This is a genomic window from Autumnicola edwardsiae (genome assembly GCF_031846505.1).
GTDB lineage: Bacteria > Bacteroidota > Bacteroidia > Flavobacteriales > Flavobacteriaceae > Autumnicola > Autumnicola edwardsiae.
On record NZ_JAVRHP010000016.1, the window covers coordinates 1 to 51,143 of the forward strand.

Here is a 51,143-nt window from a genome sequence, read left to right on the forward strand (position 1 = left end):
TAACTGAATCCTTGACAACTGGCTTTTCCTTTCCGATACTTTGCGCTTCACTATCTTCAACTTAGGGCAAATATAATAATCTTACTAAATAGTTTATATATGTTTTTTAGTGGATAAGAAATAAGAGAAGAAGATATTATTCAGCCTGCCTAATTAAAATCTTACCTTTTTAATTTTAGAAAAATGTGCTTAGAAGTAGGAGAATTTACCGTTGCATGGTGGGGGAGTGGGAAATAATGATCTTGGGTATATTCAATAACGACTATAGGTTACATCGCGAAACTGTTTGGTGGTACAAGTTTTCTCCTGGTAAACCCATAGTTATATTGAAAAAGATTGCCTTCTAAATTAGATTTTCCAGAATAAACCTAAAATTCAGTTTCAATTGCTATCAGTTGGTGATATTTCAAATGACTCCTAATGAATTATTGAAAATAGACCAAATTCTGTACTTATTCTGTACTAGGTACAAAAATAAAAAGCCTCACATCTCTGTGAAGCCTTGTTATTACTGTAGCGAGACCGAGATTTGAACTCGGGACCTCCGGGTTATGAATCCGACGCTCTAACCAACTGAGCTACCTCGCCTTACTTATCGAAAATTGCCAAATTAGAGTATTGGCCTGATTTCCGAAGCATTTAAACCTCTGTGTAAATGCGGGTGCAAATATAAAAACAATTTGAATTGGCGCAAACAATAAATTCTAAAATATTTAATTTCTTTTCTTTCAATCTTTACAATTAATATCTATATTGGCGCAAAACCAATTAAACAATGGAAGAAAAGATCAAGTACGAAATGGAGTTTCCTATTCATGCTTCTCCGTCTTTACTATATCAATATATCTCTACACCCTCAGGTTTGAGCGAGTGGTATGCCGATAATGTTAATTCCCGTGGAGAAATTTTCACTTTTATATGGGAAGGCAGTGAGGAAAAAGCAAAAATGGTTAGCAAAAAGAGTGATGAACGGGTAAAATTCAGGTGGCTGGAAGAAGAGGATACACCTTATTTTTTTGAAATCAGGATTCAGGTGGACGATATTACTAAAGATGTCTCCATTATGATCACAGATTTTGCTGAAGAAGGAGAAGTAGACGAAGGAAAGATGCTTTGGGAAAATATGATTTCAGATTTAAAACAGGTACTTGGTTCCGTTTAATATTCCCCATTTAAATAGTACATTTGCCCCGTAAAAACGGGGCTTTTTTTATGATAAATCTCAACGGCAATTTAGTAAAAGAGGAGAACGCAAACCTCTCTGTATATAATCGTGGTTTTGCTTATGGCGATTCTGTATTTGAAACCATTAGGGTAATTAATGGAAAAATAATGTTCTGGGAAGATCATTATTTTCGGCTAATGTCCTCAATGAGGATTATGCGCATGGAAATTCCTGCTTCTTTCTCCCCGGAATTTCTTGAAGAAGAGATCCTGGATTTAATCGAAAGTAATAATTTAAGGAGCTCTCCCGCGAGGGTTAAATTTGCCGTTTATAGGGAAGAGGGAGGCTATTATACACCTGCTACCAGAGAAATTGGTTATACAATTATTACGGAAGAACTGGAAAATTCATTTTATTTATTAAATGAAGCTTCTTACGAAGTTGAACTTTTTAAGGATCACTATATTAATAGCGGTATCCTTTCCAGCATTAAGTCCAATAACAGGGCGGTAAATGTGCTGGGTAGTATTTTTGCTAATGAAAATGGCTACAAGAACTGTCTTATTTTAAATGAAAATAAAAACGTTGTTGAAGCTTTAAATGGTAATCTTTTCCTGGTAACAGAAAGAAGCATAAAGACTCCGCCAGTTAGCGATGGTGCTTTAAATGGGATTACAAGAAAACAACTTTTGAAGATAATAAAGGAAATGCCCGAATATCAACTGGAAGAAACTTCCATATCTCCTTTTGAGCTTCAAAAAGCTGATGAACTGTTTATTACAAATGTTGTAGTAGGAATTCAGCCAATAACGAAGTACAGGAAAAAAGAGTACTCCACTAAAGTGGGGGGAGAATTACTTTCCAAACTTAATGTAAAAGCACGTCTCGGTTAATTGTAGCTGGGATTTTCGGGGGCGTTGCACCATAAAAGATATTCCCCTCCCAGCTGTAGCATTTTATCTTTCCAGAAAGAATCATAAGGACGTTCTATAAGCCCGGTTTGATCCTCATTAGTAGTAACAATCCAGGAGTGGGAGTCCAACTCTGCATTAAGTTGATCTGCATCCCAACCAGAATATCCAAGAAAAAATTTTATTTGATTTTCATCTATCATTTCCCGGTTTACCAGTTCCTTTACAGCTTCAAAATTCCCCCCCCAGTAAATACCATTGGCAATTTCGATACTGTCTGGAATGAGGTGGGGCACTTTATGAATAAAATACAAGTTGTCCTGTTCTACGGGACCACCATTATAGATTTTGAAAGAAAATTTGAGTTCAGGAATAAGGTCTTTAAGAGTAAAATCAAGGACTTTGTTTAAAATAAATCCTACAGATCCGGTATCGGAATGATTAGCTAACAGCACTACCGAACGGTTAAATGCCACGTCCCCGATTATTGTAGGTTCTGCTACAAGCAGATGCCCTTTGGCTGGTTTTAAAGCTATCATAATGGGTTCTTTTTAACTAATCTACTTATTTATTTAAAAAAAACAAATGATTATGCCAATTTTTTAATAAAAAAAGCCTCCCGGGGGAGGCTCTGATTTTTTTACTAATACAAAATATTAGTTCACAGCTTTTTGAAGATCTGCTCCGGCTTTAAATTTTACTACATTTTTAGCAGCAATCTTAATTGTTTTTCCGGTTTGTGGGTTTCTACCTTCACGAGCAGCTCTTTTTGATACAGACCAAGATCCAAATCCTACAAGAGAAACTCTATCTCCTTTTTTAAGCGATTTCTCTACATTTTCCAGAAAAGACTCTAAAGCTTTTTTAGCAGCAGCTTTAGAAATTCCAGCGTTTTCAGCCATTGCGTCGATTAAATCTGTTTTGTTCATAATTTAAAATTAATTAAGTTGTTGGTTAAACATTCTGTTACATTGCTCTACAAATTTATATGGTTTTCCCGGCCACGCAAGTAATATCAAGGGAAATGCAGTTTATTGTTGATAACTTAGGCTTTTTGTTAACAAAGAAGTCTTGCAAAAATTGATTTTTTATGATTTCAGCAAGCATAAGGCCTCAGAGCATTTTTGCTTCCGAATCGAAACTGAAACCGTTGAGCAGGTCCCGAATTGCCATTTTTCTCTTTCCCGGAAGTTGCATTTCATAGATTTGAATAAAACCATCAGGTGCTGCGATTTTTAAGTTTTTTTCATCTATTACTATGGATCCTGCCGAAAGCTCATGTGAACCTAATATTTTCTCAGATTCAAAGATTTTTACCTTATATTCTTCGGAAGCATTTTGCAGGATCGTCCACGCAGCAGGATAGGGATTCAGGCCTCTTATCAGGTTATAAATTTCAGCTACCGGCTTCTCCCAATCAATCCGCGTATTTTCTTTTGTAAGTTTTGGTGCGGGTTTTAAACTCCCAGTTTCTTCCTGTTCTCTCGTTTCTACAATCTCATTTTTAATTAGTTCCAGTGTTTCTACTATAAGCTTTGCCCCGCTCTCCATAAGGCGGTCATGCAATTGCCCCACATTTTCATTCTCTTCAATTGTTAGCTCACGTTGCAGGATCATCGCGCCGGTATCTATTTTTTTATCAATAAAGAAAGTGGAAACCCCGGTACTTTTATCTCCATTTATTATGCTCCAGTTTATGGGTGCCGCGCCACGGTACTGGGGCAGGAGGGAGGCGTGCAAATTAAATGTGCCATATTCCGGTAAAGCCCAAATAGACTGTGGTAACATCCTAAAGGCCACTACCACATGTACGTTTGGTCGTAGTTGCTTTAATTCCTGCTGAAAATTTTCCGATTTTAAATTCGTAGGTTGCAGGACATTTAAATTCTGTTCCAGTGCATATTTCTTTACATCGCTTTGCTGAAGTTTTCTTCCTCTCCCGGCGGGTCGATCCGGAGCAGTAATTACCCCAACCACATTATATCCTGCTTCAATAATTTTTCTAAGGCTGGATACCGCAAATTCGGGTGTGCCCATAAATACTATTCTAAGGTCTCTCATTTCTGAATTATTTTGTAATGGTTGCTACCAGTGCGTACAATTATACCTTTTTCTACTAACAGCTGTATCACTTTTAAGATATGTTTCTCTGGGAAAGCAATTTTTTGAATTAATTCCCTGGATGAAAAATCTCTTTGTTTCAGATAAAAAGCAAGTTCTAGGTATATGTTATTCATTTGATCCCGGGTTAGCGGAATATTTTTTTGAATACATACAGAACAAATGTTACAGGGTTTTTCTGCCTTTTCCCCAAAATAGGAAAGCAGCTGGATGCTTCTGCAAGTTTCGCTGTTTTTAATATATTCAAGAACGGCTTCTATTTTGTCTTTTTTGTTTTTGAGGTGTAGTCTTATAAATTCAGCTACAGGATTTACGGTAGTATCGTCTTCCCGTGGTACCAAAAAGCTCACTGCAGCGTCATGTTGTGAGTAGGTAAAGTCTATAACTTCATCCCTTTCCAACTCCTTAAGCGTTTTTATTGCTTCATCCTCTGGTATGGAAGCTTTTTTACAAACTGAACCTAAGTTCACATTTATCTTGTTTTCAAAAATCCCGCCGTAGGTGCGCAAAATGGCTTTTACAATCCTGTCGGCAGCTTCATTTTCCTGCAAATAATGGGTAAGATGATTGGCTGAAACTGTAAACTGAATTTCAGTTTTCTTCTGAAATTGCTGTGAAAGCCTTATAATACTGCAGCGATCCAGCATTTGCAGCGCATTGTAGGTTTTGTGGAAATTAAGGTTATACTGAGAGCAAAACTCTGAAAAATTAAAATCGAAATTTTCATTTTCGCCCTCTCCATAAGCTATTCTAAAATAGGAATTGAGCTTTTTGTAAACCAGTTTAACATCTTCAACATCGGGTAAGTTTACCAGGAACTGATTCTTAAGTACCGGAATATCGCCGGTATTTGTTATAATTGTTGAAACAGCCGGTTTTTCATCCCTTCCTGCGCGCCCGGCTTCCTGAAAGTAACTTTCCAAACTTTCTGGTAAGTTAAGATGAATTACCTGCCGAACATCTGGTTTGTCAATACCCATTCCAAAGGCAGTGGTGGCTACCATAACGTAAAAGTCATTGCCGAGCCATCGTCCTAGTTTATCTGCTTTATCTTCATTTTTGAGTCCGCCGTGAAAAGCTTCAGCACTAAAACCATTTTTCTTAAGATGTTCGGTAACTTCTATGGTCGCATTCCTGCTTCGAACATAAATAATTGCAGTTTCCTGTTTATTAGATAACAGCTGGGATAGCCGGTAAAATTTGTCTTCCGCATTTAGAACATTGTAGGCAATATTTTCCCTTTCAAAAGAACGTTTTATCACCTCCGCTTGCGGCATCAGCAATTCCGTCTTTATATCTTCTACCACATTTGCAGTTGCAGTGGCTGTTAAAGCCGCAAAAGGTACATCTGGTTGTAACTCCCTAAGCAACGCGATATTTCTGTACGCCGGTCTAAAATCGTGTCCCCATTGGGAAATGCAGTGCGCTTCATCAATGGCAATCAGGTTAACCTTCATTTGCCTGATGCGTTGCTGGACAAGATCCTGCTGCAAACGCTCAGGGGAGAGGTACAGGAATTTATAATTTCCGTAGATGCAGTTATCCAGGTTCTTGTCCAGATCCTCATAATGCATTCCGCCGGTAAGGGCCATAGCCTTAATATTTTTGGCTTGTAGTGCGCTTACCTGGTCGTTCATAAGTGCAATTAAAGGTGATACTACAATGCAAATCCCGTCCTGCATAATGGCGGGAATTTGAAAACAGACGGATTTACCGCCGCCGGTAGGAAGCAGGGCAACCACATCTTTTTTATCAAGAAGTGCTGAAATTATTGGCCATTGCTGTGGCCTGAATTCGGAATGTCCCCAGAATTTCTTTAATATATGTTGTGCTTCCTGCAAATTATAAACCTGAGTTAGTCAGAATAAAGTTAGCTCTTTCCTCTATACCAGCCTCGGGCACCAGAATTGGTTCATAACCATAGCGTTCATAGGTTTTAATGAGATATTTTGAAATATTACTGGCTTGATCGAAGGTTTCATAACGCTCATTATCGCTCTTATAAATTGCTCTCCAGGGAGGGAGAATAAATATTTTGTCGTATTTGTGTTTCTGGCAGGGCTTGATAAATTCTTCAGGATATTCTGTACTTAAGTAATCCATGTAAGCAGCCACATCGGGAATTCCGCGATCTATAAAAACTAATTCCGAAGGATCTTTTTCTGCTTCCTGGAACTGATCGATACGCCCTTCCAGAAGTTTCCTGCTGAAGAGAAGCGGATCTTCCAGAAATAACTGCTCAATTCCGTTTAACTGTGCTTCGTGTATAACCTCCCTTGAGATTTCGTGGAGACATTTATGTCCCATTGCTTCAAGTTGATGAATAACTGAAGATTTTCCTGTGCCAGGACCACCGGTAATCACTATTTTTTTCTTTTTCACACGGCAAATTTCGGTATTTCGATTTGATTATAAAAATGAAAGCATTCCTTGTATCTTTGCAACCTAAAAATGAAGGGAAAAGTTATGAGTGAAGAGAAAAAAAAGGAATTTTACGCAAAATTAAAGTCGCAATTACAGGATACTTCTTTATGGCCATCAGAATATCTCTATAAGTTTATTGTTCCAACCAATGCAAAGGAAATAAAACAAATAGAGTTGATATTTGACAATTTAGGGGCGGTAATCACCACAAAAAAATCCAAGAACGGTAAATATACCAGTGTTTCCATTAATGTACAGATGAAGGATCCAGACGCTGTTATAGAAAAATATAAAGAAGTGGGAAGGGAAGTAAAAGGTGTGATTTCCCTGTAAAATATCGTTCAAATAAAAGCAGGGAAATTCCTGTCTTTACTGAATAAAAATTAGTATTTTGCAATCGTTTAAAACTTCTACATTTTTATCACCTTATAAACTTCAGATTTGACAAACGCATTAGAATATAACTCCGAAAGGAGCCAATTAATTATTCCTGAATACGGTCGCCATTTACAAAAAATGGTTGAACATACCGTAGAAATTGAAGATGACAAAGAGCGCAATAAAGTGGCGCGATCTATTATTGCTGTTATGGGAAATATGAATCCGCACCTTAGGGATGTTCCAGATTTTCAGCATAAACTTTGGGATCAATTATTCATCATAAGTGATTTTAAGCTTGATGTAGAATCACCTTTCCCAAAGCCTTCCAAGGAAATCCTGGAAGAGCGTCCGGAGCCATTGGCCTATCCACAAAATTTCCCAAAATATCGTTTTTACGGAAACAATATCAAGCGGATGATAGATGAAGCAAAAGAATATGAGGATGGTCCATTAAAAGATGCATTGGTCTTCACGATCGCCAACCACATGAAGAAATCCTTTCTCAACTGGAACAGGGATACTGTGGACGATACTGTTATTTTTGAACATCTAAGGGAACTTAGCAACGGAGAATTAAACCTCAAAAATTCTGACGAAGACCTTAGTGATTCTTCCAATCTTTTACGCGGAAGAAAGAAAAGCAACAAGGGCAGTTCCAAGAAATCTGTTAAAAAAGGCCGTAAACGCTATTAAAATCTATACATACTAATGGGATCTTTCCAGATAGAGGGAGGGCACCGGTTAAGTGGCAGTATTCAGCCACAGGGTGCAAAGAATGAAGCGCTCCAAATACTTTGTGCTGTCTTGCTTACCTCAGAAAAAATTACCATAAACAATATTCCAGATATCCTGGATGTAAATAAACTCATCCGTCTCCTTACAAATCTGGGAGTAAAAGTAGAAAAAACGGGCAAGGGAAGTTATACTTTTAAGAGTGACGATCTTGACCTGGATTATTTACACAGCGAACAGTTTAAAATTGACGGAAGCGGCCTTCGTGGTTCTATAATGATTGTGGGACCTTTACTGGCAAGATTTGGCAAAGGATATATTCCAAGGCCGGGCGGCGATAAAATAGGGAGAAGACGTCTCGATACTCACTTTGAGGGTTTTATAAAACTCGGAGCAAAATTCCGGTACAATAAAGAAGATCGCTTTTACGGTGTGGAAGCACCCAAAGATGGTCTTAAAGGTAGTTATATGCTGCTGGAGGAAGCTTCTGTAACCGGAACCGCCAATATTATTATGGCCGCTGTTCTTGCTAAAGGCACCACCACCATCTACAATGCTGCCTGCGAACCTTATTTACAGCAACTCTGCCAGATGCTCAACTCCATGGGCGCTAAAATTGGCGGAGTAGGATCTAACCTGCTTACGATAGAGGGAGTAGAAGAACTTAAAGGTTGTGAGCACAGGATCTTACCGGATATGGTTGAAATTGGTTCATGGATTGGTCTTGCTGCAATGACCCGCAGTGAAGTTACCATCAAAAATGTAAATTGGAATATGCTTGGTGTTATCCCTAATACTTTTAGGAAACTAGGTATAACTATAGAACAGCAGGGAGATGATATTCACATCCCCGCACATACAAATGGTTATGAGGTACAAAGTTTTATAGATGGTTCTATAATGAACATTAGTGATGCACCCTGGCCTGGATTTACGCCAGATTTATTGAGTATAATGCTGGTTGTTGCCACACAGGCAAGAGGAAGTGTTCTTATTCATCAAAAAATGTTTGAGAGCCGACTCTTTTTCGTAGATAAACTTATAGACATGGGCGCTAAGATTATTCTTTGCGATCCCCACAGGGCTACAGTTATAGGTCATGACTTTAAGTCTACCCTTAAGGCTACCACTATGAGTTCTCCTGATATTAGAGCCGGAATTTCGCTGTTAATAGCAGCTCTTTCTGCAAAAGGAACTTCGGTAATTCATAATATTGAGCAAATTGATCGGGGATACGAAAATATTGATGAACGTTTAAAAGCAATAGGAGCTAAAATTGAACGTATAGCCTAAATTGACAAATATCGGATATACCGAATAAAGCGAGGGGCTGAAAATTGCAATTTTCAGCCCCTCGCTTTATTATACATCTAAAAGCAGAAATTATTTTATTTCCTCTGCTTTTTCGGTGTTTGCTTTTCTCTTATGTTCCTTGTAATGAAAAAGGTTTAAATCTTTAATCATCGCCGTGGTTTTTTCCGGCAGCATTTCTTCCCAACCGTCTTTTCCTTCACTTATCATTTGTAGTACTTCACGGGAGTAGATATCCAGTATTTCAGGATTATAGTTCTCAATATCTTCAACCCTTCCGTTATATTTAAAGAACTTATAAAGTTCCTTCATTCTAGGATGTACCTTAAGATTTTCACTGGTAGTAATTTCTCCGGTTTCAGGATCTTTAAGTGGGTATAGGTAAACTTTAAGGTCTTTAAAGAAGAGTTTTCCAAAGGCTTCCAAAATTCCGCCGCTAAGGTGTCTGTAATATTTCTCGTCAAATACATCCACCAGGTTGTTTACGCCCATAGCAAGACCCATTCTTTGTTTTGAATATCTTGAGAAGTATTCCACAACCCTATAGTACTCCTGGAAATTAGAAATCATCACGGTTTGTCCCAGGGAACAAAGCAATTCTGCGCGGTCCATAAAATCCCTCTCATCTATTTCCCCTTCTGCCCGAAGGTTGGAGAGCGTGATTTCAAAAATAACTTCGGTATTCTCTTCAGAAACCTTGTTCTCTTTCAGAAAAAGTTCCATCGAACGCTCATACATGTCCATGTTTACCTTAGTTACCGGGCGAAAGCTACCTCTAAGCGCAAGAATATTTTTTTTATAGAGAATTTTAGCTGGCAAAACATTGTTTCCGTCGGGAGCGAACATCACTGCATCTGTCATCCCGTTTTTAACAAGTTGCAGGCTCATAAGACGGTTATCCACATTTTCAAAACGTGGCCCTGAAAAGTTGATCGTATCAATTTCTATCTGATCCTTATCTATGTGATCGTAAAGATATCTCAACAATTTCTTTGGGTTATCATATTTGTAATAAGCCCCATAGATTAGGTTTACCCCCAGGATTCCCAGAGTATTCTGTTGATGGCGGGCATCGTTCTCATGGAACCTTACATGCAGGCTTATTTCGTTGTAATCTTCTTCTGGCCGTACCTGATATTTAATCCCAATCCATCCATGCCCTTTGTACTTTTTAGCAAAATCTATAGTAGCTACAGTATTTGCATAGGTAAAGAAAAGCTTGTCGGGATGTTTTTCGCGGGAAATCCTTTTTTCTATCAGGTCTATTTCATGGCTAAGCATCCTTTTAAGGCGTGCTTCTGTAACGTATCGGCGATCATCTTCAACTCCATAAATTGCGTCACTAAAGTCCTTATCGTAAGCACTCATAGCTTTTGCTATAGTTCCGGAAGCACCACCGGCTCTAAAGAAGTTTCGTACTGTTTCCTGGCCGGCGCCAATCTCAGAGAAAGTTCCGTAGATATTATCATTTAAATTGATGCGAAGTGCTTTGCTTTTTATAGAAGGAATATTTTCAAATTCCTTGTCGCCCATTATAGTAATTGGCATATTTTTTCTTTTAAATGAATTTCATTTTCGTGTCTATCAAAGGTACTAAAAGAGGAAAGTAAACAAAAAAATATAATTACTTTTGTGATAAAATAAACACTTATTGAAGGTAACATTTTTAGGCACCGGAACGTCCCAGGGTATCCCTATTATAGGCAGTGATCACCCCGTTTGTTTAAGCGAAAACCCCAGGGATAAGCGCCTTAGGGTATCGGTTTTAGTGGAATGGGCAGGTTATAATCTTCTTGTTGATTGTGGCCCGGATTTTAGAACTCAAATGCTGGCAAACAATGTAAAAAGGCTGGATGCAATTATTTACACTCACGAGCATAATGACCATACCGCAGGCCTGGATGATATCCGTCCGTTCTTTTTCAGACAGGGCGATATTCCGGTTTTTGCTCATAAGCGCGTCCTTAAAGCGCTCCGTAGTCGCTTCGATTATATTTTTACTTCAGAAAATAAATATCCGGGAGCGCCCGGGGTTACAGAATTTGAAATAGAGAATAAACCTTTTGTTTTTGAAGGTTTAACAATTACTCCCATTGACTTTAGGCATAACCGACTCCAGGTTTTTGGATTTAGATTTGAAGATTTCGCTTATCTCACAGATTTAAAGTCTATTGAAGACGAAGAAGTTGAAAAGCTTCGGGATGTTAAGGTTCTGGTCGTAAATGCCTTGCGAAGGGAACCTCACCATTCTCATTTTAATCTTGAGGAAGCACTGGAATTTATCGAAAGAGTTAACCCACAAACGGCATATCTTACACATATAAGTCATCTACTAGGCTTTCATGATGAAGTGGAGAAAGAGCTTCCCGAAAATGTGCACCTGGCTTACGATAATCTTAAAATAGAAATTTAGCATGCGCAGTAAAATATTAATGTATCTGTTCATTTTCACTTTATTATTTACCATCTTCATTTATGTGAATGATAAAAAAATTCTGGATGCAAGGGATGCAAGTATTGCGGGTCTTGAAACGCAGGTTAGCCTTTTAGAAGCAGAACTTGATTCTTTGAAAATGACAAATATTGAACCTGACTATTTTTCTATAGACCGTAACGAAGAAGCGCTTTATTTTTTTGAAGAACGAGGGATTTCTCCGGAAGGGGTAAAAACTAAAATTCAGGATAAATTAATTAGCGGGAATAGTGCAACAGAAGATAATCCCTTTGTTCCTTTTGCCGGGATGGAAGGCACTATGCGTATCAACAAGATAAAAATCATCAATCACAAATGGGTGCTTGCCGATTTTACCGATGGCACTTACTGGGGAGAAGTTTTCTTTACTTATACCGTAGAAGAAAACGGTGAAATTTCCCTCCTTCCCGAAGAATCATTTTTATACCCAGTCAACTAAATCCTCTTTTTTAACCACTCCTGGAGTTCAAAGAAATTCTGTGGAGCCACACCGTGACCTACGGGAAATTCAGAATACGAATTCTCGATCTTTAGATTATCGAGAAAAGGTCTTGTTCTCCTGGCCCACTGTACAGGTAATACTTGGTCCTGCGTACCATGGGAGCAGTAGAAAGATAAATGGGAGAAATCATTTTTCTCGTAACCTTCTTTTATAAGATCTTCATTAACATATCCGCTTAGGGCAACTACATTTTTCACTTTTTCAGGATAAGATAAACTTACCGCATAGCTCAAAATAGTTCCCTGGCTAAAGCCTATTAAAGTCACATTGCCTGGATCTACGGGATAAGCAGCCACAGCTTCATCTATAAAATGTGAGATCGTTTGCCTGGATTCCCGCGCCTGGTTCTCATCGCTGAATTTTCCATCTGTATTGTTCCAGTGAATGGCAAACCATGCATTTCCAGAAGGTTGCATCGGGTGGGGCGCACGCACAGAAATAACGAATAGTTCTTCGGGAAGTTCTCCGGCAAAAGAAAATAAATCATTCTCATTGCTTCCGTAGCCATGCAGCATGATTGCAAGCGGGGCTTTTTCGGTTTTAGTAGAAGGTTTTATAAGATGGTGTAAGGATAAATTTGCTGTCTGCATTAAGTAATACTTTTAAATATTTTTTGAAAGAAACCTCCAATCAGAGGCGTTTCTTTTCGTTCTCCCTTTATTGCAATTATCAGACCGTAACCCCAAAGAACCAGCACGAAAATATAAAAGGCCGTGGGTATCATATATCCGGTAAACATAGAAGCTAAAATCCCCATAAGATAAAATAAAATATGGGTTCCAAGCGCCTGCCTTATATGGAAACTTGCAATGGGATCTTTTTTTTCAAGATTCATAAAGTAAGCAACTATAGTACCTATAATTGTGATATAGGCGACGATTGCTGCTAATTTTCCTTCTTTCATAGTAAAAATCTACCTGTTAAATTCAGTAAGTGATTAGACCATTTTCGGTAATAACGCCGTAAGCTTTTCCTTTTATTTTATGCCCGAGAAAAATGCTGTTTCGGGAAGTGGAAAAAATATTTTCTTCAGAAAAATTGTAAAGATCATGCGTTGTAAAAAGGCTCAGATTCACCTTTTCTCCTTCTTTAATTTCAGAGTCGCTAATTTTGAATCTGTTTTTTCCTGAAGTAAGCAGCGCAATTGTTTCTTCTGTAGAAAAAATATTCATTAATGCTCCAAAAGCAGATTCAAGACCAATAGTTCCATAGGAAGCGTTTTCGAATTCTACTTTTTTATGTTCAATATCTATAGGTTGGTGATCGCTGGTCACCATATCTATCGTGCCGTCTTTAATTCCTTTTATCAGCGCTTTTATATCTTTTGAAGTCCGCAGCGGTGGTAAGACTTTTGAGCTGGTATCAAATTCTTTTAGTAGTTCGTCTGTAAAAATCAAGTTGTGAATAGCGACACTACAGGTAACATCCAGTCCCTTCTTTTTAGCATCTTTAATCAGTTTAACCGACTTTTCTGTAGAAATAGTGGGGATATGGAGTTTGCCGCCGGTGTATTCCAGAATATACAAATCCCGGGCGATCTGTAGCTCTTCAGCAAGATTCGGGATTCCCTTTAATCCAAGCGCAGTACTGTTGTGATGCTCGTTAACCTGTCCGCTGCCCGCGATTTTATTCTCCTGCGGAAAAGATTGCACCAACGCGTCGAAATTCTGTGCGTACTGCAGGGCAATCTTTAGAAGATTTGGATTTCTAACAGCACTTTTATAATCTCCAAAAGAGGTTGCTCCTGCCTGCTTCATATCGTATATTTCTGCCAGGTCCAGCCCTTCAGCTTTTACGGTTAACGCTCCGGTGGGCAGTAATTTTACAGGATGGTTGGCAGCTTTCGAAATCATCGAATTTACCGCGCTGTTATTGTCGATTACCGGCGAGGTGTTTGGATTAACGCATACCGTTGTGAATCCGCTTTTTCCCGCCGTGTCCAGTCCGTTTGCGATAGTTTCGCGCTCTTCAAATCCCGGTTCTCCAAAACTCACACTACTGTCAAACCAGCCCCTGGAAACGTGCAGATTTTCCTTGGCAATTTCCTTGTCTGCCTTTTCTTTTAGCGAAGTTCCAATCTTTTTGATAATCCCATCCTGGACGAAAATATCAACTTTTTTCGTATTAAAATCCGATTCTTTATCGACAATGGTGGCCGATTTTATGAGTAGCTTCATTTAAGGTATTTTAACAGGAGCATTTCCACGATTAGAAATAGTAATGCAAAAATAACAAACCATTTCCAAAGTGCCGTGATTTGCCTTGCTGCATTTGTACTTTCAAAATATTCTTTAATGTTGGCGTAAATTTGCACATTTTCCAAATTTCCGGGGTCTAAATAATTCATTTCACTTTCGCGGCGATCATAATTATAGCTTAAACAGCCAAAATTTTCATTTTTATATTCAATTTGATAATTTCCGGCCGCTGCGGGCATTTCAGAAGTAGTTATCTGGATTTTTTCTGAAAAAGACTGTTGCTGCGGAATAAAATTTTCTTCTTCTGAAGTAATATGAAGAACTTCATCATTTTCTGAAGTTACTGAGATATCGATGGTGTTATTTTTACCAATTTCGTAATAGATTTCTCGGGATTGCAGGGCCATCCTGCCCATATTGTAAAATGTGGGAACAACTAAAGGTGACTGCTGAAAATTGGCAATTTTCGATCCTAATGCTGAAGTGAAAATAAACAAACGGTCACTTTGGGTAAGAAAAGGAGCATTATCCTGAAACTGTAAAACAGGTGATCCGGCTCGGTTTAAGCTGTAATAAGATTGCACCGTTGGATATTCAAAATTTTCTACCTGTTCTTCAAAAACCGAAGCGTATAAAGGATGATCAAAGCCGATATTTGTAATATTTCGCTCCTGATCTTGAAAAGCTTCAAAAGGTGGTGCTCCGGAATTTCTTAAAAATGCATTGTAGGAGGTAATTTCGGCATTAACTGAAGGTATAAGCACCACAATTGCCCCTTCATTCATTCTTTTTTGCAAAATCAGGGAAAGGGAAGGGCTAATTTCTTCCATTTCGTCCAAAATAATGAGCTGGGAATCAGAAATTTGATTATAATCTATTCCTGAAAAGGGAAAAACCTCCAGATCAAATTCCGGTTCGGTATAAATTCTTTTCAGAAAGGAATTGGAATTTTCAGAAATAAGGGCAGTCTTAATTTTGGCAATTTTCGATATACTAAAGAATAATTCATTGTCGTATTGAAGTCCGTTATCTTCAATCTCTATTCTTCCGTTATTAACAGGATTGTTCGGAAGCGTAAAAACCACTTCAGCTTTATTATTTTCATTAAATTTCACTGCAGATTTTCCTAGTAACTCCTCTCCGGCCATTAGCGCTACCGGAACCTGGTCTTCTATACTCGCTGAAGTGCTTAGTTGAACATTTAAAATAATATTTTCGAGATTCCGTTCAGCAATAAAAGCGGAATCCAGGCTGATGTTCGAAATATTCTTGGGCTGATAGGGGATAAGCCGATAATTGAAGTTTTCGGCATCAGGCTTTACAGGAAATTCTGAATTTTGCTGAAAATCTGAAAGGATAACCAGTTCCTGTTGATCTGCAGGATTTTCCTGGAAGAATCTTTCGGCTTTTAATTTGAGATTTTCAAATTCGAATGGCGTTGCAGAGAAATTCAGGTCCTGTAAAATGTTCCTTATTTCTGCTGCATCGGTATCTAAATATTCCTCATTATTTGTGAGCAAATTTAAATTTTCATTTTTAGGCAAACTTTCAAGAAGACTTTGGATAGCAGCAGGCAATAACGTTCCTTTTGGGCCGGCCGCCTGCATGCTGAAAGAATTGTCCAGGTAAACCAGGGTGTTATTAGATTTAAAGGCTGCAGAAGAAGCGGGTAAGTAAGGTTGGGCAAAAGCAAAAATAAGGAAAGCCATTGCCAGTAACCTGGAGGCAAGCACCAGCCATTTTTTTATCCTGGAACTCTTTCGGGTTTGCCTCGAGATTTTCTTGAGAAATCTAACATTGGTAAATTCTTCCTTCTGAAATCGCCGTAGCTGAAAAAGATGGACAATAATGGGAATAAAAAGTAAGAAAAGGGCAAAAAGAAGTTCCGGATACTTGAAATACATGCTCTGCCTGAAAGTTTGTCAAATATAGCAAATGAAAACTATTTTAACTCAGGTACGCCTTATCTTAAATTTAAAACTACTGCCGTCCCCGGGTATGGAATTGACTTCAATTTTCCCATCCATGTTTTCAACGAGTTTCTTTACCGTGGCAAGGCCAATACCGCTTCCGGGATTGCCATCCCTGTCATTGGAATCTAAAGTTGTGAAAAGGTCAAAGATCTTCTCGAGGTTTTGTTTAGTAATTCCATTCCCATTGTCCTTAACCTCGAAGATGTAAAAATCTTTGACCTCTTCAAAATTAATATCAATTTTACGAAAATCTTTGTTATTGTACTTTAACGCATTGCTTATAAGGTTCATAAAAACCTGTGTTAAAGCAGATTTATTCACCTTATGGAGCGTAATATTTTTTGGGTAACTAATTTCAATATCTTCGGAAATCTGGTAGAGATCGGCAACTTTTTTAAGCAGTCCCTCAAGATCAACATTCTCAAAATCCTTTTCACTAATATGGTCACTCCGGTAATATCCCAGGATTCCATCTACATAATTCCGTAGTGAATAAGAAGATTCGACTAAATATTGCAGATATAAAGAATTTTCCTCATCGAGCTTTCCTTCATTTTCATCTTTTAAAAGTTCGGAAAGCGAGATGATATTTGCCAGGGGTGACTTGATATCATGAGAAACAACGCTGGTGAATTTTTCCAGTTCCTGGTATTTTAGTTTCAGTTTTTTCTGAACATAATACAGTTTGTTATTTTGTTTTCTATACTCAAAAAGGTGGTGCGTCTGGTTCGCAAGTGAATGTAAGGAGCGTTTTTCATTTTCTGAAAGCTCCCGTGGATAGGTGTCCAGAATATTAAAAACTGCAATGGCCTCACCCTTTGGGCTAAAAAGCGGAATTCCTGCATAAAACTGGAGGTCTTCTTGATATAGTGCACTCAACTCTTCAAAGGCTGCAGGAGCATTCTTTTTATGAAAGATCGAAACATCCTCCGGATTGCAGAGAGTCTCATTAAAAAGAAAATTTTGCTTAATAATTTCGGCTACCTCTGTCCCATGACTGGATTTAAACCAGATATTGTTTTCGCAAATAATTCCTATTTGTGCAATGGGGACTTTACATACCTGAGCGGCGAGAAAAGTTAACTCATCGTAATCTTTATCAACTTCCTTTTTTACAAAGTTATACTCCTTTAAGGAGGATCTATCTTTTTTCTTAGTAGTTGTAAAAGTTTTATAATTCATACCCCAATTTATTGCCTCACGTTTTATACTGGCAACCTTAAAATAAATTTGTAGGGGAATCAGAACTTAAGTTGCCTGCACAGTAAAGGTAAATTTAGTGCCTTTTTCTAACTCTGACTCGAATTTAACAGTACCTCCCAGGTTTGTTACCAATTTTTTAACAGTAGAGAGCCCTATTCCATGGCCTTTGTTCCCTTTTCTATCTATTACAGAGAGGGTGGAGAACAGCTTAAATATATTTTTTTGTTCTTCCTGTCTTATCCCAATGCCATTGTCTTGTATAGTAAAAGTATAGAATTTAGGTGTTTCTTTAAAGTCTATATCTATAATAATCTTCTCTTTATCGTTGTATTTAAGACTATTGCTTATAAGGTTTAGCAGTATTTGCTCAAGTGCTGAACGGTTAACCTTAATATTAACATTTTTCTTCGGAAAATTTATTTCGCAATCTTCTTCTATTCCTAAGAGGTCAATGATATCTTCCAGTAAATTATGAAGATCAATCTCTTCTAATGCAGAGGTAGCAATCTTTTCACTTTCGTAATGGTTTAAAATTCCTGTGATATAATCGCTGAGATTTAGTCCAGACTTTTTAAGCTGATCAAGATATTTTATTCCTTCTTCCCCTAAAAGGTCTCCGTATTTTTTTTTGATTACATCTGCGGTAAGGACCATGTGGGCCAGTGGCATCTTCATATCGTGCGAAACCACTCCTGCAAAATCCTTTAAAAGGGTATTGTGATCGTCTAAATCCTGTCTTGCTTCTTCAAGAAGGTAATTTTTATGCCTGGCTTCAAAAAGCGCTTCCACCTGCTTTGCCAGTGCTTTTAGTGCTTTTATTTGACGCTTATTTAGCTTGTTGACCTTTGTATCTATAACACAAAGGGTTCCCAAAGCCATTCCGGTGCCGTTTACCAGGGGCACACCTGCGTAGTATCTTATAGAGTCTTTTCCTGCATTTACGAAAGGATTATCTTTAAAACGTTCATCTTTATGGGTATCCTTAACCTCCATAAAATTTTCCGGTTCAAGAATCGCATGGCTACAAAAAGAAATATCACGGCCAGAATCGCACATTTCTGTGCCTATTTTTGATTTAAACCATTGCTTTGTTTCATCTACAAGGGTAATCATAGAAATCGGCATACCACAAATATAAGATGCCAGTTCGGTAATGTTATCGAATTCCTCCTCAGGATCGGTATCTAAGATGTTCAATTGGTGAAGAGCCTTAAGACGCTCTTTCTCGTTCACAGGAACAGGAGGATGAATCATTGCAATCAGAAAATTATAATTTAAGTTGAGAATCCAAATATAATAAAAATTCTTAAGAAAGTGTTAACTCAGTATTTCTCAAATACGCCAAGTCCAAATAAGGCAAAATCGTATTTCACAGGGTCTTCGGGATCCATAATCCGCAACGCTTTATCCAACTCCCGGAGTGCTTTGGCATCGTTCGCCTTTCGCTTTAGTAAATTCAGTTTCCTTGCAACATTACCGGAATGAACATCTAACGGACAGGAAAGTTGTGAAGGTTTGATATCCTTCCATAGCCCAAAATCTACCCCGGAATTGTCATTTCTCACCATCCACCTCAAATACATGTTGATCCTCTTTGCTGCGGAATTTTTTAAAGGATCGCTCACATGTTTCTCGGTTCTAAAGAGATGCGGAAGTTCAAAAAAGATTTGTTTAAACTGATGAATGGCTGGCTGAAGGCTTTCTTCTTCAGCATATTTGGTGAAGATATGTTCTATGCCCGAATGTTTCAGATATATATTCTGAAGGGCCTTTATAAAATATTGTAAATCCAGTCCGTTAAACGTGCGATGAACGAAATTTGCCATTTTCTCCAGGTCTCCTTCAGAATGGTTCATTACAAAGTCATAAGGGCTTCTTTCCAGGAGATCCATGAGTTTATTAGCATTATTTAAAATACTTTTTCTGTTGCCCCAGGCGATGGTGGCAGTCAAAAAACCCGCAATTTCGATATCTTCTTTCCTGGAGAACTGATGCGGAATCTGAACCGGATCGGTTGCAATAAATTCTGGAGTGTTATATTGTTCAGCTTTAAATTCAAGGAAAGACTTTAGCTCACTTTTTTTCAACGGAAAGTATTAGTTTCAGATTAAACAATTTCGCCGTCAACCATAGTTAGCTTACGGTCTGCCATATCGGCAAGCTCTTCGTTGTGAGTGACAATCACAAAGGTTTGGTTAAATTCATCCCGCAATCTGAAAAACAGTTTATGAAGATTTTCTGCAGATTCGCTATCAAGGTTTCCTGAAGGTTCATCTGCAAAGATAACGGCAGGATTGTTTATAAGCGCACGTGCAACCGCAATACGTTGTTGTTCCCCTCCACTCAGTTCTCCCGGTTTATGACTGGCGCGATGTTCAAGACCCAGGAAACTAAGAAGTTCTTTCGCTCTCTTTTCAGCTTCTGCCTTAGATTTATTTTGAATATAGGCGGGAATGCAGATGTTCTCCAGGGCGGTGAATTCAGGTAACAGCTGGTGAAACTGGAAAATAAAGCCAACATGTTTGTTCCTAAAACGGGAAAGCTCTTTAGAAGACAGTTTGTTGATCTTAATGTCGTTAATTGCCAATTCTGAACCCTTATCTTTTTCCGGTCTTTCCAGAGTTCCCAGGATTTGTAAAAGCGTGGTCTTTCCTGCTCCCGAGGCACCTACAATAGATACAATTTCACCTTTTTGAATATGAAGGTTGACACCTTTTAAAACATGGAGGTCACCATAATATTTATGTATGTTGTTCGCTAAAATCATTCTTTTCCTGTTAACGGTTGGAAAAATACCCAAATTGTAAAGAACCGCCAACATTAACTTTAGAATAATGAACTTATTGCCGCCAGGACCCAGATTTTTGCAGAAAGATTGACAGAAGAAAAATATGGAATAGGTTTTGACTAATAGAAGGGTAAAGGCCTAATTTATAGTTAAACGTAAAGAAGCTTGTTTATTATCGCTTTAAATTAGCTAAACAAAATTGTAATTTTAAAATGGAAAGAAAAGATTTAGACACAGCTACATTGGCAGGCGGATGTTTTTGGTGTACCGAAGCTGTTTTTCAAAGACTGGACGGAGTTGAAAAAGTGGTTTCCGGCTTTACCGGAGGGGCCATTAAAAACCCCGCTTACCGGGAGATTATCACCGGAAGAACAGGACATGCAGAAGCTATTGAAATAACATTTAATCCGGAAATAATTTCTTTTGAAGAATTATTGCTGGTATTTTTTGCGACCCACAATCCAACAACGCTTAACAGGCAACAAAATGACGTGGGAACGCAATACCGAAGTGCGATTTTTTATAATTCTGAAGCACAAAAAGAAACTGCAGAGAAGGTCATTGCAAATTTAGAAAAGGAAGCTGTCTTTGAAGATCCTATTGTGACCGAAGTTACTGAGGCTTCACCATTTTACGTGGCAGAACAGGAACATCAGGATTTTTATAATCAGCACAGGCAGCAGCCTTACTGCCAGTATATCATTGATCCTAAGATCACAAAGTTAAAAGAACATTTTTCAGAAAAACTAAAGAAATAGAACTCCCATGCCTTACAAATTTTTTGAAGAATATAACCTGGAGGTCACCGATAATCTGAAAGACAATTTCAGAAATATTATCCAGGAATTGGGAGAGGACCCGGAAAGAGAAGGTATAGTAAAAACACCTGAGCGAGCTGCAAAAGCAATGCAGTTTTTGACTCAGGGCTACCAAATGGATGCGAAGACTATCCTGGAGGAAGCTATGTTTAAGGAAGGTTACAACGAGATGGTGGTGGTGAAGGATATTGAACTCTATTCTTTATGTGAACATCATATGCTTCCCTTCTTCGGAAAAGCACACATTGCTTACATTCCTGATGGACAAATCGTGGGGCTAAGTAAATTACCACGGGTTGTTGATGTTTTTGCAAGAAGGTTACAGGTGCAGGAGCGGTTAACTCACGATATTCTGGAATGTTTAAATGAAACTTTAAAACCCAAGGGAGTAGCTGTGGTTATCGAGGCACAGCATATGTGCATGATGATGCGTGGAGTACAAAAGCAGAATAGTTCTACCACAACTTCCGGCTTTAGGGGACAATTTGAGAAAATAGAAACTCGAAATGAATTCCTGAAGCTCATCAGCTCAGATCTGAAATAATTCCAGTTATGGCACTTTTCTTGATTTATTAATAGAAAAATGACCAATGAAGATCTTAAAGAATAAACTATTTATTAAAGGAGTTGTTTATGATGCCATAGGTATGGTTACCGTGGCGATTCCGTTAATAGGACCTTTTCTGGATTTGCTATGGGCTCCTTATGCAGCAAAGAAAATGAGGGAAATGTATCCCGGTAAAAAAGGAAAACTTGCTTCTGTGATTGTATTTATTGAAGAGATTTTACCGGTAACAGATGTTATCCCTACGTTTACATTAATGTACCTTTACACTCATGTATGGAATAAAGCTCCACAACCAAGGGTGATTGAGGTGGAAAGCTACTAGTAGTAAAATCTAAAAGGGTCAGCTATTAAAAATGGCAATTATGGGCCTATAAAAAGTTCGCGGTTCGCAGTTCGGGGAGCCTTATGCCACGTTGAGAGGAGTTGATACTTTTCTAATTTGAATGAAGTAAATAACCGACAGGTCAAAATTGCCTGTTGTTGACCGCCAGATTAAAACTGCTCATAAGTTAAAATAAAAGCTGTCCAAATTCTGTTTGCATACAGGAATTTTGGACAGCTTCTTTTTTTTAAATATTCCAGAGAAGGGAAACCAGGATGTTTCTTCCAATATTCGAAATGCCATCTGGTCTTAGCCTGGAGAGGTGTGAAATGTAGTCTTTGTTGAGAAGATTATTTCCGCTGATGTTTATTTCTACAGAAGAAGCCCCTAATTCCAGTTCTCCTCCTAATCCTGCGCCTAAAAATCCGTAGCCTCCTGTTCTTGTTTCAAAAGTACTCACGTTGTTTTGATCAAAAACATTCTTTAGCCTTACAAAAGCATATTTATTGGATATTTGCTGGTCACTGTCAAATTCCACCCTAAAAGTATTCGTCAAGGAATTAGCCGGAATAAGAGGAAGGTATCCGCCATTTTGCAATTTCCCAGTTACAGTCTCAAAACTGCTTTCCAGATGCAACCAGTCTAACGGATGTGGATGAATATGGAAACCTATTTCCCCACCATAAAGTGTGGCATCTCCCTGTATATAGTTAAAAACCGGGTCATCTTCTATGAATTCTCCCGAAGGATTTAAAAAGATATAATCGTTAATCGAGTTGTGAAAAGCATTGGCAAAAGCTTCAAAATGTTCGTTTCTCCATTCCAGTGAAAGATCTACCTGGAAATTTTGCTCATTATCGAGAGTATTGTCGCCTATTTCATACCTGTTCGCTCCATGATGTGAACCGTTGGAAGTCAATTCGGCTAAATTGGGAGCTCTAAATCCGCTGGCCAGGTTTAGCCTCACAATATATTTACCCAAATATTGATATTTTGCTCCAATTGCACCGTTTATGCTGTTAAAAGACCTATCCACAGCTGCAATAAAGGATTGTTCTCCTTGATGCCCGTAACTTGTGCTGTTAATGGTTCGGTTGTCATAACGAACGCCTCCCTGAAAATCCCAGTTTTCGAGGTGGAAATGTGCCGTACCAAATATTCCGAAGTCAGCCATCTCTGCATCGGGAATTAAGATTTCTTCTCCAAAATTGGAGTTGGTCTGGTGCATTCCCTGCACTCCAAGGATAGTCTCAAAATTGCCAGTTTTCGGCAGGTTGTACTTCAAGTTATAGTTGAGGGATTCGAGGTGCATTTCCAAAGCAGGATGGCCTTCTTCGTGCTCCTCATGCTCCTCATGTTCTTCGTGTTCTTCTTCACCTTCATGTTCTTCTTCCTCTTCATGAGCATGCTCTTCTTCAAATTCTTTTCTGTTATTAAACTGATATCCAATTTTAAGGTCGAGGCTCGAATTTGGCAAATAAAGGCGGTTGTCCAGGCTTACAATATGATTATCGATTTCCTGATAAGGGAGAAGCGGTTCTTTTTCAGTATTCTGAATACCGATCTCTTCAGGAATTCCAATGTTGGACCGGTTAAAATTATAGCGTAAATCTGCTTTGTAACGTGCATCCTGGTAGCCAATACCTCCTTTAAAATCTGTCTCATTAAACCTCGTGTTGGTGACTTTTTCACCGTTTCCGGTTTCATAATCACTGTGAGCAGCATAACTTCCGCGGGCAAGAAATTTTAGTTTATCGCCCGAAGTTTTTGCCATTGCACTGGCCTGGTAACCTGAAGTATTACTGAAATAACTCCCGTCAACTTCCGCATTAGTTGTGTTTGGCTGTGCGTAAATTTCGGGATTAAGATAAAGTACGCCCCCAATGGCATCGCTTCCGTAGAGGAGGGAAGCAGGGCCTTTTATTACCTCTACGCTTCCTATTCCTTTGGAGCTAATCCCAAGGCCGTGTTCATCTCCGTATTGCTGATTTTCCAGCCGCACACCTTGCGTATAAACCAAAACGCGGTTAGCACTTAGTCCCCTTATTACGGGTTTACCGATACCAATTCCGGTGGTGATACTCTCTACTCCGGGCATCTGAGAAATCCCGTCGGCGAGGGTTACAGCTCCTTTTCGGCTTAATTCTGAAACACTTTCGCGATCTACCTTCATCACATTCTCACTCTGGAGCTGGTGGAAAGGAGTAGAAACGATAACTTCTTCCATTTCTATGGCAGAAGGTTGGATGCTAATATTTATTTCTTCAGAAGGAATTGCTATTTCCCTGGAAAATGAGCTGTAACCTACAGAAGAAATCACAAATTTGTAAGTTCCTTCCGGGACGTTGCTAAAACTGAAATTGCCTTCCAAATCTGTAACTGTTCCTTTTTCCAGCTGAGGAAAATAGACAGTCGCGCTAAAAACGGGTTCTCCTGTTTCGGCATCGGTAACAAATCCCGAAAATTGATCTTGGGCATATATAAACGGAGTGACTGCCAGAAGCAGCACTAATAAAATTTTGCTTTTCATGTAGTAATTTAAATGATTCGTATAACATTTCTCCCCAAAAGTATTTTGGGATTAAAAGACGGAAGTTATACGTGCTGAGGAGGACCTCTTAGCTCAAAAGGAAGCTTTTGATAATCACTTAAAAACTGATAATAATTGAAGATGACTTTTTGCTGATCCTTAACTTCTACAGGTTCAAACGCAAGGAATTCCAGTTGAAGCCCGGGATTTTTATGAAACTTGTAGAGCTCACAATCCACAGGTTTTGCATGATAATGGCTTTCAGAATAATTATCACATAGTTCATGCCCGTGTCCGCTAAAAATATGCGCAAAACTTACTGCCGATGGTAACAGTATCAGCACAGCAGAAAGGACAAGGAATATGTTCTGAAAGAATTTCAAATTATAGTCGGAGGAGTTTAGCCATTCCCAACCTGGACAGCATTTTTTTCTCGAAAGCCCAAAAGAACTGAAACTGGCCAAAAAGCCAGCCAAAGGAAACCAGGAGTAACTGGTAAATAGGGAAAATAAGTACTATTCTAAGAGGCCAGTACAAAAACCAGTGCGAGCTTTCCTGGTGCAATCCCAGAAATTCCACTAAAGGTCCTGCGAACTTTGCAGAAGAAGAACCCGTTACGGCAAAAACAACCAGGATTACAAGAATTTGCCAGTTAGAATCTATTCCCCAATGTTTTTTTAACTTCTCCATGCTGCAAATATATTAAATGAAAGAAAACAACACGAACTTCTGTAAGTTAAATACGTGTGGGTACGGGAAAGCGCTGGTTATATTGCCGGCTGAAGTAAACAAAGTAGTTGTAAAGCAAATAATTCACCTCATAACCATAATCTATACGAGGCTCATAATTTATCTCATTAACATATAAGTTGGGGTTATAGCGCAGCGGCTGGCGAACGCGGTTGTTATATTCTGTAACCAGTTGGCGGTTTTTACTTTCCAGGTATTGCTGAGAGTAATAACCTTCGGGTTGCGCAATAGAATTAATAAAAAGGTTAAATCCCGGTTCAATAATAATTATTTCGTACTCCAGGCTGTCATTGGCAATCCTTACCGTATCATTTTTGGCGTTAGCAAGCCTTTCTGATCGCAGATTCCTGCTAGAGCCGCAGCTGTAAATAAAGAGGCCCAAAAGGAGCACGTAAATTATATTTTTCATTGTATTCTTTTAATTTTTATTTTCAAGAATTATTCCCGAATTATTTTCCGCCGGTAAATCCGCCAAGAATACTTCCGCCTTTTTTATTATTTTTTCCACCTCCAAGAACCATCCCGGCAACGTCATCAATAATTTTTCCATCCCCGTTTTTGTCCAGAAGACTCTCTATAAATGATGAATCATGGGCGGCACTTGTTCCCATAAGCGATCCTATTAAACCAGGAAGTCCTTCAGCTTTTACTCCGTCTTTTCTTTTCTGGCTTCCAAGAAGGCTCATTATAACCGGCGCAGCCATTTTTAAAATAGTACTAATGGAATCCTTGCTCATGCCCAGCGTAGTGGAAAGGGTGGTTTCTATAGTTTCTTTTTGTCCTCCCAGGATGTGGCTAAGGATTTTTGCTCCTTCTCCTGTAATTTTCCCGGCATTTGAATTCTGAAGGTCTTCCAGAAGATCGCCATTGTGCTTATCGCTGTCCAGGGCTTTCTCCAGGTTCTTAGCACCTTCTTCTTTTTCGGAATTGTTTTTTAATGCGCCCAGTATTAACGGCATAGCCATTACTAAAGCTGAAGTAATGCTGTTTTTATCTTCTCCCGTCTCTTTTTGAGCTTTATCAACTAAGTTTTCTCCCGGTTGGGTATTAAGAATGTCTAATATCGATGCCATAATTTTATTTTTTAGTGAGGTTAAATTTACTGCTTATAAACAAGAAGAGCGTTAAAGAAATACTACAATCACAGATTCACAATGAACGGTAAACAATTAATAATAAGAAAAAGGAAGTACTAAACTTTGCCTTTTAGAGCAGAAATTACCTTTTCAGCGAGTTCTATTCCAATCCTGTCCTGAGCTTCTATTGTTGAACCACCAGTATGCGGACTAAGAGAAACTTTTTCATTCATAAGCAGCTTGATGGCCGGGGAAGGTTCATTTTGAAAAGTATCCAGACCTGCAAAAGAAATTTTTCCGCTTTCCAGTGCTTCCAGAAGGGCTTCTTCGTCTACAACGCCTCCGCGAGATGCGTTAACGATACCCACCCCATCTTTCATTGCATTTATTTCCTGCTTGCCTATAACTGGCGTTTTTTGTGCAGGAACATGAAGCGTAATAAAATCTGAATGTTTTACAAGCTGATGGATAGGCTCGGTTCTTATTGGAATGGTAATGCTTTGGTGATTATAGAATTCCAACGTGATTTTTGCTTCGCCCACTTTTATATCGCTGGCAATCACCTTCATTCCAAGGCCAAGGGCTATTTTTGCAACTTCTTTTCCTATTTTGCCAAATCCTATAATTCCCAGCGTCTTATCCCTTAATTCCCGGCCTCCTGCATAGGATCGCTTAAGATCTTTAAACCGGGAATCTCCTTCCAGCGGCATATTACGGTTGGCATCGTGTAAAAACCGCACTCCGCTAAACAAATGGGCAAAAACGAGCTCTGCCACAGCATTAGAAGATGCTTCAGGCGTATTAATTACCTTAAGTTTTTTACTTTCAGCATACTTTACATCAATATTGTCCAAACCAACTCCGCCGCGGCCAATAACTTTAAGATTTGGACACGCATCTATGAGTTCTTTTCTTATTTGTGTGCCGCTGCGGACTAAAATCACATCAATTTGATGCTCATTAAGATAATTTACGAGTTGTCCCTGCGCTACTTTGCTTACAATGACTTCAAAACCTTCTTTTTCGAGTTTTTTCCTGCCATTTTCTGAAATTCCGTCGTTGGCTAATATTTTCATTTTTTCTGTTTAAATTGGTGAGGGTATAAAAAATGTCAATTATCGACCTGCTGAATTTCTTCAGACAAAATTGATACCGGCAATTTTATTTTTCCCTTTCGGTTTTACTTCGGAAAAAGACTCTATCCTTCTTTTTCCAGCTTCTTCATTACATCTACCAAAACCTGTACACTTTCCAAAGAAAGGGCATTATACATTGAAGCGCGATAGCCACCAACACTACGATGGCCGCTAAGACCATTAATGTTGGCCTCTTTCCACAGGCTGTCGAACTTCTCTTTTTTACTTTCATCTGTTAAATTGAAAGTTGGGTTCATTACAGAGCGATCTTCAGTCGCAGCAAAACCTTTAAAAAGAGGGTTTCTGTCAACTTCATCGTAAAGAAGAGCGGCTTTTTTATTGTTTAACGCTTCCATAGCCTTAATTCCGCCTTTATTTTTGATCCATCTAAGGGTAAGCAGAGAAACATAAACGGCGTAAACCGGCGGAGTGTTAAACATACTGTCTTTCTCGATATGCACCTGGTAATCCATCATAGAAGGGATCTGCCTGTTCACATTTCCGAGGATATTTTCTTTAATAATCACAAGAGTGGCGCCTGCCGGACCCATATTTTTCTGTGCGCCGGCATAAATAAGGTCAAACTGAGAAAAATCAAGTTCACGGGAAAAAATATCACTACTCATATCGCAAACCAGGGGAGCGTCTACAGAAGGAAAATCCATCATCTGCGTTCCAAAGATGGTATTATTGCTCGTGCAGTGGAAATAATTGATATCCTGCGGAATGGTATAATCCTTTGGAATATAATTGAAATTTTTATCCTTAGAAGAAGCAACTTCTACAACTTCTCCAAATAATTTTGCTTCCTTAATAGCTTTACTGGACCAGGTGCCGGTGTTTAGGTAAGCGGCTTTATCCTGAAGTAAATTATAGGCAGTCATTAAAAACTGCATGCTGGCACCTCCCTGAAGAAATACAGCTTTGTAACCTTTATTTTCCAGTCCCAATAATTCCAGCGCCAGTTGCCGTGCTTCTTCCATTACGCTTACAAAAGCAGAACTGCGGTGGGAAATTTCCAAAATAGATAAACCGGAATTATTAAAATCTAAGATAGCCTGTGAAGCTTCCTGGAAAACCTCCTGTGGCAGCACGCATGGACCCGCGCTAAAATTGTGCTTTTTCATAAAAGAATTGGTTGATTTTATTAAACAAAGATGGGAAAAAATGAAATGCCAGTGGTTATTGCAGCTAGGATTTTGAGGTTATAACTTTAGTAAAAAAGAGAGCGTATCCACATCGTCTGCATAATCCCACAGCTTAGGGTGCTGGGTTTCTCCAAATTTAACTTCAGTATCCATAAAACCTTCAGAAACCACGCACTGTAGTTTCTCTTTGTTGTCTTCAAGATTTAATTTTAAATCTTCTTCAGAAGAATAACGCTCGTAGAAAAGAGTGGCAATAGGAGAGCCGAAGCTTTGGTCCTCCTTCAGAAGAAGAAATCCGTTGTCCAGGATTTTAAATTCGCTCATTAAATATACGGCTTTGTTGTAATCGTAATTATTAGCGAATTTAGCATGGTTAACAATATCCTGCCATTGGAGCATTGCGGGATAAAATTGATCGAAATTGTAATCTTCCGGCACATATAATTTTGAAACATTGCGGCATCCAAGGCCAAAGTACCTGAAAATATCCCGGCTTAAATCCTGCAGTTGGAGCTCACTTTCGTTACCGGTAAGAACAGCAACAGAATTCCTGTTTTTTCTAATAATACTTGCTTTATTTTTAAAATAATATTCAAAATAACGGGCCGTGTTGTTGCTTCCGGTTGCAATTACCGCATCAAAATCTTTTAACTGATCATCTGTAAAACGAATAAGATTTTCGAATTCAGGATTTAGCTGTATAAGAAATTTGGCAATTATCGGCAGTAAGAGCTTGTCGTTACCGGATTGTTTTACCAGGACTTTGTGTCCCGACATAAGCACGGACAAAAAATCGTGGAAACCAACAAGTGGAATATTTCCTGCCATGATCACGGCTACAGTTTTTTGCTCCTCATGGTCATTAAGGTCATATTTTTCCAGCCACGCGTTAAGGTTTTCTTGTTTAAGTGCTTTGCTCCACTCGTTTAGCGCGAAAATTATATTCTCCCGGGTAAACCATCCGTTGTGATGAATGGCAGTGTCAATTTTCTGGTTAAGTTCATTATAAAATCCTTCATACTCAACGGTGTTTTCTGATTTTTCTTCAGTAGTAAGTGAAAATTGTCCAAGAAATTTTCCGAGTTCTATAAAATTTGATTTTCTATCGTGGAATGTCATTGCCTTATTTGGTTATGAATGCTTTTGACGTTAAATTTGCAACGAAATTAAAATTTCCGCGTTAGAAAAGCTATAGATTTTTCTTAAAGCTAAGGAGATTTTGATATAGGAGTTAAATTTACAAATAAAAAAAACTATGGCGATTGTAATAACCGACGAGTGTATAAACTGTGGTGCCTGTGAACCGGAATGCCCAAACACTGCGATTTATGAAGGGGCCGATGACTGGAGATATGCTGACGGTACAGATTTAGAAGGTGATGTGGTCCTGCCTAACGGAAAAGCAGCAAATGCCGGAGAGGCACAGGAACCGGTAAGTGACGAAATTTACTACATAGTTCCAGATAAATGTACAGAGTGTAAAGGTTTTCACGAGGAGCCGCAATGTGCTGCAGTTTGTCCTGTAGACTGTTGTGTGCCAGATGAAGATCACGTGGAAAGCGAAGAGGAACTACTGGAAAAACAGCGTTTTATGCACGAGAATGCCTAAAGGATAATTTGTTGCAAGCATTTATAAAAACCCGTTTCAGCTGAAACGGGTTTTCTTTTTTGCTTCCGGCTGTTTTTTATGAAACCGCATATTTTAGTTCGTTTCTATATGCGGAAGGAGATTTTCCTGTAAATCTTTTGAATTGCTTATTAAAGTGGCTGAAGTTGTTAAATCCACATTCAAAACAAACATCTGTTATACTTATTTGCTTTTCGTGTAAAAGTTTTGCCGCATGCGCCAGGCGGTATTCATTTACAAACTGGGTAAAGGTCTTCCCCGTAATTTTCTTAAAATACCTGCAAAAGCCAGGCACAGTCATACTTACCATTTCGGCAATTTCATCCAGGCCAATGGAGCGCATATATTCCTGCTTTACAAAATTAAATACAACATTTATACGGTTATTATCCTGAAGTTCGGTTTCCAGAATAAAACCGTGGGCATTAAGAATGGTATAATTCTCTGCCTCTTCCAACATTCTGAAGATATCCAACAGACCAAGGAGCCGGTGGAAAGAATTTAAATTTTTGAGGGATTCTACTTTTCTTCCGATATTCCTTTTATTCTCTCCGTGAAAAACGATGCCTTTTTGGGAGCGCTCCAAAAGCGTTTTTATCCCTTTCATTTCGGGAATACCAAAAAACTCTTCTCCCAGAAAATCCTGTTTTATCTGAATAACTGTTTCTGCTTCATGTTCTGTAAGACTATCTGTAAATCCGCAGTGGGGTAGGTGAGGACCAATAAGAATCAGGTCTCCATTTCTATAGTAGGAGACATGGCTTCCTATTTGTCTCTTGCCGGTTCCCCCGTTTACGTAGACCAATTCAATTTCAGGATGATAGTGCCAAAAACTGTTGTTTTTATTTTGATGGTCCTTATTATATGTTCTAAAGGAAATAGAACTGCCAAATGTAGGTTCTATTTTCTCGTATGCTGGTTTGAATGATTTTGACATAAACAGGTTATTTGATGAATTTAATGTAATTCATTTTTAATAGAATTAGGTTTGCTAAATTAGCAATAAAATGTGGTATTTAAACATTTACTAAATGTTAAGTAATCATTAATGACAAAATAGAACATATTTTAGCATATTTACGACAAATATGATAGGATAAATCGCTGTACATTTGATTATGTTATTATCAATGAATTAGGATTATTAACCTTTAAAATTGTGAATTATGAAAAATGTAATCAGATTATCAGTCGTAACTCTTTTACTTTGTATGAGTTTACAGGTTTCTGCAGCTGAAGGATTGGCTGTGAAAGTAAATGAGAAGTCTATTGTAGTGGAGGTGGGAAATTCTGTTAAAGGAGCTACCCTAACGCTTAAAGACATGGATGGAGCTATCCTCTTCAGGGATGGATTGATGGATGGAAGGTCTTACAACAGAGCTTTAAGCCTTGAAGATGTACCTGAAGGGATCTATTATCTTCATTTTGAAGATGATTTCCACATCTATACAAAGAAGATTACCAAATCTAAAGAGGGATTGTTTGTTGAAGCAAAGACTTCAGGTGTTGTTTTTAAGCCGGTTTTTAAAGTAGATGACAGAAAAGTAAAATTTTCTTTACCCAATCCTGAGGGAAGCCTTACCGAAGTACGTATCTATGATTCTTCCGGAGAGCTAATGGGAACAATGATGTATAAAGAAACTGTTGTTTCTAAGACACTTGATTTCTCTAAGGTTGCTCCAGGAGAGTATGAGATTGAAATTAAGACGAAAAGTAATACCTTTAATAAGGTAATGAATTTAGGCTAATTCAATTGTAAATTCGTGATCAAATAACCCGCTGGAAAGCGGGTTATTTTTTTATCCAAACTTTGCAAAGTTGGTTTAGAGTTTAAAAGAAAAACCATCGGCAGCTTTCCTTTTATATTTTTCTTCGTCGAACATATAAAGGAAGGATCCCTTTTTGGAAGACTCCATATCCTTCTCATTCGTTTTATGCAAAATATCCAGTGCATTTATCTTGTTGATGAAATTTCTTTTATCCAGTTTTTCACCTAAAATCGCCTCATACATTTTTTGAAGCTGTCGCATTGTAAATTTTTGCGGAAGAAGTTCAAAACCAACAGGCATGGTTGAAGTCCTGTATCGTAACCTGCTAATTGCTTTTTTGACCATCTTGTCGTGGTCAAAAATGAGCTCCGGGGCTTCAGAAATATTAAACCATTTGGCAGAATATTGCTGTGTGAGCTCCTCATTGTGCTCTTCAGTATTAATTAGAGCATAATATGCAACGGAGACTGTTCTTTCTACAGGATCGCGATTTACTTTACTAAAGCTGTACAGCTGTTCCATATACACGTTGTTAATTCCCGTTAAGTGGTGTAAAATCCTGTTTGCTGCCTGGTCCAGGTCTTCGCTTCTTTTAAGGAAGCCGCCCATAAGCGACCATTTTCCTTTTTGTGGTTCAAAATCCCGCTTAATAAGAAGAATTTTTAATTCTTCCTTATCAAAACCGAATATGATACAATCTACTGCGAGTAAAGCTTTGTCTTGTGAGTTGTAGCTGTGGATCATTTTAAAAAGCAATATACTGGAAAAGCGCAAAGATTGGCTTTTAATCTTTAAAGTGAAAATAGTGAGACAGTTTAATTTATATCTCTGCCTTCATTAACAGATTGAGAATTTTAGAGCGATGTATTTTAAAGAATTGCAAATTTTAATTTGTTTTTTTTGCTGAAGTTTAATTACATTTGGAAATGTGTAATTCACACTTATTAATAGTTACGTTTAGGTTAAAGTTATGTAGATGGAAATCACGAACCAAATAAGTCCTGATTTTGTCAGGTAAATTTTTTTAATAACAAAAAGATGAAAAAAAAATACATTAATTCCCTTTGGATACTGTCGGCACTATTCTTTATAAGTTCAGTACAGGCCCAGACAAAGATAACTATTGAAAACACAGAAGATGCGCCCGTTATCAGTAAACATATCTACGGTCATTTTTCTGAACATTTAGGTCGTTCCATTTATGATGGTCTTTATGTGGGAGAAGACAGCCCAATTCCAAATACAGATGGGGTACGGAATGACCTTATTAAAGCTCTTAAAGATTTGCAAATTCCTAATCTTAGGTGGCCCGGCGGTTGTTTTGCAGATACGTACCACTGGAGGGATGGAATTGGTCCGCAGGAAGATCGCCCAACAATTGTAAATCAATGGTGGGGAGATGTGACTGAAGATAATAGCTTTGGTACCCACAACTTTCTGAACCTTTGTGAAGTTCTGGGGGCAGAACCGTACTTAGCCGGAAATGTGGGGAGTGGAACTGTTCAGGAATTCTCCAACTGGATTCAGTATGTAAATCACGATGCGGGGAGTCCAATGGCTAAACTCAGAAAAGAGAATGGTAAGGAAGAATCCTGGGATGTAAAATTCTGGGGAGTGGGAAACGAACCATGGGGTTGTGGAGGTAATATGGACGCCGAATTTTATGCAGATATTTATAAGCAGTATGCAACTTTTTTGACCTCCTGGGATAAGGATGCAAAATTGTACAGGATCGCATCAGGGCCTAGCGGAGATGATTATCACTGGATGGAAGTGCTGATGAAAGAAATTCCACCTGAATTAATGGAAGGTGTTGCGCTACATTCCTATTCGGTAATTGACTGGAATGATAAAGGTCCTGCTTCAGATTTTACTGAAGATCACTATTTTGCTACCATGACCGAAGCTTTAAAAATGGAGGAGTACATAACCAAACATTCAGCTATAATGGATAAATATGATCCTCAGAAAAAAGTAGGACTTATTGTAGACGAGTGGGGTGGTTGGTATGATGTTGAAGAAGGGACTAATCCTGGTTTTCTTTATCAGCAGAACACAGTGAGGGACGCCATGATTGCCGGTGCCACTTTAAATATTTTCAACAATCATAGTGAAAGAGTATATATGGCAAATCTTGCCCAGGCAGTAAATGTGCTTCAGGCGGTGGCGTTGACGCAGGGTGAACAAATGATCTTAACACCAACTTATCACGTGATGAAAATGTACACTGTACATCATGAAGCTCAACTGCTTCCGGTAAATTTTGAGTCTCCGGATTATACTTATAACGGAAAATCATTACCTGCTGTTTCTATTTCCGCATCAAAAAAAGACGGGAAGGTTGCTATTTCACTTGTAAATATTGACTCAAAAAAGGAAAATGAGGTAGAGTTAGATCTTGGAGAACTGGATGTAGAAGGGATGACTGCGACTATCTTAACTTCAGATAAATTACAGGATCATAATACCTTCGAAAATGCAGAAAAAATTACTCCTGAAGAATTTAAAGATTATAAACTAAGAAGAGGAAAATTACAGGTTACAATACCTCCTTTTTCTGTAATAGTTCTGGAATCTGAATAAGGACTTATATTAAAATTTTAAAGAGGAGTTTTTCAAAAGCCACAATTCTCTTCTTTTAAGTCCACGCACCCTGCTGTTTTAATAATTTTTATAGTTCTTTAAATACAAAATACCATGAGTGCATATGTAATAGGATTGGATTATGGAACAGATTCGGTAAGAGCGGTGTTGCTCGACACAGAGAGCGGGGAGGAGCTGGCATCAGCTGTTTACAAGTATCCAAGATGGAAGAAAAGACTGTTTTGCGATGCTTCCGGTAATCGTTTTCGACAACATCCTTTAGATCATATAGAAGGTCTGGAGGAGACTATAAAAGGTGTCATTGCAAAGAGTAAGGTAAAAGGAGCAGATGTTAAAGGAATCTGTATAGATACAACAGGATCTTCACCTGTTCCGGTTTCCAAAGATGGAACTCCGCTGGCTTTGCAGGATGAATTTAAAGAAAATCCGAATGCCATGATGGTTTTATGGAAGGATCATACGGCCATTAAGGAAGCGAACGAAATTAATGAACTTGCTGAAAACTGGGGAGGTGAAAACTTTACTAAATATGAAGGAGGAATTTATTCTTCAGAATGGTTTTGGGCTAAGATAGTGCACATTATACGGGAGGACGATAATGTGAAAAATTCGGCCTACACCTGGATGGAGCATTGCGATTTAATGACTTATCATATTATTGATAATCAGGATCTGAAAAGTTTTAAAAGAAGCCGCTGTGCCGCAGGACATAAAGCGATGTGGCATGAAAGCTGGGGCGGACTTCCTTCTGAAGATTTTCTTAACAGGCTCGATCCTTATTTGGGAAAGTTGCGCGGGAGATTGTATAACGAAACTTATACTTCAGACGAGGTTGCAGGCAATCTAAGCAAAGAATGGGCAGATAAATTGGGGTTAACAACAGACTGCGTGGTTGCCGTAGGAACATTTGATGCACATTCTGGTGCAGTAGGCGCAAAAATAGACAAGCACACCCTTGTACGGGTAATGGGAACTTCCACCTGCGATATTATCGTCTCTTCCAAAGAAGTTATTGCAGATAAAACCGTTCGTGGTATTTGCGGACAGGTAGATGGTTCGGTTATTCCCGGTTTTATTGGTTTGGAGGCAGGGCAATCTGCTTTTGGTGATCTGCTGGCCTGGTTTAAAGACGTTCTTTCATGGCCAATAGATAATCTTGTTTTAAATTCTGAAATACTTTCTTCGGAACAAAAAAATAATCTCAAATCGGAAATTGAAAATAATTTTATCAGAAAACTTTCAGAACAGGCTGAAGATATAGAACTTTCAGAAAGTATTCCAATAGCACTGGACTGGATTAATGGAAGAAGGACTCCAGATGCAAACCAGGAGTTGAAAAGTGCCATTTCTAACCTGTCACTTGGAACAAAGGCTCCACATATTTTTAAAGCGCTTATTAATGCTATTTGTTTTGGTTCCAAAGAAATAGTGGATAGATTTGAGCAGGAAGGAGTCAAAATTGACAGTGTAATAGGAATTGGTGGTGTTGCAAGAAAATCTCCGTTTATCATGCAAACTTTGGCGAACGTTCTTAAAAAGCCAATAAAAATTGCGAAATCTGATGAAGCACCGGCTTTGGGGGCAGCAATTTATGCTTCTGTAGCTGCCGGAATTTTTTCAAATGTTATCGAAGCAAGCAAAACTTTAGGTAGCGATTTTGAAGCAGAATATCATCCTGAAGATGCGAAGATTTCAGAATATGAAAACTTGATGGAGGCCTACAAAGAATTAAGTTCTTTTATAGACAAAAAAACCAACAGAAAATCACTTAACAATGAATTCCAGCTTTAAAGAATTAAAAAGGGAATGTTATGAGGCAAATATGCAGCTCGATGCGTTGAACCTTGTGATCTATACCTTTGGAAACGTGAGCGCTGTAGACAGGAAAGAAGCAGTTTTTGCTATTAAACCCAGCGGCGTTCCTTATCAAGATCTTAAACCCGAAGATATTGTTATTATGGATTTTGATAACAACGTAATCGAGGGGGAAATGCGTCCTTCTTCAGACACCAAAACCCATGCTTATCTTTATAAAAACTGGGAAGAAATTGGTGGTGTTGCTCATACCCATGCTACTTATTCGGTAGCCTGGGCACAATCTCAAAAAGATATTCCGGTTTTTGGAACTACTCATGCAGATCATCTTACGGCAGATATTCCTTGTGCGCCACCTATGCGCGATGATTTAATTGCAGGAAATTACGAATATAATACCGGGATCCAAATTCTGGATTGCTTCAGGGACAAAAATCTTTCTTATAAGGAAGTGCAAATGGTGCTTTTAGGCAATCACGGGCCGTTTACCTGGGGAAAGTATGCAGCAAAAGCCGTCTATAACAGCAAAGTACTTGAAGAGGTAGCAAGAATGGCATATTTAACTCTTCAGATAAATCCTGAAGCACCACGACTAAAAGATTCACTAATCAAGAAACATTATGAGCGTAAGCATGGCAAAAACGCCTATTACGGTCAGGAATAATACTCTAAGCACTTATCAAAAAATGACAAATATCGATCATAAAGAAATCTGGTTCGTCACAGGAAGTCAGCATTTGTACGGGGAAGAAACCCTAAACCAGGTCACCAAAAATTCAAAAGAAATTGTTGAAGGCTTAAACGGATCTTCTCAAATTCCTCTTAAAATAATCCATAAAGACACCGTAAAAACGCCTTCGGAAATTACAGAATTATGTCTTCAGGCGAATACCAGTAAAAATTGTATAGGTATTATTACCTGGATGCACACATTTTCTCCTGCCAAGATGTGGATTAACGGGCTAAACATTCTGAAGAAGCCAATCTGCCACCTGCATACGCAATTTAATGCTGAGATCCCGTGGAATAAAATTGATATGGATTTTATGAATTTAAACCAGTCGGCTCATGGAGACAGGGAATTCGGATATATTATGAGCAGAATGCGCAAAAAGCGTAAAATAATTGTTGGCCACTGGAAATCTGATCGTGTTCAGAAGAAATTGGGAATCTGGACAAGGGTAGCACTTGGCTGGGACGAATTACAACATCTAAAAGTTGCCAGGATTGGTGATAATATGCGTGAAGTCGCGGTTACCGAAGGTGATAAAGTAGAAGCACAAATCCGTTTTGGAATGTCTGTTAACGGTTACGATTCTTCAGAAGTAGTGGAGCATATTGATAAAGTTTCCGAAGAAGATATAAATACGCTTTTAAAAGAATATGAATCTTCTTATAACCTTACCGATGCACTAAAAGAAGGAGGAGCTCAAAGAAGTTCCCTTGTGGATGCTGCTAAAATTGAACTGGGATTACGTTCATTTTTAGACGAAGGTGGTTTTAAAGCGTTTACAGATACTTTTGAAAATCTTGGACAGCTAAAACAATTACCGGGAATTGCTGTACAACGCCTTATGGCAGACGGATATGGATTTGGAGCTGAAGGTGACTGGAAAACTGCTGCTTTATTACGCGCTATGAAAGTAATGGCGGTAGGCTTAGAGCCTGGAACTTCTTTTATGGAAGACTACACTTATCATTTTACACCTGAAAAATCTTGCGTTTTAGGTTCGCATATGCTGGAAATTTGTCCTTCTATAGCAGATGGTAAGCCAACCTGTGATATTCATCCTTTAGGAATTGGGGGCAAAGAAGATCCTGTGAGACTGGTGTTTGATTCTCCTGAAGGTCCCGCTTTAAACGCTTCTTTAATAGATATGGGCAACAGGTTCAGGTTAATCATTAACGAAGTTGAAGCAGTTAAACCTCAGGAATTGCCAAATTTACCAGTAGCCCGTGTACTGTGGGATGCCAAGCCAGACCTTGATGTTGCAGCTACTGCGTGGATCCTGGCCGGAGGTGCACACCACACTGTTTACACCCAGGCATTAACTACCGAATATTTGGAAGATTTTGCCGATATTGCCGGGATAGAACTGCTGGTAATAGACGATAAAACGGCAGTGAGGGATTTTAAAGATAAAATTAATGCCAATGAAGCTTATTACCATCTGTTTCAGCATGGCTTGTAATTCTTAACACCAACTACTACAATGAAAAACGTTAGAAAAATTCTTTTTGCTTTTGCCCTTACGGGATTAGCCCTTGTATTTGTGCAATGTAAAAATGAAAAAAAAGAAGAAAATAACCAGGCAGAAGACACTGCCGAAAACCAGAAAGTTTTGATAGAAAAATCAGATTTTGGAACAACTCCGCAGGGAGAGCAAGTAGAGATGTACACCCTCAAAAACACTGGAGGAATGGAAGTTAAAATCATCACCTACGGTGGTAGGATTACCAGCCTTAAGGCACCAGATAAAAACGGTGATTATGAAGATGTGGTTTTAGGTTTTGATACCATAGAACAATATTCAGAAGACAACCCATACTTTGGGGCTCTCGTTGGGCGCTACGGAAACAGGATTGCCGGCGGAAAATTCTCTCTGGACGGGGAGGAATATGAACTTGCTCAGAATAATGGTGAAAATCACCTGCATGGAGGAGAGAAAGGATTTGATAAAGTGATTTGGGATGCCACTCCTGAAGAAGGAGAAAATTCATCTTCTTTAAAGCTTACCTACACCAGTGAAGACATGGAAGAAGGTTATCCCGGAAAGCTTGAAACTACAGTAACATATACACTAACCGACGACAATTCCTTAGATGTAAAATATGAAGCTACTACAGATAAGAAAACGATAGTTAACCTTACTCAACATGCGTACTTTAATCTTTCCGGAGATTTTAGCGAGACTATTCTGGATCACATCGTAACAATTAATGCAGATCAATTTGTACCGGTAGATGAGAGCCTTATTCCCACCGGAGAAATAAGGGAAGTAGCAGGTACTCCCTTTGATTTTCGTGAGCCAAAGGCAGTGGGTGAAGAAATTAATGCCGATAATGAGCAAATTATGAGGGGTGGCGGTTATGACCACAACTGGGTGTTAAATAATCAGGATAGCGGAATGAGAATGGCAGCTTCAGCTTATGAGCCTGATAGTGGAAGATTTCTGGAGGTATTTACAGACGAACCCGGGATGCAGTTATACACTGGAAATTTCCTCAATGGAAGTTTGCCTGCACAAGGTGGTGGTAATTATGAAAAAAGAACCGGGATCTGCTTTGAAACCCAGCATTACCCAGATACTCCTAACCAGGAAGGTTTTCCTTCTGTAGTACTTGAGCCGGGAGAAAAATATACTTCAAATACCAGTTTTAGATTTTCTGTAAAATAGGTTTATGCAGACCTTGGATACTTTTGACTGGATTGCTGTAGGCCTGTATTTTTTGGTTCTTGCGGGTATTGCAATTTGGGTAATACGTAAAAAGCAGGAGAATACCGCAGATTATTTCCTGGCAGGAAGAAATGTGGGATGGTTTGTAGTTGGCGCTTCTATTTTTGCTTCCAATATAGGATCAGAGCACGTTGTAGGACTGGCGGGTGCCGGTGCCGGAAATAAACTTCCCATGCTTATTTATGAAATTCAGGCGTGGGTGGTGCTTATTCTTGGTTGGGTGTTTCTTCCTTTTTACGCCAGGAGTGGAGTGTTTACGATGCCGGAATTTCTTGAAAAAAGATTTGATGCCCGTTCACGTTGGGTACTTTCGGTATTCTCTATTATCGCTTACGTGCTTACCAAAATTTCGGTTACAATTTACGCCGGTGGGGTGGTTGTTTCAGCTTTGCTCGGTATAGATTTCTGGACGGGGGCCCTTTCCACTGTAATCTTAACAGGTTTATACACGGTACTTGGAGGAATGCGGGCTGTGGTCTATACGGAAACGCTACAGGCGGTAATGCTTGTTGTAGGTGCAGCAGCACTTACTTTTATCGGTTTAGATGAAGTAGGTGGATGGGCGAGCATGACAGAAACAGTAACTCCGGAATATCTTAACATGTGGCGATCAGCGTCAGATCCTGAATTTCCGTGGCCTTCGTTGTTGATTACCAGTACAATTGTTGGAATCTGGTACTGGTGTACAGACCAATACATTGTACAGCGGGCACTTACCGCAAGGAATATAAAAGAGGGGAGAAGAGGTACTATTTTTGGCGCATTGCTAAAATTACTTCCTGTATTCCTTTTTCTTATTCCGGGGATTATCGCGTTAACGCTTAAGATGAGAGGGGAACTACATTGGGATAGTCCGGACGAGGCCTTTCCGGTTTTAATGAGTAATTTATTGCCTTCAGGTTTACGCGGACTCGTGGCTGCGGGACTTTTGGCGGCTTTAATGAGTTCCCTTGCTTCAGTGTTTAATTCCTGTTCCACGTTATTTACTGTTGATATTTATAAGAAACTGAAACCAAATACTCCGGAAAAGAAACTGGTACGAACAGGGCAAATAGCTACCGTAATTATCGTTATTATTGGAATTATATGGATTCCTATTATGGCAAATATCTCTGGGGTTTTGTATGAATATTTGCAGAAAGTACAATCTTATATCGCACCTCCAATTACAGCGGTTTTCCTACTCGGAATCTTTTATAAGCGTATAAACGCCCAGGGGGCATTTATTACCCTTATGGTAGGTTTTATTGTAGGTGCCCTAAGAATTGTACTGGAACTAATGAAGGATTCACTGGATCCTGAAGGTTTTCTGTTTCTGTTGGGAGATATAAATTTCCTTACGTTTGCAGCGTGGTTCTTCCTCTTCTGTGTAATCCTGATCACCGTAGTGAGCTTACTTACCAGTTTACCTGCAAAAGAGAAAATCTTCAACCTTACTTTTCAAACTATTTCTGAAGAAGAAAAAGCTAACAATAAAAATAGTTACAATTGGATTGATGTAGCGGTATCTATCCTCATTATTATCCTTGTAGCAGCAGTAATGCTTTTCTTTAACGGAGAACAAGGATTTTTCTAGAACTGAAACTGTTTTATCCCTTTAAAAAAAATAAAAAATTCCTTTTCAGAAGCTCAATTGTGAGTAACTGAAGAGGATTTTTTCCTTTGCACTCTTCTTGCATATCAGTCGTCAGAGTGCTTCTAAAACTTGAGAGACTTAAAATTGAAATTTTCAATATAAACGAAAACTCTCAATTTCTCCCGCAGATGGCGCAGATTTCCGCAGAAAATAATTTTAGAGTAGCGATCTTTTCTCTTGGGTCTTGCTTCTTTCTTAAAGATGAAGGCTTCAAAACGACAATTTTCGATCTATACGAGAAATTAAGCTTTAAAATTTTCTGCGAGATCCGAGCATTTTCCTCTCTTCTCTTTCCTCTTTTTTTTTGCAGCGAAGCGGTCTTATTTCTTGTCTCTCGACTAAAATTACATTTTAACCTTCGCCACTCACAACCCACTACTGAAAGCCGCTATTTCTACTCCGCTGTCTCCTTTTATCGCTCGCTTTATCATAGGAATCTTCGAGAATTTCATCGTCGCTGTGAAAATCGAATCTATAAGAAAATCCGCCGGCTATTTGCCATCTCGATGGAGTGTCTTTAAAATTGACAAGACCGGAGATATCCAACTGGAGATCGTCCAGTAATAAATAGGCGGCACCACCTCTCAATATATCATCAGCATAGATATCACTTATATATCCCTGGTATTCGCCGAAAACTGCAAATTTTGGAGTGACAGCATGCGTTACTGTAACTATCGCACCATAGCTGGGGAATTCTTCTGTAAATTTATCTGCTATAAAATTCATTACAAGTACCCATCTGCCCCAGTTGTTTTGGGTGATAACTGCCGCTTTTGGGCTATAATTGGATTCACCTGGATATAAATAAGGATTGTCTCCAAAAGAAAAATTAGCACCTCCGTAGACGGAAATAGCAGGAATAAGGGTTTTCCATTTAAAGCGCTGGTTGGCCTTCCAACTGTAAAGATTCGGCTTTTCGTCTTCCGCATTTTTGTAGGGATCATAAACCAGGTATTTCGCGCCAATTGTGTTTGTTCTAAAATTTCTTATCCCAGACTCCTGTTCCCTGTTACCGATTATTAAAGTGGTTGTTTGATCCTGAAAGGAGCCAAAAAAATTCAGTTCCAGGTTCTCAGTCAAAAATCCAAAACGTAAGCCATACATAGCTCCAAGAATGTCTGCTTCCTGCCGGTAAAGCGCGTGATCGTCATTTCCCATATATGCTCCGGCTTCCAGTTGCAAAACCCCTTTTCCAACAGCAAAGCCGCCCTGGGATTCTCCCGGCCGGTTGGAATTGATGGTTTCGGTGTACTGGGCATTTACATTAAAAAGGGTAGTACAAATAATGGTGAAGCAGATGAGGCTTTTGCGCATGGCGGTAGGTTTAATTCGCTCAAAGATAGCAGAAAATTATTATTTTTTTAAGTTCTTAAAATCAGGAATTGTCTCTTCATCTTTTTATTTTTGCAGAAATTTCAGAACATGTACGACGCATCATTTTCGGGTATAATAAGGACGATTTTAATTATCCTGCTTATATACTTCGGATTAAAAATAATATTTCGCTTCCTTGGTCCTTTCATTCTGCGATATTTCATGAAGAAGATGGGTAAGAAGTTTCAGGATCAATTCAATCAATATAAGCAGCCCACTAAAGAAAAAGAAGGAAAAGTAAGTATTGATAAAAATCCGGGAAAAGGCAGGAAATCCAACAAAGATGTTGGTGAGTATATCGATTACGAAGAAATTGATTAATTTCGAACCATCCACCGGTTATACTTGTTTGGAACTAAACCGGAATGTATAATGTGACCGGCTGAAATTGTCAAATTTCGGCCAATATTCTGAAGCGAATTTTCTTCAGAATATCTTTTGAAACTAAAATCTGATTGATGGTTAAATTCAAACAATTTCTCCCTCACCTGTTTGTTCTTGCAGGTTTTGTAATTATTGCCTTAGCATATTTTAATCCGGTTTTGCAGGGTAAGGAAATTTACCAGAGCGATATTGTACAATATCTGGGCATGGCCCGAGAACAGACCGATTTTAGGGAGCAAACGGGGGAGGAGCCATACTGGACAGATGCTGCCTTTGGGGGTATGCCAACCTACCAGCTAGGGGCACGTTATCCCCATAATTATATTAAAGATGTGGACTCGGTACTTCGGTTTTTACCAAGACCTGCAGATTATCTATTTATATATTTTCTTGGTTTTTATATCTTATTACTCTGCCTAAAGCTTGACTACAAACTCGCCTTTTTAGGTGCCTTGGCCTTTGGTTTTTCTACGTATCTTATAATTATTCTTGGCGTTGGACATAACGCCAAAGCACATGCCATTGCTTATATGCCAATGGTTTTGGGAGGTATTGTTCTTATTTTCCGAAGAAAAAACTGGTGGGGATTTATTCTGTTGGCATTTGCGATGGCTCTGGAGATTAGCGCAAATCACTTCCAAATGACCTATTATTTGCTATTGCTGGTGATTTGCCTTGGAATAGCTTACTTAATAGATGCCATTAGAAAAGGAATTCTTCCTCACTATTTTAGGTCACTTGGTATTATGGTAGTAGCTGTAATTCTTGCCATTGGAGCCAATGCTACGAATCTTCTTGCCACTCAGGAATATACTGCTTTTAGTACCCGTGGAGATACAGGCTTGACTATTAATCCCGATGGATCGGAAAAAACAGCTTCCGGATTGGATTTTGAATATATTACCAGTTACAGTTATGGAATAGCTGAAACTTTTAATCTTTTTATTCCCAGGTTTATGGGAGGATCAAATTCCGAAGATATTGGTAAGGATTCTGAAGTTTACAATGCCATTATCGGTTTGGGAGCTTCTCCTGCGCAGGCAGCAAGTTTTGCTGAGGGTGCACCTACCTACTGGGGAGACCAGCCTTACGTGGGAGCGCCGGCTTATATTGGTGCCAGCGTGATCTTTCTATTTGTTTTTGCGCTTTTTCTAATAAGAGGCCGGCTAAAATGGTGGATCGTTGGAGCCAGTATTTTAGCACTTTTACTTTCCTGGGGTAAAAATTTTGCTTTTTTAACCGAATTTTTTATCGATTATGTTCCGCTATACAACAAGTTCCGGGCGGTGACTTCTATCCAGGTGATTGTAGAACTTTGTGTTCCGCTTTTGGCAATTTTCGGCCTGTACAAACTCTTTAATAAGTTCGACAAAGAAGAGGTGAAAGTAGAAGCTCTTAAATGGGCCACAATAATTACCGGAGGCCTCAGCGTTATATTTTTATTGCTGAAGTCGGTACTTTTTGACTTCAGTGGAGCAGGGGATTCGATGTTAATTGAACAACTAGGGATCGATTTTGTGCGTGCGCTAAAAGAAGATCGTAAAGCTATTTTTACTTCAGATACCATAAGATCTTTAATATTTGTTTTATTATCTGCAGCACTTATCTGGTTTTATCTAAAAGGAAAAATTTCAGAAAAAGTTGTAATTGCAGGATTTGCAGTTCTCTTTTTAGTCGATCTGGTAGGCGTGGACCGTCGTTATGTAAATAATGAAGATTTTGTGCTGGCAAGGAAAATGGAACGTCCTTTTGAAGCTACACAGGCAGATCAGCAAATTTTGCAGGACGATTCCCGATATCGGGTTTATGATATCACCGGAAATCCCTTAAGCAGTAGCAGGGCATCTTATTTTCACAATTCCATTGGTGGTTATCACGGGGCCAAGCCGGGTCGGATACAGGAATTATTTGACTTCTACATTGCTTCAAACAATATGGAAATTCTCAATATGCTGAACGTAAAATATTTTATTGTTCCAACAGAAGAAGGAGTCCAGGCGCAACAAAATCCAAACAACTACGGCAATGCCTGGTTTGTTGAAAATGTGGAGTGGGTAAATTCGGCTAATGAAGAAATTTTGGCTTTAAAAGAAGTAGACTTGCAGAATACTGCTGTAATAAATGAAGATTTTAAAGATATTTTGGGCGATAATGTAGGTTTTAATGCCCAGGCTCAAATTGAGCTGGTAAGTGAGCAGCCTAATGAGCTTGTTTACAAAACTTCCTCTAACAGCGAGCAGCTGGCGGTTTTTTCTGAAAGTTATTATCAGCCTGGCTGGCAGGCGTATATCGATGGAGAAGAGGTTCCGCATGCTCAGGCCAATTACGTATTAAGAGCGATGAATATTCCTGCCGGAGATCATACCGTGACCTTTAGTTTTGAACCTGAAGTCATCAACACCGGAAGCCAAATTACACTCGCCAGTTCTATTATTCTTGCTCTTTCTGTTCTAGGCGGAATTTTTTATGGTTTTAAGAGGAAGAAAAAAGAGGAGGAGTAGTGAATGAAGAAGGTCCTCATAATTACATATTATTGGCCTCCCGCAGGCGGACCCGGCGTACAGCGTTGGCTTAAATTTGTCAAATATCTTCCCGAATTTGGTGTTGAACCCGTTGTTTATATTCCGGAGAATCCCACCTATCCTTTAACCGATAAAAGTCTTGCTTCTGAAGTTCCTGAGAATAGTAAAATTGTTCAAAAAAGAATTTTTGAACCTTATTCCCTCGCAAAGATCTTCTCTAAAAAAAATACAGAGACGATTAGCTCCGGAATAATTGCTAAAGAAGGAAAACAGAATTTTCTTCAGAAAATGATGCTATACATCAGGGGTAACTTTTTTATCCCCGATGCCCGAAAATTCTGGATAAAGCCTTCAGTTAAATTTCTGAAGCGTTTTCTAAAAGAGCAGCAAATAACCACAATTATCACTACCGGTCCACCACATAGCCTGCATCTTATAGGCCTTCAGCTAAAGAAAGATCTGAATATAAATTGGTATGCTGATTTTCGGGACCCCTGGACGCAGATTGGCTATCACGATAAGCTGAGGCTTTCAAAATCTTCCCAAAAGAAGCATCTGGCGCTGGAAAAGGAAGTGCTGAATACTGCAGATCACATTATCACTACCAGTTTTACCACAAGGGCGGAATTTCAGAAAAAAACAACGAGACCGGTGACTGTAATCACCAACGGTTTCGATTTAAAAACTGCGGAAAATGATGTTCAACTGGATAAAAAATTTACCTTTTCGCATATTGGGTCACTACTCTCTGGCAGAAATCCTGAAAATCTTTGGAAATGCCTGGAGGAGTTAATTTCAGAAAATAAAGAATTTGCTAATGACTTTAGGTTAAACCTAATTGGAGCCGTAAGTGAAGATGTGCTGGATTCCATTAAGTTTGCTGGTCTGGAAAAGCATTTAAGGCTTCAAAAATATGTCCCTCATGCTGAAGCAATAGAACTTCAGCGAAGAAGTCAGGTGCTTCTTTTAATAGAAATTGACAGCCAGGAAACCAAAGGAATAATTCCGGGAAAAGTATTTGAATACATGGCAGCGAAACGTCCAATCCTGGCGTTGGGGCCTGCAGAGTGGGATATTTGCCAAATTTTGGATGAGACTTTGGCTGGTACTTTTTTCCGATATTCAGAAGAAAAAGAGTTGAAGAGTCATATTTTGAAGCTGTACAGCCAATTTAAAGAAGGAAGACTGGAAGTGGAGTCCAGAAATATCCAGAATTACCACCGCAAGGCACTTACAGCCAATTTGGCTAAATTACTCAAGCAAACTTGGCTTTAAATGGGGATTATAATCAACCAGTCTTTTAAAAACCTGATTACCACATACTTTGGGTTTGGTATTGGAGCAATTAATACGCTCTTTTTGTTTACCTATTTTCTTGAACAGGAGTATTACGGACTTGTTAGCTTTTTGCTTTCGGCGGCTAATCTAATTTGGCCTTTTTTGGCATTTGGCGTGAATAGTACCTTAATTAAATTTTATACTTCTTATAAAACACAAGAGGAGAAAGACCGGCTTTTTAATCTCGCTTTACTGTTGCCATTGGCCGTAGCTGTTATTATTGGCTTATTGGGACTATTTTCGTACGATCTTCTCCTTCAGTATTTCTCAGACGGGAACGGACTTGTACAACCTTATATCTGGCTGATTTTTGTTATAGCAGTTGCCACGGCCTATTTTGAGATCTTTTTTTCATGGTCCAAACTTTATTATAAAAGTGTTTTTGGCAATTTTATGAAAGAAGTTTTCCATAGGTTTTGCATAAGTCTACTGCTCCTGGCGGTTTATTTCGGCTGGATAAATGTTTCCGAATTTATTTATTGTATCGCCGGAGTTTTTGTTCTAAGATCCATTGCAATGGGAATCTATGCTTTCGCACTTTATACACCCAATTTTAGCTTTAAATTTCCGCGGAATTTAGTCCGGGTGCTTAAATATACTTCCCTTATTCTTCTGGCATCCTCGGTGGCTATGGTTTTGCTGGACCTTGATAAGATTATGATAGAATATTATCTGCCAATTGAAAATGTGGCGATCTACGGAATTGGAATCTACATTGCCACCGTAATTTCAGTTCCGCAAAAGGCAATGCACCAGATCACCCACCCAATGACCGCCAATTTGCTGAACACCAGGGACAGGGAAGGTCTGCGGGATTTGTATAAAAGAAGTTCTGTAAACCTGCTGATTGTAAGCGGGATTATTTTTATCCTTATTATCACTAATCTCAACCAACTTTACGAGTTAATTCCTGAAGAATATAAACTAAGTGTGCTGGTAGTTTTACTCATCTCCCTCGTTAAACTTTACGACAATCTTCTGGGAAATAACAACAGTATTTTATTTAATTCAGACTACTATCGTTTGGTACTGGGAATAGGAGTATGCCTGGCGGTACTTGCTTTTATTCTGAATATTTTATTTATCCCGATTTTTGGAATTGAAGGCGCGGCTATGGCGAGTTTTCTTGCATATTTTATCTATAACAGCACTAAGATATTTCTCGTAATTAACAAGTTTAAGATTCACCCCTTCACCGGTAAAACCTGGCTGATATTGTTGGTTATAGGAATTTTATGTGCAGTATTTTATTTCTGGGAATTCCCATTTCATCCTATTATAAATATTGGATTAAAGTCGGGACTCATCTGTATTTGTTATTTGCTGCTGGCCTATAAATTCAATTTTTCTTCAGATTTTAATGAACTTCTACGGAAGTATACGAGCCGGTAAGTACCTGAAAGAGAAAACCCCCAGGCGCCTTTCGACATCCATGGGGGTTTTCCAACTAACCAACCAAAAAACTAAATTATGAACATTTTAATTATTACTTCTCACATTCCGTGCCGAACTCCTTCCGGAAGACGAAGAATTTGAATTTTCACTTCTGGACCTCGTCGTGGTTCGCTGTGCGGCAGAACTTCTACCTGAAGTTGAAGACCTTACAGTCGCGCTTCGCTGTACAGGGGCACTTGTTCGTGCCGGGGAGGAACTTCTTGCCGAATGAGAATTTCTTCTTACAGTTCTTTCAGAAACTTCAGACCTTCTTGGAGTTGCAGCAGATCTGGTTTCAGTTCCTCTGGAATTCGTACTGCTCTCAAATCTTGAAGAAGTGCTTCTTGATTTTCTCATATCTTCAATAGCTCTTCTTCGGTTTTCCAGATTAGTACTGGTCCTGCTATTACTTCCTCTGTCGGCCACAGTTCTTCTTCCTTCAGGACTTGCCGTCCTTGTTCTTTCAGCAATATTACTTTCGGTTCTAGTAGTAGAATTCCGTATTTCATTCCTAACATCACGTTGTTCCGTAACCCTGCGACCCCTGTTATAGACCACCGCCTTCTGGTTCGGCCTGTAAAAGTCCTTAGTATAAGAGGTATTCCTGTAATTATTGTTGTAGTAGGTAACGTATTGATTGTAAGTTACCCTCGATGGCTGATAATATGCTCTGTACGGGCTGTTGAAGACTACACTGTAGTTGGAATGCGGCCTGGTGTAAAATGAATGCCATGGCCTGTGTATATAATACCTGTTATAGTTATTGATATAGCCATTATAATTGGAAATTCTATTAAACCTGTTGTAATGTACCACCAGGTTACCAACTCGTGCTACACGCCCGTGGTTATTATAATCAATTAAAATATTTCCCGCCTGGATAATTCTTCCGTAGTAATCGTAAAATACCGGAACATTTTCAATTTGAATTACTGCACCGTAATCATCATACTGAATGTACGGGTCATAATTATATCCTGCATTATAACTGATATTTACATTTGGGGTAGAAATATTTACAATATTTGTTCTCCTAAACTCCGGATTGTAATAAAAATCAAACTCCCCGTTAGGATATACAGCAAACTCTACTCCTCCTTCAACAAAAATGAAGGACTCGTTGTAAGCCCGTGAAGGTGTAGCTCCTGCAGAAGCCGAAACCGACCATCCTGCAAAGAAAATGGCTACTAAAAGAGTAAAGTTTTTCATGATTTCTTTGTTTTAAGTTAAAGACCTGTGAAGTCTCTATAAATAAAACAAAGTGTGTGCCAAAGTTTGACAGTGTAAAGTTTGGAGTTCAGATTGCAGAGTCTGACCCCTGCCTGAATATAGTTGCCTTTTTCAGGTTAATGTAAGTTTGAAAGGGTAAATAATTTAGTGACATTATAGAAAACTCTTTATCCTTCCTTCTTACTTCTAATTTGCTCAGATTTTCTCCTTCAGATATTTTGCAGTGTAGGAGGTCTTGTTTTTCGCAACTTCTTCCGGAGTTCCTTCAGCAATTAAATGTCCGCCTTTTTCTCCACCTTCAAGCCCAAGATCAATTACATGGTCTGCACATTTTACAAGGTCCATATTATGCTCAATAACTACCACCGAATGTCCTTTTTCAATTAAAGCATTAAAAGACTGCAAGAGTTTTTGAATATCATGAAAATGTAATCCTGTAGTTGGCTCGTCAAAAATGAAAAGGGCTTTCTCTTTTGTATTTCCTTTTACCAGGAAAGATGCAAGCTTAATTCGTTGAGCTTCCCCACCAGAAAGAGTCGATGAGCTTTGCCCCAGCTTTATATATCCCAGTCCCACATCCTGAAGCGGCTTAAGTTTTCTCATTATTTTATCCTGATTTTTTTCACCAAAGAAAGCAGTAGCATCATCAATGGTCATATTCAGGATATCATCTATATTTTTGTCTTCAAAAGTAACTTCCAGGACTTCTTTTTTAAATCTTTTTCCGTTGCAGGCTTCACATTCCAGGTGAACATCGGCCATAAACTGCATTTCTATAGTAACTTCACCTTCTCCCTTGCATGTGTCACAGCGCCCACCATCTACGTTGAATGAAAAATGTTTGGCTTTATAACCTCTTATTGAAGATAACTTTTGATTTGCGAACAAGTTCCGGATATCATCATAAGCTTTTATATAAGTCACCGGATTGGAACGCGAAGACCTGCCAATAGGATTTTGATCTATAAATTCGACTACTCCAAGGTTCTTAAAATTTCCCTTTACTTCTGTAAATTGTCCTGCTTTTTCTCCATAGCCGCCAAGTTCTTTCTGAACAGCGGGGTAGAGAATTTTTTTAACCAAAGTACTTTTTCCGCTTCCGGAAACACCTGTAATTGCTGTAAATATTCCCAACGGAAAAGTAACATCGATATTCTTGAGATTATTTTCCCGTGCACCAACCACGGTTATTTGTTGCTTTGAAGTTCTTCTTTTCTTCGGAACTTTGATCTGCATTTCCCCGTTAAGATACTTTGCTGTCAGGGAAGAAGATTTTAGAATTTGCTTTAGAGTTCCTGTGGCTACCACTTCGCCACCGTGAGTCCCTGCTTCCGGGCCAATGTCAATAATCTCGTCTGCCGCGTTCATAATATCTTCGTCATGTTCCACAACAATTACCGTGTTCCCAAGATCCCGAAG

49 protein-coding genes and 1 tRNA gene are annotated in these 51,143 nt (G+C 38.8%); 22 read left to right on the plus strand and 28 right to left on the minus strand.

The features are described from left to right. Nucleotides 1–514 precede the first annotated feature (514 nt). Nucleotides 515–588 (minus strand) — tRNA-Met (locus tag RM529_RS04845). Nucleotides 589–775: 187 nt separating this feature from the next. Between RM529_RS04845 and RM529_RS04850 the strand changes: the two genes are divergently transcribed. Beyond that, nucleotides 776–1,162: an START-like domain-containing protein gene (locus RM529_RS04850; RefSeq protein WP_311483621.1), complete on the plus strand. Its 387-nt coding sequence runs from the start codon at nucleotides 776–778 to the stop codon at nucleotides 1,160–1,162. Nucleotides 1,163–1,212: 50 nt separating this feature from the next. After that, nucleotides 1,213–2,058 carry an aminotransferase class IV gene (locus RM529_RS04855; protein ID WP_311483622.1) on the plus strand — a complete coding sequence of 282 codons (846 nt, stop codon included), beginning with the start codon at nucleotides 1,213–1,215 and terminating at the stop codon, nucleotides 2,056–2,058. Here the strand turns inward: RM529_RS04855 and RM529_RS04860 are convergent. The 5 genes from RM529_RS04860 to RM529_RS04880 form a co-directional block, all read right to left on the minus strand. After that, nucleotides 2,055–2,615, minus strand: coding sequence for a YqgE/AlgH family protein (locus tag RM529_RS04860; protein ID WP_311483623.1), 561 nt, complete (start codon nucleotides 2,613–2,615; stop codon nucleotides 2,055–2,057). The genes RM529_RS04855 and RM529_RS04860 overlap by 4 nt on opposite strands. Before the next feature lie 117 nt (nucleotides 2,616–2,732). After that, nucleotides 2,733–3,005, minus strand: coding sequence for an HU family DNA-binding protein (locus RM529_RS04865; protein WP_006990442.1), 273 nt, complete (start codon nucleotides 3,003–3,005; stop codon nucleotides 2,733–2,735). 184 nt (nucleotides 3,006–3,189) lie between these two features. Then, entirely contained in the window at nucleotides 3,190–4,137 is a 948-nt protein-coding gene (gene fmt / locus RM529_RS04870) for a methionyl-tRNA formyltransferase (protein ID WP_311483624.1), read from the minus strand. Continuing rightward, nucleotides 4,134–6,038, minus strand: coding sequence for a RecQ family ATP-dependent DNA helicase (locus RM529_RS04875; protein WP_311483625.1), 1,905 nt, complete (start codon nucleotides 6,036–6,038; stop codon nucleotides 4,134–4,136). The genes fmt and RM529_RS04875 overlap by 4 nt, the downstream gene beginning before the upstream one ends. Nucleotide 6,039: 1 nt before the next feature. After that, nucleotides 6,040–6,579: an AAA family ATPase gene (locus RM529_RS04880; RefSeq protein WP_311483626.1), complete on the minus strand. Its 540-nt coding sequence runs from the start codon at nucleotides 6,577–6,579 to the stop codon at nucleotides 6,040–6,042. A gap of 84 nt (nucleotides 6,580–6,663) precedes the next feature. Here RM529_RS04880 and RM529_RS04885 point away from each other — a divergent pair, with 84 nt between their 5' ends. From RM529_RS04885 to murA, 3 genes are all read left to right on the plus strand, one after another. Further along, on the plus strand, nucleotides 6,664–6,954 hold the full coding sequence (locus RM529_RS04885) for a DUF493 family protein (RefSeq protein WP_311483627.1): 291 nt from the start codon (nucleotides 6,664–6,666) through the stop codon (nucleotides 6,952–6,954). A 108-nt stretch (nucleotides 6,955–7,062) separates the two neighbouring features. After that, entirely contained in the window at nucleotides 7,063–7,695 is a 633-nt protein-coding gene (locus RM529_RS04890) for a DUF4290 domain-containing protein (RefSeq protein ID WP_311483628.1), read from the plus strand. Between the two features lie 15 nt (nucleotides 7,696–7,710). Then, nucleotides 7,711–9,027: a UDP-N-acetylglucosamine 1-carboxyvinyltransferase gene (murA, locus tag RM529_RS04895; RefSeq protein WP_311483629.1), complete on the plus strand. Its 1,317-nt coding sequence runs from the start codon at nucleotides 7,711–7,713 to the stop codon at nucleotides 9,025–9,027. 90 nt (nucleotides 9,028–9,117) lie between these two features. Here the strand turns inward: murA and RM529_RS04900 are convergent, their stop codons facing one another. Next, nucleotides 9,118–10,593 (minus strand): TonB-dependent receptor, encoded by a 1,476-nt coding sequence (locus tag RM529_RS04900; protein WP_311483630.1) that lies wholly within the window; start codon nucleotides 10,591–10,593, stop codon nucleotides 9,118–9,120. A gap of 103 nt (nucleotides 10,594–10,696) precedes the next feature. On the opposite strand from RM529_RS04900, the gene RM529_RS04905 reads away from it, so the two are divergent. Both RM529_RS04905 and RM529_RS04910 read left to right on the plus strand, forming a co-directional pair. Next, nucleotides 10,697–11,458, plus strand: coding sequence for an MBL fold metallo-hydrolase (locus tag RM529_RS04905; RefSeq protein ID WP_311483631.1), 762 nt, complete (start codon nucleotides 10,697–10,699; stop codon nucleotides 11,456–11,458). Nucleotide 11,459: 1 nt separating this feature from the next. Next, complete coding sequence (locus RM529_RS04910) at nucleotides 11,460–11,957, plus strand: hypothetical protein (RefSeq protein ID WP_311483632.1); 498 nt, start codon at nucleotides 11,460–11,462, stop codon at nucleotides 11,955–11,957. On the opposite strand, the gene RM529_RS04915 is transcribed toward RM529_RS04910, so the two are convergent. The 8 genes from RM529_RS04915 to RM529_RS04950 form a co-directional block, all read right to left on the minus strand. Further along, nucleotides 11,954–12,610, minus strand: coding sequence for an alpha/beta hydrolase (locus tag RM529_RS04915; protein ID WP_311483633.1), 657 nt, complete (start codon nucleotides 12,608–12,610; stop codon nucleotides 11,954–11,956). The genes RM529_RS04910 and RM529_RS04915 overlap by 4 nt on opposite strands. Continuing rightward, nucleotides 12,610–12,924, minus strand: a complete 315-nt coding sequence (locus tag RM529_RS04920; protein ID WP_311483634.1) for a magnetosome magnetite crystal formation protein family — start codon at nucleotides 12,922–12,924, stop codon at nucleotides 12,610–12,612. The genes RM529_RS04915 and RM529_RS04920 overlap by 1 nt, the downstream gene beginning before the upstream one ends. A gap of 22 nt (nucleotides 12,925–12,946) precedes the next feature. Continuing rightward, a complete protein-coding gene (locus RM529_RS04925; RefSeq protein ID WP_311483635.1) occupies nucleotides 12,947–14,197 on the minus strand; it encodes a dihydroorotase in 1,251 nt (416 codons plus the stop codon). Further along, nucleotides 14,194–16,122 carry a BatA domain-containing protein gene (locus tag RM529_RS04930; RefSeq protein ID WP_311483636.1) on the minus strand — a complete coding sequence of 643 codons (1,929 nt, stop codon included), beginning with the start codon at nucleotides 16,120–16,122 and terminating at the stop codon, nucleotides 14,194–14,196. Before RM529_RS04930 ends, RM529_RS04925 begins: the two co-directional genes overlap by 4 nt. Nucleotides 16,123–16,170: 48 nt before the next feature. Then, nucleotides 16,171–17,373: a sensor histidine kinase gene (locus tag RM529_RS04935; RefSeq protein WP_311483637.1), complete on the minus strand. Its 1,203-nt coding sequence runs from the start codon at nucleotides 17,371–17,373 to the stop codon at nucleotides 16,171–16,173. A 66-nt stretch (nucleotides 17,374–17,439) separates the two neighbouring features. Beyond that, complete coding sequence (locus RM529_RS04940; protein ID WP_311483638.1) at nucleotides 17,440–18,648, minus strand: sensor histidine kinase; 1,209 nt, start codon at nucleotides 18,646–18,648, stop codon at nucleotides 17,440–17,442. Between the two features lie 68 nt (nucleotides 18,649–18,716). Next, the gene (locus RM529_RS04945; protein WP_311483639.1) at nucleotides 18,717–19,481 is read right to left on the minus strand and encodes a TIGR02757 family protein; all 765 of its coding nucleotides are present in this window, start codon (nucleotides 19,479–19,481) and stop codon (nucleotides 18,717–18,719) included. A gap of 20 nt (nucleotides 19,482–19,501) precedes the next feature. Continuing rightward, nucleotides 19,502–20,161 (minus strand): ABC transporter ATP-binding protein, encoded by a 660-nt coding sequence (locus RM529_RS04950; protein WP_311483640.1) that lies wholly within the window; start codon nucleotides 20,159–20,161, stop codon nucleotides 19,502–19,504. A 233-nt stretch (nucleotides 20,162–20,394) separates the two neighbouring features. On the opposite strand from RM529_RS04950, the gene msrA reads away from it, so the two are divergent. From msrA to RM529_RS04965, 3 genes are read left to right on the plus strand one after another with little or no spacing between them, the layout of a single operon-like run. Further along, on the plus strand, nucleotides 20,395–20,940 hold the full coding sequence (gene msrA, locus RM529_RS04955) for a peptide-methionine (S)-S-oxide reductase MsrA (protein ID WP_311483641.1): 546 nt from the start codon (nucleotides 20,395–20,397) through the stop codon (nucleotides 20,938–20,940). 7 nt (nucleotides 20,941–20,947) lie between these two features. Then, complete coding sequence (folE, locus tag RM529_RS04960; protein ID WP_311483642.1) at nucleotides 20,948–21,544, plus strand: GTP cyclohydrolase I FolE; 597 nt, start codon at nucleotides 20,948–20,950, stop codon at nucleotides 21,542–21,544. A 46-nt stretch (nucleotides 21,545–21,590) separates the two neighbouring features. Beyond that, nucleotides 21,591–21,890, plus strand: a complete 300-nt coding sequence (locus RM529_RS04965) for a hypothetical protein (protein WP_311483643.1) — start codon at nucleotides 21,591–21,593, stop codon at nucleotides 21,888–21,890. Between the two features lie 247 nt (nucleotides 21,891–22,137). Here the strand turns inward: RM529_RS04965 and RM529_RS04970 are convergent, their stop codons facing one another. From RM529_RS04970 to RM529_RS05005, 8 genes are all read right to left on the minus strand, one after another. Continuing rightward, nucleotides 22,138–24,420, minus strand: coding sequence for a TonB-dependent receptor (locus RM529_RS04970; protein WP_311483644.1), 2,283 nt, complete (start codon nucleotides 24,418–24,420; stop codon nucleotides 22,138–22,140). 65 nt (nucleotides 24,421–24,485) lie between these two features. After that, nucleotides 24,486–24,803: a hypothetical protein gene (locus RM529_RS04975; protein ID WP_311483645.1), complete on the minus strand. Its 318-nt coding sequence runs from the start codon at nucleotides 24,801–24,803 to the stop codon at nucleotides 24,486–24,488. A 1-nt stretch (nucleotide 24,804) separates the two neighbouring features. Then, a complete protein-coding gene (locus tag RM529_RS04980) occupies nucleotides 24,805–25,110 on the minus strand; it encodes a DUF6787 family protein (protein ID WP_311483646.1) in 306 nt (101 codons plus the stop codon). A 46-nt stretch (nucleotides 25,111–25,156) separates the two neighbouring features. Beyond that, a complete protein-coding gene (locus tag RM529_RS04985) occupies nucleotides 25,157–25,579 on the minus strand; it encodes a DUF6146 family protein (protein ID WP_311483647.1) in 423 nt (140 codons plus the stop codon). Nucleotides 25,580–25,619: 40 nt separating this feature from the next. Next, complete coding sequence (locus RM529_RS04990; protein WP_311483648.1) at nucleotides 25,620–26,243, minus strand: DUF937 domain-containing protein; 624 nt, start codon at nucleotides 26,241–26,243, stop codon at nucleotides 25,620–25,622. Between the two features lie 119 nt (nucleotides 26,244–26,362). Continuing rightward, nucleotides 26,363–27,322, minus strand: a complete 960-nt coding sequence (locus tag RM529_RS04995; protein ID WP_311483649.1) for a D-2-hydroxyacid dehydrogenase — start codon at nucleotides 27,320–27,322, stop codon at nucleotides 26,363–26,365. Between the two features lie 122 nt (nucleotides 27,323–27,444). Continuing rightward, on the minus strand, nucleotides 27,445–28,509 hold the full coding sequence (gene serC, locus RM529_RS05000; RefSeq protein WP_311483650.1) for a 3-phosphoserine/phosphohydroxythreonine transaminase: 1,065 nt from the start codon (nucleotides 28,507–28,509) through the stop codon (nucleotides 27,445–27,447). Nucleotides 28,510–28,587: 78 nt separating this feature from the next. After that, nucleotides 28,588–29,649, minus strand: coding sequence for an acyl-CoA reductase (locus RM529_RS05005; protein WP_311483651.1), 1,062 nt, complete (start codon nucleotides 29,647–29,649; stop codon nucleotides 28,588–28,590). A gap of 136 nt (nucleotides 29,650–29,785) precedes the next feature. Here RM529_RS05005 and RM529_RS05010 point away from each other — a divergent pair, with 136 nt between their 5' ends. Continuing rightward, nucleotides 29,786–30,139, plus strand: a complete 354-nt coding sequence (locus RM529_RS05010; RefSeq protein WP_311483652.1) for a 4Fe-4S dicluster domain-containing protein — start codon at nucleotides 29,786–29,788, stop codon at nucleotides 30,137–30,139. A gap of 76 nt (nucleotides 30,140–30,215) precedes the next feature. Here the strand turns inward: RM529_RS05010 and RM529_RS05015 are convergent, their stop codons facing one another. Further along, entirely contained in the window at nucleotides 30,216–31,094 is an 879-nt protein-coding gene (locus tag RM529_RS05015; RefSeq protein WP_311483653.1) for an AraC family transcriptional regulator, read from the minus strand. A gap of 229 nt (nucleotides 31,095–31,323) precedes the next feature. Here RM529_RS05015 and RM529_RS05020 point away from each other — a divergent pair, with 229 nt between their 5' ends. Next, nucleotides 31,324–31,905: a T9SS type A sorting domain-containing protein gene (locus tag RM529_RS05020; RefSeq protein ID WP_311483654.1), complete on the plus strand. Its 582-nt coding sequence runs from the start codon at nucleotides 31,324–31,326 to the stop codon at nucleotides 31,903–31,905. 75 nt (nucleotides 31,906–31,980) lie between these two features. On the opposite strand, the gene RM529_RS05025 is transcribed toward RM529_RS05020, so the two are convergent. Beyond that, nucleotides 31,981–32,670 carry an NUDIX hydrolase gene (locus RM529_RS05025; RefSeq protein ID WP_311483667.1) on the minus strand — a complete coding sequence of 230 codons (690 nt, stop codon included), beginning with the start codon at nucleotides 32,668–32,670 and terminating at the stop codon, nucleotides 31,981–31,983. Nucleotides 32,671–32,964: 294 nt separating this feature from the next. Here RM529_RS05025 and RM529_RS05030 point away from each other — a divergent pair, with 294 nt between their 5' ends. The 6 genes from RM529_RS05030 (at nucleotide 32,965) to RM529_RS05055 (ending at nucleotide 41,379) form a co-directional block, all read left to right on the plus strand. Then, a complete protein-coding gene (locus RM529_RS05030) occupies nucleotides 32,965–34,509 on the plus strand; it encodes an alpha-N-arabinofuranosidase (RefSeq protein ID WP_311483655.1) in 1,545 nt (514 codons plus the stop codon). A gap of 114 nt (nucleotides 34,510–34,623) precedes the next feature. Then, complete coding sequence (locus tag RM529_RS05035) at nucleotides 34,624–36,321, plus strand: ribulokinase (RefSeq protein ID WP_311483656.1); 1,698 nt, start codon at nucleotides 34,624–34,626, stop codon at nucleotides 36,319–36,321. Further along, nucleotides 36,305–37,009, plus strand: coding sequence for an L-ribulose-5-phosphate 4-epimerase (locus RM529_RS05040; protein WP_311483657.1), 705 nt, complete (start codon nucleotides 36,305–36,307; stop codon nucleotides 37,007–37,009). Before RM529_RS05035 ends, RM529_RS05040 begins: the two co-directional genes overlap by 17 nt. Nucleotides 37,010–37,031: 22 nt before the next feature. Then, on the plus strand, nucleotides 37,032–38,537 hold the full coding sequence (araA, locus tag RM529_RS05045) for an L-arabinose isomerase (RefSeq protein ID WP_311483668.1): 1,506 nt from the start codon (nucleotides 37,032–37,034) through the stop codon (nucleotides 38,535–38,537). A gap of 21 nt (nucleotides 38,538–38,558) precedes the next feature. Further along, nucleotides 38,559–39,743 carry an aldose epimerase family protein gene (locus RM529_RS05050; protein WP_311483658.1) on the plus strand — a complete coding sequence of 395 codons (1,185 nt, stop codon included), beginning with the start codon at nucleotides 38,559–38,561 and terminating at the stop codon, nucleotides 39,741–39,743. A 4-nt stretch (nucleotides 39,744–39,747) separates the two neighbouring features. Then, nucleotides 39,748–41,379 carry a sodium:solute symporter gene (locus RM529_RS05055; protein WP_311483659.1) on the plus strand — a complete coding sequence of 544 codons (1,632 nt, stop codon included), beginning with the start codon at nucleotides 39,748–39,750 and terminating at the stop codon, nucleotides 41,377–41,379. A gap of 435 nt (nucleotides 41,380–41,814) precedes the next feature. Here RM529_RS05055 and RM529_RS05060 read toward each other — a convergent pair whose 3' ends face one another. Further along, the gene (locus RM529_RS05060; protein WP_311483660.1) at nucleotides 41,815–42,756 is read right to left on the minus strand and encodes a transporter; all 942 of its coding nucleotides are present in this window, start codon (nucleotides 42,754–42,756) and stop codon (nucleotides 41,815–41,817) included. Nucleotides 42,757–42,864: 108 nt separating this feature from the next. Here RM529_RS05060 and RM529_RS05065 point away from each other — a divergent pair, with 108 nt between their 5' ends. The 4 genes from RM529_RS05065 (at nucleotide 42,865) to RM529_RS05080 (ending at nucleotide 48,452) form a co-directional block, all read left to right on the plus strand. Beyond that, a complete protein-coding gene (locus RM529_RS05065; RefSeq protein ID WP_311483661.1) occupies nucleotides 42,865–43,137 on the plus strand; it encodes a DUF4834 family protein in 273 nt (90 codons plus the stop codon). Between the two features lie 137 nt (nucleotides 43,138–43,274). Next, nucleotides 43,275–45,701: a YfhO family protein gene (locus RM529_RS05070; protein ID WP_311483662.1), complete on the plus strand. Its 2,427-nt coding sequence runs from the start codon at nucleotides 43,275–43,277 to the stop codon at nucleotides 45,699–45,701. Between the two features lie 3 nt (nucleotides 45,702–45,704). Continuing rightward, nucleotides 45,705–46,997, plus strand: a complete 1,293-nt coding sequence (locus RM529_RS05075; RefSeq protein ID WP_311483663.1) for a glycosyltransferase family 4 protein — start codon at nucleotides 45,705–45,707, stop codon at nucleotides 46,995–46,997. Then, entirely contained in the window at nucleotides 46,998–48,452 is a 1,455-nt protein-coding gene (locus RM529_RS05080; RefSeq protein ID WP_311483664.1) for an oligosaccharide flippase family protein, read from the plus strand. 87 nt (nucleotides 48,453–48,539) lie between these two features. On the opposite strand, the gene RM529_RS05085 is transcribed toward RM529_RS05080, so the two are convergent. Together RM529_RS05085 and RM529_RS05090 are read right to left on the minus strand one after the other, a co-directional pair. Beyond that, the gene (locus RM529_RS05085; protein WP_311483665.1) at nucleotides 48,540–49,703 is read right to left on the minus strand and encodes a hypothetical protein; all 1,164 of its coding nucleotides are present in this window, start codon (nucleotides 49,701–49,703) and stop codon (nucleotides 48,540–48,542) included. A 216-nt stretch (nucleotides 49,704–49,919) separates the two neighbouring features. Next, nucleotides 49,920–51,143 (minus strand): ATP-binding cassette domain-containing protein (locus RM529_RS05090; protein WP_311483666.1); only part of this gene is annotated, 1,224 nt, incomplete at its 5' end.

Bases quoted from the DNA above. Each gene is read 5' to 3' on its own strand.
- RM529_RS04850 (WP_311483621.1), top strand. From the start codon at position 776: ATGGAAGAAAAGATCAAGTACGAAATGGAGTTTCCTATTCATGCTTCT.
- RM529_RS04855 (WP_311483622.1), top strand. From the start codon at position 1,213: ATGATAAATCTCAACGGCAATTTAGTAAAAGAGGAGAACGCAAACCTC.
- RM529_RS04860 (WP_311483623.1), bottom strand. From the start codon at position 2,615: ATGATAGCTTTAAAACCAGCCAAAGGGCATCTGCTTGTAGCAGAACCT.
- RM529_RS04865 (WP_006990442.1), bottom strand. From the start codon at position 3,005: ATGAACAAAACAGATTTAATCGACGCAATGGCTGAAAACGCTGGAATT.
- fmt (WP_311483624.1), bottom strand. From the start codon at position 4,137: ATGAGAGACCTTAGAATAGTATTTATGGGCACACCCGAATTTGCGGTA.
- RM529_RS04885 (WP_311483627.1), top strand. From the start codon at position 6,664: ATGAGTGAAGAGAAAAAAAAGGAATTTTACGCAAAATTAAAGTCGCAA.
- murA (WP_311483629.1), top strand. From the start codon at position 7,711: ATGGGATCTTTCCAGATAGAGGGAGGGCACCGGTTAAGTGGCAGTATT.
- RM529_RS04900 (WP_311483630.1), bottom strand. From the start codon at position 10,593: ATGCCAATTACTATAATGGGCGACAAGGAATTTGAAAATATTCCTTCT.
- RM529_RS04910 (WP_311483632.1), top strand. From the start codon at position 11,460: ATGCGCAGTAAAATATTAATGTATCTGTTCATTTTCACTTTATTATTT.
- RM529_RS04915 (WP_311483633.1), bottom strand. From the start codon at position 12,610: ATGCAGACAGCAAATTTATCCTTACACCATCTTATAAAACCTTCTACT.
- RM529_RS04920 (WP_311483634.1), bottom strand. From the start codon at position 12,924: ATGAAAGAAGGAAAATTAGCAGCAATCGTCGCCTATATCACAATTATA.
- RM529_RS04925 (WP_311483635.1), bottom strand. From the start codon at position 14,197: ATGAAGCTACTCATAAAATCGGCCACCATTGTCGATAAAGAATCGGAT.
- RM529_RS04930 (WP_311483636.1), bottom strand. From the start codon at position 16,122: ATGTATTTCAAGTATCCGGAACTTCTTTTTGCCCTTTTCTTACTTTTT.
- RM529_RS04935 (WP_311483637.1), bottom strand. From the start codon at position 17,373: ATGAATTATAAAACTTTTACAACTACTAAGAAAAAAGATAGATCCTCC.
- RM529_RS04940 (WP_311483638.1), bottom strand. From the start codon at position 18,648: ATGATTCATCCTCCTGTTCCTGTGAACGAGAAAGAGCGTCTTAAGGCT.
- RM529_RS04950 (WP_311483640.1), bottom strand. From the start codon at position 20,161: ATGATTTTAGCGAACAACATACATAAATATTATGGTGACCTCCATGTT.
- msrA (WP_311483641.1), top strand. From the start codon at position 20,395: ATGGAAAGAAAAGATTTAGACACAGCTACATTGGCAGGCGGATGTTTT.
- folE (WP_311483642.1), top strand. From the start codon at position 20,948: ATGCCTTACAAATTTTTTGAAGAATATAACCTGGAGGTCACCGATAAT.
- RM529_RS04965 (WP_311483643.1), top strand. From the start codon at position 21,591: ATGAAGATCTTAAAGAATAAACTATTTATTAAAGGAGTTGTTTATGAT.
- RM529_RS04970 (WP_311483644.1), bottom strand. From the start codon at position 24,420: ATGAAAAGCAAAATTTTATTAGTGCTGCTTCTGGCAGTCACTCCGTTT.
- RM529_RS04980 (WP_311483646.1), bottom strand. From the start codon at position 25,110: ATGGAGAAGTTAAAAAAACATTGGGGAATAGATTCTAACTGGCAAATT.
- RM529_RS04985 (WP_311483647.1), bottom strand. From the start codon at position 25,579: ATGAAAAATATAATTTACGTGCTCCTTTTGGGCCTCTTTATTTACAGC.
- RM529_RS04990 (WP_311483648.1), bottom strand. From the start codon at position 26,243: ATGGCATCGATATTAGACATTCTTAATACCCAACCGGGAGAAAACTTA.
- RM529_RS04995 (WP_311483649.1), bottom strand. From the start codon at position 27,322: ATGAAAATATTAGCCAACGACGGAATTTCAGAAAATGGCAGGAAAAAA.
- serC (WP_311483650.1), bottom strand. From the start codon at position 28,509: ATGAAAAAGCACAATTTTAGCGCGGGTCCATGCGTGCTGCCACAGGAG.
- RM529_RS05005 (WP_311483651.1), bottom strand. From the start codon at position 29,649: ATGACATTCCACGATAGAAAATCAAATTTTATAGAACTCGGAAAATTT.
- RM529_RS05010 (WP_311483652.1), top strand. From the start codon at position 29,786: ATGGCGATTGTAATAACCGACGAGTGTATAAACTGTGGTGCCTGTGAA.
- RM529_RS05015 (WP_311483653.1), bottom strand. From the start codon at position 31,094: ATGTCAAAATCATTCAAACCAGCATACGAGAAAATAGAACCTACATTT.
- RM529_RS05020 (WP_311483654.1), top strand. From the start codon at position 31,324: ATGAAAAATGTAATCAGATTATCAGTCGTAACTCTTTTACTTTGTATG.
- RM529_RS05025 (WP_311483667.1), bottom strand. From the start codon at position 32,670: ATGATCCACAGCTACAACTCACAAGACAAAGCTTTACTCGCAGTAGAT.
- RM529_RS05030 (WP_311483655.1), top strand. From the start codon at position 32,965: ATGAAAAAAAAATACATTAATTCCCTTTGGATACTGTCGGCACTATTC.
- RM529_RS05035 (WP_311483656.1), top strand. From the start codon at position 34,624: ATGAGTGCATATGTAATAGGATTGGATTATGGAACAGATTCGGTAAGA.
- RM529_RS05040 (WP_311483657.1), top strand. From the start codon at position 36,305: ATGAATTCCAGCTTTAAAGAATTAAAAAGGGAATGTTATGAGGCAAAT.
- araA (WP_311483668.1), top strand. From the start codon at position 37,032: ATGACAAATATCGATCATAAAGAAATCTGGTTCGTCACAGGAAGTCAG.
- RM529_RS05050 (WP_311483658.1), top strand. From the start codon at position 38,559: ATGAAAAACGTTAGAAAAATTCTTTTTGCTTTTGCCCTTACGGGATTA.
- RM529_RS05055 (WP_311483659.1), top strand. From the start codon at position 39,748: ATGCAGACCTTGGATACTTTTGACTGGATTGCTGTAGGCCTGTATTTT.
- RM529_RS05060 (WP_311483660.1), bottom strand. From the start codon at position 42,756: ATGCGCAAAAGCCTCATCTGCTTCACCATTATTTGTACTACCCTTTTT.
- RM529_RS05065 (WP_311483661.1), top strand. From the start codon at position 42,865: ATGTACGACGCATCATTTTCGGGTATAATAAGGACGATTTTAATTATC.
- RM529_RS05070 (WP_311483662.1), top strand. From the start codon at position 43,275: ATGGTTAAATTCAAACAATTTCTCCCTCACCTGTTTGTTCTTGCAGGT.
- RM529_RS05075 (WP_311483663.1), top strand. From the start codon at position 45,705: ATGAAGAAGGTCCTCATAATTACATATTATTGGCCTCCCGCAGGCGGA.
- RM529_RS05080 (WP_311483664.1), top strand. From the start codon at position 46,998: ATGGGGATTATAATCAACCAGTCTTTTAAAAACCTGATTACCACATAC.
- RM529_RS05085 (WP_311483665.1), bottom strand. From the start codon at position 49,703: ATGAAAAACTTTACTCTTTTAGTAGCCATTTTCTTTGCAGGATGGTCG.